Genomic DNA, 56,684 nt, shown 5'->3' on the forward strand with positions numbered 1-56,684 from the left:
AAACGGATTGTTTTTTTATTGGCATAATATTATTTAATGAATGGAAAACTGGAATGATTATTCTACTTCACTTGTATACTTTTCAGGTAATAATTCCATTACGTTACATTTTACAAGTTCACCATTATAAGAAAGTATAACGTTCGTATTTTTTCCGTAATCACTTATTAATTCTCGACACATACCACATGGAGCAACAACCCAACATTTTTCAATATCTTCATGAGGGTGTGGGTGAGCGACTGCTACAATAGTATCAAATTCATGATCACCTTCGGAAATAGATTTTCCGATTGCCATAGCTTCGCCACATACTGTTATTCTTCCAACATTCGCTTCAACATGCACTGCTGCATAAATATTACCTGTTTTAGTTCGTACAGCTGAACCGATATGATGACGACCATATTTATAGTTTTTTTCGATTACTTTTTCAGCAGCTGTAATTAAATCATAGTCTTCATTATCTAAAGGCATTACTTGTAACATAACTTCTCCTCCATATTAAACATGATTAGTGCTATCTTAACAGAAAATTTAAATATTTAAAATAAAAGATAGAAATCAGATGAATAATATTATTATGTAAACTGTTTATTGAACAGGAAAATATAATAATCAATAGAACATATAGAAGAGTATGCTTAAATATTTTGAAAGATGGGAGATTTTTTATGGGGATTTTACAATCAATAGTACACGCTGTCATTAGTGGTAATAAGGAAAAAGTGGTGGAGTTTATGAAGGAAAATCCAAATGCTGTTAACGAGTTTAGTGAAGATGGTTGGACTTTACTTCATTTAGCAGCTTATTTTGGAGAAAAAGAGCTAGCAAGTTTTCTTATAGAAAGTGGTGCAGATATACATATTAGAGCAAAAAACGAAAATAAAAATACACCTTTGCAAGCGGCAATAGCGAATAAGCAAAGCGAACTTGTTGCTTTCTTAATTGAAAAAGGTTCACATGTAAATGTTATACAAAGTGGTGGTTGGACAGGACTTCACGAAGCAGCATTATTAGGAAATGAAGAAATAGTTATGCTACTTCTTGAAAATGGAGCTAATAAAACGATTAAGAAAAATGATGGGAAAACAGCATATGATATTGCATTAGAAAAAGAACATGATCACCTTTTACATTATTTGCAACATGGAATAAACGTATGATAAATAAATGGAATGTAGGTATATTTTTATTTAATGACGTAGAAGTGTTAGATTTTGCAGGTCCATTTGAAGTTTTTTCTGTAACTGAAGTGCATGAGGAAAAACCATTTACTGTGTATACTGTTAGCCAAAATGGAGAAATGATTACAGCAAGAAATGGGTTAAAGGTAAAGCCGGATTATAGTGCTGAAGATTTACCACCAGTTGATATTTTAATTATTCCAGGTGGTAAAGGCGTACGAGAAAATGAAGTGAAAAATGATATTATAATAAATTGGGTACGTCAGCAAATGAAAGAAGTAAAGCTAATGACTTCAGTTTGTACGGGTGCGCTATTACTCGCGAAAGCAGGTTTACTAGAAGGCTTAAAAGCAACGACACATTGGGCTAGTATTCAAACTTTCAAAAAAGATTTTCCGAATGTAGAAGTAATGGAGAATGTGAAATTTGTAGATGAAGGACATATTATTACATCTGCTGGTATTTCAGCTGGTATTAATATGTCATTTCATATTGTGAAAAACTTGTTAGGTGTGGAGATTGCTGAGGAAACGGCCAAAAGCATGGAATATGATATTGATTTACAAAATTAAAAAGCCCAGGTTGGGCTTTTTATATTGAATGAATATAGCTAAGCTCCTCATCACTCAAAATAGGGCGAACAGACGCATTTGCATTTTCTTGTGCTTGTTTTTCTGTTTTTGCACCAGGGATTACAACACTTACTGCTGGATGAGTGAGTATATAGCGAAGTGCAAGTTGTCCTAAGGTCTGATTTTTATTTGAGAGCAATCGAAGTTTCTCTACCTTTTGTAAGTCTTCTTGAAACCAAGTTTCATTTGGCCAATCTTTGCGTAAATCACCATTTGGAAAAGTTGTTTTACTTGTGAATTTTCCAGTTAAAATACCCATTTTTAATGGCCCACGAATAACAGCTCCTAGATTTTTCTCTTGCAAAAATGGCAAAATATCATTTTCTGGTTTTCGATTCAATATATTGTAATCAAGTTGTACGATGTCAATTTTATTGTTTGTATTGAAATGATGAATGTACTGTAAATCATGGGTCGAAACACCGACAGCTCTTACTTTTCCATCACGTTTTAATATTTCAAATGCACGTAAAAATGCTTCTGTTTCTCTACGATTATGCCACCAAATATGACAAAAATAAAGATCAATGTAATCTGTTTGAAGACGTTGTAAACTTGTTTCAAATACGGCGATGATTTTTTCGGGAGTATTATATACAGGTTCTCCATTGGGATCGTAGTGATGTCCGATTAAACCACCTTTCGTTGATAGGATAATATCATTACGATGTCCTTTAATTGCGGTAGCCACTAACTTTTCACTATGTCCTAAACCATACACATCCGCAGTATCAATAAAATTCACACCACACTCAATTGCTTTTTTGATAGCTGTTATAGATTGTTTATCGTTAACAGGTCCCCATTCATCACCACCGATTGCCCATGCCCCAAAACCTATTTCAGAAACAGTTATTCCGGTTTTACCTAATGTACGGTAATGCATATTTTCCCTCCTTGTAAGCATGTTATAACATTGATATGTAGGAAAGGTATTCTGTGTGTAAAAACTCTTCTACAATAATAGAAAAAGATTAACAGAAACTACTATTTTATGGCAGCATACATAAAGAATTTCAGTGTAAATATGGAAATGTCGTCGAATGCTATCTTTAATTGGTTAATTTGTGAGATATTTTTGTGAAGGAGCTTATTTTATAAGAATAGAATTATAGTTAGTAAGAGATTATGCCGATGGTAGTGAAAATATATGTGTTAGGGGGATTTCATAATGAGGAAACTCAAGCGAATAAATGTTCCTAATATACAAGAACAACTATCACAGTCTAATGAGAATCGAGCAATTAATAAGAAAAAACTAAGGCGATTTATATTCATGTTTTTATTTATTGCGGCGGCTACTTTGTACGTTCAATTTATTTTAACGAAACAACAAGAAGTAATTGTAGAAAAAAAAGATACAATTACGAATCAAAAAAAACAATTGGTTTCTTTAAAGAAAGATCAGACTTCTTTAAAGACTAACATAGAAAATTTAACAGACGATGAGGAAGAAATTTTGAAGTTTGCGAGAAAAGAATATCAATTTTCTAAGTCCAATGAAACTATATTTGTGTTGCCGAAGTAGTGTAATAGAACAGTTAGCGATTGCTAGCTGTTTTTTCATGTATGAATGGCATGGTACAAGAAACAATCACATATTGTAAAAATGAAGAGTTTGAGCTGTTTTTATAATTATGGAATATATACCGAAATAAATGTTGTTAAAATTCTGTCAATTGTATTATAATACAAGTTAAGCGGATACATTTTTTAATCAACGTTGAGTTTATCACTCATACGACTATTAAGAAAACCGTTATCCCGTATTAGAAAGGAAGATAGCTGTGTACGCTTCAAATACAATTTATATCGTAGGGGATGCGAAAGCACCTCAAAATAATCCCATTACTGAAAAGTTCAAAAGTTATTTTGTAGCATTTGTACTTATTAAGGAGACCGGGGAAATTGTAGATGCAGATTGCTCAGCGACAATTGCATTAACATCACAATTCGTTAAATATTTGTTTCTACATAAAAACATTAATGACCCACTATTGGTAACAGAAATAAAAAATAGATACTTCGGTTCGTCTCAAAAGGCACTACTTGTAGCATTAAAAGATGCACAGAAAAAATATAATCAAATCGCTGCTTTGTCTACCCATTCATAGACAAAATCCAGCCGTAAGAATCTTCTTATGGCTGGATTTTTTATTTTTCATTAACCTTCTACATGAAAAGTAAGCAAAAGAGGAGACTTATTGCTCCAAAATAATCGAGAATTAATGTTCCATTTTGCCAGACAATGAAAGGATGAACAAAATGAAAATTACTGATGTAAAAGTAAATCGTAGACGTGTAAATCTGCATACACCGTTTAAAACGGCGCTTCGTACTGTAACCGAAATAGAAAGTATAGATGTATATATTCATACAGATGAAGGAATTGTTGGAAAGGGTGCTGCAGCCGCAACACCAGTTATTACGGGGGATTTCGCTAACGGGATTGAAGAAGCAATTTTAGGACCGATGCGTTCCTGTTTAATTGGTCAAGATATCATTCAATTTCAGCAGTTACTGCAGCACATTCAAATGAGTTGTATTGGAAATCCAAGTGCGAAAGCGGCGGTAGATATTGCTTTATATGATGTGTATTGTCAACACCAAAACGTTCCACTTTACGCATTATTAGGCGGGAAGAAAGAAATTCATACAGATATTACGGTGAGTGTAGATGAGCCTTTCGTTATGGCAAAAGAGGCAAAGCAACATGTAGAAAAAGGGTTTCAAACTTTGAAAATTAAAGTGGGGAAATCTGCTCATTTAGATTTAGAACGTATTGAAGCGATTCGAAATAGTGTACCAAAAAATACGACGTTACGATTAGATGCAAATCAAGGATGGAATCCAAAAGAAGCGGTTTCTATCATTAAAGAAATGGAGAATCGTAATTTAAATATCGAATTTATTGAACAACCTGTTCATGCGAAAGATTGGGATGGGTTAAAGTACGTCAAAGACCATGTGCAAACGCCTATTATGGCAGATGAAAGCATATTTTCAGCCAGCGATGCATTGAAAATCGTGCAAGGAAGATATGCAGACTTAATCAATATTAAATTAATGAAATGTGGTGGCATTCGTGAAGCGTGGCGTATTGCAGATATAGCAGAAGCAGCTGGTGTGAAATGTATGGTGGGGAGCATGATGGAATCTTCTCTTTCTGTTAGCGCTGTAGCCCATTTGGCGGCAGCTCATCCTAATATTCATTATTTTGATCTTGATGCGCCGCTTTGGTTAATGGAAGAGCCGGAAGGAATGACTTATTCTGGATCAAAGGTAAACCTTCAATCGACAGTGAATAGTAAATCTTAGGAGAAGAGACTAGTAAACTATCTTTTAAGGGGGATATGTATGAAAAAAGTAGGAACTGCATTTTTAACAACTTTATTTATATTTTCATCGTTTACATCAGCGAATGCTGAAGAGAAGAGAGATAGTAAAGCGTTTATCGATGTATCTGCCGCAACACTTTGGACTGCACCTGATTCATTACGACCAATTGATGTACCGAGCGCTACAAATCCAGTTGATTTGTGGAAGTGGACGAAATCGATGACGCTTGATGAGAAACTTTGGTTAACAAATGCAAATAAATTAGAAACGCAAGCGCTATTAGGTCAAGAAGTAACGGTTGTTGATAAAAAAGGGGACTGGGTGAAAGTGTTAGTCCATGGTCAACCAACACCGCGAAATGAGGAAGGTTACCCAGGATGGATGCCTGAAAAACAGTTAACATATAATCAAGAATTTGCAGATAAAACAAATGAACCTTTCGTATTAGTAACGAAACCGACAGCAATTTTATATATAAATCCTTCTGAAAAACATAAATCGCTTGAAGTGAGCTATAATACGCGACTGCCGCTACTAAGTGAAGATACAATTTCATATCGCGTGTTGTTACCAAATGGACAGAAAGCTTGGCTACGAAAAAATGATGGAACGGTTTACCGTTCTCAAAATGATATTCCAACTCCGACAGCCGATGATTTAATAAATACAGGGAAAATGTTTTTAGGATTACCGTATATATGGGCTGGTACAAGTGGCTTCGGATTTGATTGCTCTGGATTTACACATACAATTTATAAATCGCATGGTATTACCATTCCGCGAGATTCTGGACCGCAATCGAGAAATGGAGTTGCAGTTGATAAAGAACATTTACAAAAAGGAGATTTAATCTTCTTTGCACATGATCAAGGAAAAGGCAGTGTCCATCACGTTGCTATGTATATTGGAGACGGAAATATGATTCACTCACCAAGAGCTGAAAGGTCGGTAGAAATTATACCGTTAAATACACCAGGATATATAGAAGAATACGCTGGTGCCCGTCGTTACTTACCTTAAAAAATAGAGGGGGTTTTCAAATGAAAAAAGTTGTTCGTTACTCATTAGTTAGTACTCTATTAGTTTCTTCAATTTTAGTTGGCTGCGCAAAAGAAAAAACAACGACAAAGCCGAAAGATGAGAAGAAAGTATTACAGTTACTAGAAACGGGTGAAATTCCGTCGTTAAATTCAGGGAAAGTAACAGATGCAGTATCATTTAACGTTTTAAATAACGTAATGGAAGGATTATTCCGCTTATCGAAAAATGATGAAGTGATTGAGGCTGGAGCACAAAAATATGAAGTTAGTAAAGATGGAAAAACATATACATTCCACTTACGTGATGCGAAATGGTCTAACGGAGATCCAGTAACAGCGCAAGATTACGTATACGCTTGGAAGCAGCTTATTAATCCGAATACTGCTTCTCAATATGCGTACATTGCATACGATGTGAAAAATGCGGAGAAAATAAATAAGAAACAACTAGGGGTAGAGGAATTAGGAGTGAAAGCGACGGATGATAAAACATTCGTTGTAGAGTTAGAACATCCTGTACCGTATTTTACGAAACTACTTATTTTACCGTCCTTCTATCCAATTAACGAAAAATATGCGAAAGAGCAAGGTGATAAATACGGATTAGAAGCAAATAAAGCGTTATATAATGGGCCATTTACACTATCTGATTGGAAGCATGAAGCGAGCTTTACAATGAAGAAAAACGATAAGTATTGGGATAAAAAAGAAGTGAAGTTAGATGAAGTAAACTATCAAATTGTTAAAGAAATTTCAACTGCGGTAAATTTATATGAAACAGATAAAGTTGATAGAGCTGTCATTTCAACTGAATTCGTAGATAAATATAAAAATAATAAAGAGCTTAAACAATATACAGATCCGGTTATGTACTTCTTCCGATTCAATGAAAATGTACCGATTCTTAAAAATAAAAATGCAAGGCTTGCACTAAGTACAGTGTTTGATAAGAAAGGACTTGCGACTTCATTTTTAAATGATGGATCGGTTGCTGCAGACTATTACGTGCCAAAAGGATTTTTAAAAGGTCCAGATAAAAAAGATTTTAGAAGTACGGGAGGTGAGTTTAATAAAACTGATGTAAAACAGGCGAAAGAATATTGGGAAAAGGCGAAGCAAGAGACTGGTACAAATGAAGTAACGCTTGAGTTATTAAACTATGATTTAGAAAACTTTAAGAAAGTAGGAGAATACATTAAAGAACAGCTAGAGAAAAACTTACCAGGCTTAAAGGTAAATGTAAAATTACAACCACATACGCAAAAGTTAGCGCTAGAGAAGAAGAAAGAATATGAAATGTCATTATCACGTTGGCTGCCAGATTATCCAGATCCAATGACATACTTAGAAGTATTCCTTTCTGGAAGCAGTGTGAACAATACTGAATATGCGAATCCAGAATATGATGCGTTAATTAAGAAGATTAAAACAGAATTAGGTAATGATGAAAAAGCTCGTTGGAAAGCACTGCAAGATGCTGAAAAAATGTTGCTGGATGATGCGGTAATTGCTCCAGTATTCCAGCGCGGATTATCTTACTTACAAAAGCCATATGTGAAAGATTTATACGTACATCAATTTGGACCAGCAACAAGTTTAAAGTGGGCAGATGTACAAAAATAAAGGATGAGAAAACAGACTCCATGTGTGTGGTAGTCTGTTTTTCTTATGTAAAGTTATATAAATTGCTCGCGGTATAAATTACTAGTCTGTAAACAGAGATTGGAGGGGCATGATATTTAGGTTAAAAGAAAGTAATAGGTACTCATGAGGAAACCAATTATAGAAGATGTCGATCAATTTTATACATTTTAAAGAAAGAAGTTTTTGGCAAGTAGAAAAGTGGATGAAACTGATGGAATAGAAATTATGTATCTACTTGATCCGAAATATTGGGGGGAATGGATATGCAACAGAAGTAGCGAAAAATTCCATTCAATATGCAATAGAGCTTATGTGTGTAAAAAGAATAATTGGTAAGGTGATAATAGTAAATAGGGATGGATTTCAATACATAAATGTGATAGAAGCTAACGTAAAGAGAATAAGTTGATAATAAAATAGGTGTAGTGTAAAATTACACTAAATAAAACATAAGTTACTTCCGGAGGTGAAGGAATTGAATAAAGAGCTTACAATCGAACTCATATCAACAAAAATAAAGTTAATTCGTACGGAGAAAGGATACACACAGGATAAAATGGCTGAAGTTCTTGGTATTTCAAAAAAAACGCTCGTTCAAATTGAGAAGGGACGAACAAATGCAGGGTGGACCAATACCGTAGCAATTTGTGCATTGTTTAGGGATAGCGAGGTTTTACAGTCTAGTTTAGGAGATGATCCATTAGTAGTCATTGCAACTTTAGCACATAAAAACTTGAACAACACCAAACAGAAAACACTGGGAGGAAAAGTCTGGTGGAAACAGATTCAAGAAAAAGGGAACTTTCGTTTACAACAAAATCTAATTAGTCAGCATTATCGTATTTTAGATAAACAAGATTATCGTTGGTTTAACTCGTTTGATTTAGAAGAAGCACTCGGTCACCTTGAAAAATTAGTAGCAGATTCAGAAAATTAATAGACTACAATGACCCAAAATAAATAGGAGGAACTTACATATGCTCATCTTAAGTCTTCTTTGGATACTATACACACCTTAACTCGTATTATGCGGATTTGCGGGTGGGATTTATTTAATAATAGCAGGGGTCAAATATTATAAACTACTTGTGAGTATTATGGGATTACTCAGTGTTTCCTTTGTCGTACTGCCTTATATTTTTTGGGGGCTGGGCGTTGAGGGTAGTCAATATCTTGACATCCGAACCGAGCTATATTGGATTCTATTTTCTTTTACTGGGCTTTTATCAGGGTTTATAGGTTTACAGTCAAAAATTAAAGGCATACGCAATATGGGATTTATTATTTTTACTAGTGGGATAATCGGAGTCTTTTTCTATTATTTAATGTCTGTACCGGATTCTATGTATATCAGATAGTTTTTTCTAAATTCGACTTATCTACTACTATATGATACTGAATTTAAAAAGATAGTAATAAAAAGGAGATGCTATAGTGTTTCCTTCCAACCACTTGGACATTTGTCTAAGTGGTTTATTTTTTATAAAAAACTGTTCAGTGTAGATAAAGCAGCTAAATCTTTACATAAGCAAGCCCCGATGGTTGAAGGATTAACTAGATTTGGTGAATATGCAAAGTTAGAACAGAAAGCGAGGTTTTACATATAATCATGATGTTGATTATAGTAGACGTATTTTATCTTATTTTAAATTTAATATATCACCTGATGGACTATGGACATTTTATTTATTTTTTCATGTCTTAAAAATAAAATTATTACTAAAATTTCAGTGTGAAATGAATGTAGAATCTTGTATAATTAACGTGTTTCTATGGAAACATTTTCTTGCGCTATAAATAGGACTTAATAGAACAAGGAAAGAAATACATACATGTATATAATAGATAAATAGAATGGAACATGTATAGAGAAAAAGGAGAAAAAAATGACGTGTCAAAAACAAGGGTTACAATTTAATAGCGATAGAAAGAGGAACAAAAAATGAAAATGAAGCATGCTTTTGGTCCCATAATTTTAGCGTGTGTGCTTTTTTTCATTATCATATTCATCCCATCGAAAAGTTTAGTATCACTTATTAGTGATAAGAAGGTAGAAGATGCGGCAACTTCCTTACAAAAAGAAAAATTACAAAGTGTATTCTTGCAGCAGAAAATGTTAGAGAATTCGCAGTATTTACCGATGTACGGTTCATCTGAATTTTTACGAATGGATGCATATCATCCATCTAATTACTTCAAAGTAAATCCCGCAGGTTTTACGCCATATTTAATCGGGATTGGCGGTACACAAAGTTTAGCTCATATATTAAATATGACGTCTACAATGGATGAATTAGAAGGTAAAAAAGTAGTCTTTGTTCTATCACCACAATGGTTTACAAAGACTGGGGTATCACAGGGGGATTTTACGAACAATTTCTCTAAACAACAGGCATATCATTTTATTTTTAATGATAAAATAAATGTAGCAATGAAGAAGCAAATTGCGAAACGACTATTAGATTATAAAGTTGTTCAAGAAGATGATATATTAAAGAATTCATTAGAAGGTATTGTATATAATGATACGAAACATAATATAAAAGCGGGTTTAGTTAAACCACTTGCTTATATGCATCGAAATATTTTAGATCATAGAGATTTATTTAACTCTATATTTAAGATTGAACCGATGAAAGAAAAAACAAATGTGGGACTACGTTCAATTTCTTGGGTAGATGCACGTAAACATGCGGAAGAAGAAGGGAAAGCGGAATCTACTACAAACACATTTGGAATTGAAAATCCGTATTACTATAAGCATAATTTAAAGAAAAAATTAAAAGGTTTAAAAAACTTTAGAGCAAATGAATCGTATGAAGAATCACCAGAATATGATGATTTACAAATTGTTTTAAATATTTTTAAAGAGAAAAATGTCAAGCCGCTCTTTATTTCTGTACCTGTAAACGGACCATGGTATGATTATGCTGGCTTCCCTAAAGAACGCCGTGAAGTATATTATAAAAAAGTTCGGGAACAAGTTGAGAAAGCAGGGTATCCAGTAGTCGATTTCTCTGGCCATGAATATGATAAGTATTTCTTAAAAGATACAATTCATTTAGGGTGGAAAGGCTGGATTTACTTTGATGAAGCAGTGCAAAACTTTTATACTGAGAAATAAGTGTGGAGAAAAAGGAACGGCTATAAGCTGTTCCTTTTTTAATATAGAGGATTTTGATGTGGGCAATTCGGAAAGGCATGTATATTTTGAATTTGTCTAAAATCATAATGTTTCATTGCGAACTGCGCTTGATAAAGGTATTCATATACATACAATTGACCATCATGTGCTGAACATAATACACCAGAGGTTCCTTGCCCATTAATGAAGGAAATACCGATAGGGCGTCCGATTAAGTATTGTATTTTGTGTTGCCAATGCATAGGTAAATCACTCCTTTTGAAATAACATACGAAATGAATGGCCGAATGGTTGCTTATCCATGTAAATATTAGATTAAAGGATTTGAATGTAATTTCTAAAAGATAGTCAGTACTAAAATAAAAACCGCTATAATTCTGAATGAATGTATAGCGGTTTTTATTTGTGATTTTAAGCAAGATTTTTACGTTTTTTTGTCCATTTTTTAATGACAAAGTATAAAAGAATAAGTACGACGCCACCAATTGCGAATGATTTCACATATGGTCCAGCAATATCATTAATATTCTCCCAATTTTCACCTAGTTTTTCACCTAAGTAAATGAAAATGATAGACCAAGGGATGATTGCGAGTGCTGTTAACGTAGTGAAACGTAATAATGGCATCTTTGTAATACCAGCAGGAATAGAAATCGCATGACGGACTACTGGAATAAAGCGTGCTGTGAAAATGACGCCAGTACCGTAACGATTAAACCAATCTTCAGCTGCATCTATTTGTTTTCTATGAATGAAAATATATTTTCCGTAACGTTCTAAAATAGGGCGTCCACCGTATCGTCCAATCCAATAAATAAAGATTTGAGCAATAACACCGCCAATTGTACCGAATACAACTGCGCCTATAAATGAGATGCTTCCATTGAATACTAAGTATCCTGCATAAGCAAGGACGATTTCACTTGGGATAATTTCAATCATAAGTCCAAGCATAATGCCCCAATAACCTAATCCTTCAAAAAACGTTAATACTGAATGAATAAAACTACTTAACATTGTTGCACCTTCTAGTTTATGAATTTTTGAATATATTCCCTTTTATTTAACAATGTAAAAGGTTCACTATATGTAGATTATACCTTATTTATATAGGGGATTGCTATTTCAATTCTTTTATGTCTCTCATAAGTGTTATAGTAAAGGATATAAGCCGCGTTTTCATGAAGGGTTAATGAAAAGATTATTAAAAATTTCTCATAAAAAAATAGAAGCAACTTTGCTTCTATTTTTTACGGTTTCACATCTAAATTTTGTAAAAATAACGTCGCTGTTACGTAACGTTTTGCTAACATTTGTACATATGCGGTATGTACAGAAAGGGTCGCAATAATAATAGCGTTACGAATTGCTTCGCGTTGTTCGTTATTAATTTGATCGAACTTGCTTGCGATTTTATCAGCTTTTTCTTTTACGATGTTTTCAATTGTATGAACGGTATCTGTTGCATATAGTTGTAAGCAGTTCCCTTGGTTAAGTTCTTCAAATAGAGAAGAGTATGCTACATATAAATGAACAGGATTGATTAAATCATCACTTCGATCAGCTGGGTCATTAACGATTAGGCGTAATAGCTTACGAATGGATTCAAAATCAAGTGCTGTTTTTAAATCTTCGACAATGAATAGTAAGGCTGCTTGTTCAATTGAATATTTTTTCCCTTTTTGAGGAGAGCCAATCATTTCTTTTATATCTCGTTTCACCCAGTTTTGCATAGCAGTTACAGAGAAACTCGTGTTTTCGATCTGATTGCCAAGCGCGACTATTTCATTTAAAGAAAAACCGACGTCTGTATCGTCAATTTTAATCAATTTTTCGAAAATAGGTGAAAGTGCGGTAGTAATAAAAGCAGTTACGCTTTGTCCGCTTTCAATATCTTTTTTATGTGACTTTGCCCAAGCTTCTTGTAAAATACCGAGAGGCTTTTTCGTATTCCATCCTCTTAATGATAGAAGGAGGGTTGCCATTTCGTTTCGTGTGAGATGAAATGTTTCCATCTTTTCACCTCCAAAATAATAAAAAGTTCTTATGAACTTATAATATGTTTTGTTTCATTTAAAGTCAATTCAGTTTTGCTTAATTTTTCCTTTGTCACTAAACTGTTGGAAGTAAATAATACTTGCATATTTCGACAAAAGTTCATATAATAAGTTCATAAGAACCTTTAAATGTTCTTAAAAATAAATCTATCATTCTGAATTTACTAGAAAGATAGATTTCACATATATCTATATAAAAGGAGAATGGATATAATATGTTGAAAAAACTTGTAGCAGTAATGACAGCATTCATGGTGATCTTTGGGGCTAGTAGCTTTATGTTCGTAGATCATGCGGCAGCGAAAAGTTACAAATCTGGTAAAAAATCATTTACACCAAGTTCAGGTCAAAAATCAAAAGTTGATTTAAACAAAAAAGATTCAAATGTAAATTCTCAAAAAACGACTCCAGATTCAAAAACAAAAGCAACAAACACAGCACCAAAAAGTAATAAAGGAAGCTTTATGAAAGGTTTATTACTAGGTGGTCTTGGTGGTTTACTAATGGGTAGCTTATTTGCAAATATGGGAGCTCTTGGTTCTGTATTAGCGTTTATGGTAAATATGTTAGTAATGGCTGGTATCGTAATGTTAGCAATTCGTGCATTTAAATACTTCAAAGATCAACGTAAGAAAAAGGCAGATGAAGTAGCATGGAAACAATAAAAATTTCTGAACAAGAACTTATCAATGCGCTTTGCGTATATATCGCTGAAAAAAGACAAGTTGGTCCAGAAGAAGTTTTAGTTGAACTCATGTATGACGATGACTACGGATTCTCTGCTGAAGTAGAGGTAAATGGTCGCCAGCAAATTTTAATCCAAGCGAACTTAATCGAAGCACTACGCTTATTGCTTGACAGAGAATATAATGTCAATTCATTTGCGGCAAGATTACAACTTGAATTAGATGATGAAGAAGGCATTTACGCATTAGCGAAATTTAATAAATCAGATGAGTAGGAAAAAGAGCTGTTGAGAGTAATCTCAGCAGCTCTTTTTAGTATGTGCATATGCAAGGGAATAATCACGCCAAATTTCATTCATTTTGCGTCTACCGACATCAATCATCGGGTTAAATTGAATGGCAGCTTTTTGACGTACAGTATGTACATGTTGCATCGCCTGTTGCAACTGTTGTTCAACCGAGTGAGATTTTGTATTCGCTTGTTTTACGATTGAATATCCAGCAACAGTTCCTTGTGCCATTGCGATTTTCCCGCTTTCAATGCCAGTTATATTACCGGCAACAAATAAACCCGGAAGAGGGGTTTCCATTGTTTCGGAATGGAGAGGAACGTGCCCGCCTAATTCCGGAATGTAACGGAAGGGGCAGCCAGATACAGCGGCTAGTTCAGCAAGAGGGTATAAGCCGCCAGCAATACAAACGAAGTCTGCCTCATATATTTGTTCCGATCCAGTGATGATGTTTCCTTTCGTATCAATATTAGCAACGCGTACACCTTCAACTTGATCTGTTCCGATAATTTCAAGTGCTGCTTTTCGAAGGTGAAGAGGTGTACCGTTTATTTTCATTCCACTGTTTGGATAGAAGGTTAATCCAGCTTGTTTAGCCCAATTATATTTCATCAATTTACTACCTATACGTAATAAAGGTGACGGGGCAAGGTGTGCAGCATGTAATAGAGCATTTAAAACTTCTTCTGGGTCACCAGCCTTTTGACTTAATTCACTTTTTTCAGGAAGTACGATATGTTCAACTTTAATGCCCGCTAATTGTAATTCATTTAAGATAGCGAATGACAAAATATTAGCGCCAATAATTACTCCTTTTCTCCCAACTTGAACGCGATGTACATTTGTCATTACTTGTGCTGCCCCAATCGACATGACTCCAGGAAGTGTCCAACCAGGGAGGGGGATAGAGTACTCAGCAGCACCAGTAGCAAGTAAAACGAACGATGCTTCTAACGTACCGATATTCGTATGTACGAACCAAGAACTTTCATCTTTTTCTAAATTATAGACAGAAATACCGCATTGAATATCAACTGAAAGTGATTCTGCTTCTTCACGAAGTCGCTTCGATTCTTCTATTCCGTTCCACCATTCTCCAGAAGGCTCTTGATGCAATTGTCCTAACAATCTTCCGCCAGGTTTCATAAATTCATCAATAACAAGTACGTTTAGTCCAAAACGAGCACAAGAGATAGAGGCTGATAAACCCGCTGGTCCGGCTCCGATAATTATGACATCATTCATCGCTTTTTCACCATCTCTCTTACGATATTTGGATGCTGTTTTCCACTTTCCACAATCATATTATCTTCTACAACAGTTAAGCATGCTCGTACGTTCATTTGACTATTTACATTAACGCGGCATTCAGAACAATGTCCGATATTACAGTAAATACCTCGTGGCGTCCCGCTATCTTCATGCACTCTTAATGTTCTTATTCCGTTTGCAAGTAAAGCGGCCGCAATCGTTTCATGTTCATATGCTTCGTATTGTTGACCATTAAATTGGAAAGTGATGCGCTTATTACTATTTAAACTCCCTAAAATAGGGTGATTTGTAATTCTACTCATTTACTTTCACCTACCGATCCAAAAGTAACTGCGCGCACTGGTGGTTGATATTTTAATGGGATTTCATTAGTAGTTAAGTCGGGATTTGCACTTTCGATCATTCGATCTATCATCATTCTACATGTACGGCCACCGCAAAATCCCATGCCAGCACGTGTTCTTAGTTTTAATTCTCTTGCCGAGCATTTATATTCAGCGATTGTCGATTGAAGTTGACCGTATGTAACTTCTTCACATCGACAAACAATTAAGTGATCTTTATTCGTCATATGTATTCCTCCTCTAGTTCGGTTTGCACAAATTATATAATGCAATAACTATGCCAATATAGAGGAGGGATGGTTTATTGTAATCCAAGTTTTTTTAAACGGTTATATAAAGTAGCCCTCGTAACACCAAGTTGTTTCGCACATTCTAATTTATTCCCATTCAAAATGCGTAAAGCCCTCTCAATGACTTTTTTCTCATGTTCATCCATCTCTTCTTGCAAAGAGAGAATTGTATTATTGTTGCTGAGTAATAGGGAAGGAACCGAATGATTGTCTAACGTTTCAGTTGTATGAAATGGTAAATATTCTTGTTTTATAATACCGTCAGTCGCAAATACGACAAGTCTTTCAACAACGTTACGAAGCTCGCGAATATTACCTGGCCAATTGTAATGAAGCAGTTCATGCATAATGCTTGAAGGTAAGTCACGAATTGGTCTGTTATAGTTGATTGAAAAATCGTTTAAGAAAGAGTATGTTAATTCGATAATATCTTCGCGTCTTTCGCGTAGCGGTGGAATATGCAAGCTAACTACATTGAGGCGATAGTATAAATCTTCTCGGAAAGTACCTTTTCTCATTTCTTCTTGTAAATCACGATTTGTAGCAGCGATAATACGGAAATCAATATTAATTTCTTTTTCTCCACCAACTCGGTAATACTTTCGTTCTTGTAGTACACGTAAAAGCTTCACTTGCATATCGAGTGGCATTTCGCCTATTTCATCAAGGAATAATGTACCGCCTTGCGCGAGCTCTATTTTACCCTTTTTTCCTTTACTATTTGCACCAGAAAAAGCCCCGCGCTCATACCCGAATAATTCGCTTTCAAATAACGCTTCTGGAATGGCACCGCAGTTAATCGAAATAAAAGGTGCCTTCGCTGCCTCACTTGCCTCATGAATTGCTTTCGCAAATACTTCTTTTCCAACACCACTTTCGCCGAGTATTAAAACAGTTGATTTCACGGAACAAACCTTTCTAGCTAATTGTATTGTTCTTTGAATAACAGGGCTTTTTCCATTCATCGCAAGGAAAGGATCGGATTCATCTTTATATTTTGCGACCTCTTGTTCTAAACGGTGCATTTCATGTGACATATTAAATAGTTTTTCGTTTAAAGCAACTTGGTTTGTCACATCAGTTTCTGAGACGACCGCTCCGATAATTTCATCGTTACAGTAGACTGGGTTTGAATTGATTAATACGAACAAATCTGGACGAGGCTGATGGAACTGAGCGATTATACTTTTTCCGTCATGTAATGATTGCAAAATTTCCAAATCTTTATAGTCAAAAAAACGAGTGATAGGTTGTCCAATAATTTCATTATGGTTGACTGAAAAAATCTTTTCAGCGCCATCTGTCCAAGTACGAACATGTTCTTTATCATCGATAACTGTAACAGAAGAATCAGTAGTTTGTATTACGGCGTTATAAAAAGATTGTAGTTCATAGTAAGACTTAACAAGAAACGGAATGATTTGCTGAGCTGTTATACAGCATATAGGCTCTTTATTTTCGTTCATTATGATAACGATCATTTCATTAGTAAACGCCTCAATTAAGGCGGAGAATGAGCCATCTTCAAATATAACTGCGCAGTTATATTTTTCTGTAGTAGAAGAGCAGTAATAAAATTTTTCGCCAACGTGCTCAATAGATTGCATACTGTTTGTATGATCAATGGATAAAGTTTTTAGAAATTCTTTTATTGTGGGAAATGAGAATGCCATATTGTCCTCCTGTTATGTATAAAAATTTTGACAGTGATAAAAAAATAATACACCTATTTACGATAAATTTAAAATATTTTTACAAATAAAAATATTATTTATAAAAAGTGTATATATGTCGAGTTGGCACGTCAATTGCATAAAAGAAAGTGAGAGGTTTAGGGAAAAGGAGGAGTATTTTGTGAGGCACTGCGACGTTTTAATAATAGGCGGTGGAATTATAGGGTGTTCTATCGCTTACTACACATCAAAATACGGGAGAGACGTAACAATCATTGAAAAAGGAGAATTTGTCAGTGGGACGTCTTCACGGTGTGACGGAAATATTTTGGCTATTGATAAAGACCCAGGATTTGATAGTCAAATGTCGTTAGTTAGTCAAAAATTAGTAACTGATTTAAGTGAAGAGTTAGAGCACGCATTTGAATATAGGGCACCAGGAAGTATTCTCGTATGTGAGTCGGAAGAAGAAATGGAAGCAGCGCAGCAATGGGTGAATCGTCAAAAAGAAGCTGGATTACCGTTTCGAATGCTTGATAGGCAAGATATAAGAGCGGAATCGCCATTATTTGCAGATGATTTATTAGGTGGGTTAGAATGCGCAACGGATTCGACTGTAAATCCATATCTTCTTGCTTTTGCACTTCTTGCAGAATCGAAGAAATTTGGTACGAAAGCTTTTAATCATACGGAAGTAAAAGAAATGAAAAGAGATATAGACGGTTCCTTTATTATAGAAACGACAAACGGGACGTTTACTGCGAAACAAGTGGTGAACGCAGCGGGTGTGTGGGCTCCGAAAATCGGACAAATGTTGGATGTAAATATCCCGATTGAACCGAGAAAAGGGCATATTATTGTAGCTTCAAGGCAACAGCACGTTGGTTGTCGTAAAGTAATGGAATTTGGTTATTTAATTTCTAAATTTGGTGGAAAACGAAAAGTGGATGCTTTAACTGAGAAATATGGGGTAGCTCTTGTATTTGAGCCGACAGAAAGCCAAAATTTTTTAATTGGTAGTAGTAGAGAGTTTGTAGGGTTTCATACGAGAATTAATAACGAGGTTATAAAATGTATTGCGAACAGAGCAATTCGTTTTTATCCGAAAATGGCGGATATGATGGTGATTCGTTCATATGCTGGATTACGCCCATGGACAGAAGATCATTTGCCAATCATTTCACGCGTGGAACATATCCCAAACTACTTTATAGCAGCCGGGCATGAAGGGGATGGCATTAGCCTTGCAGCGGTTACTGGAAAAGTGATTGAAGAGTTATTAAATGAAAAAGAAACAATCATTCCAATTGAACCACTTCGTTTGAGTCGTTTTACAGAAAGGGTGTTAAACGGATGAGGTCACAAAGAGTCTTTACAACGATTGATACACATACAGGCGGGAATCCAACCAGGACATTGATAAGCGGACTTCCAAAGTTAATTGGAGAGACGATGGCAGAGAAGATGTTACATATGAAAAAGGAGTATGACTGGATTCGCAAATTGTTAATGAATGAACCGCGTGGTCATGATGTAATGTCAGGAGCACTATTAACAGATCCATGTCATCCCGAAGCAGATATTGGTGTTATTTACATAGAGACAGGTGGATATTTACCGATGTGTGGTCACGATACAATTGGTGTATGTACAGCTTTAATTGAATCAGGTTTAATTTCGGTAGTTGAACCGATTACTTCGTTAAAGTTAGACACGCCAGCCGGCTTAGTAGAAGTGGATATCTTTGTTCAAGATGGAAAAGCGAAAGAAGTCTCTTTCTGTAACATACCAGCTTTTTTACTGAAACATATTACTGTACAAGTCGAAGGAATTGGAACTGTTGAAGCAGATATTGCGTATGGAGGAAATTTCTATGCCATTATTGATGCGAAGTCAGTGGGTTTAGAGTTAGTACCGGAAAATGCATCTACAATCATTGATAAGGCAATTTATATTAGAAATATCATAAATGACAAATTTGAAATCATTCATCCAGAGCATTCGTTTATTAGAGGATTAACCCATGTTGAATTTTATACAGATCCTACTCATGAAAGTGCACATGTAAAAAATACAGTTGTCGTTCCGCCAGGAGGAATTGATCGTTCTCCATGTGGTACAGGAACATCAGCAAAGTTAGCTGTATTATACGCAAATCAAAAAATAGAGATTAATGAAGAGTTTGTTCACGAAAGTATCGTTGGCTCTCTATTTAAAGGATGCGTCATAAATACGACAAATGTTGAAAATATGGAAGCTGTCGTAACAAAAATCACAGGTTCAGCTTGGCTTATGGGGATGCATAGATTTTTTTACAATGAAAAGGACCCGCTGAAAGAAGGGTTTTTGCTAATTCCGCCGATGGAACATGAAACGGAGGATGTAAAATGAACATTCAAAAAATGTATACGACAGTAGACGTACATGTAAATGGTGAAGCATTTCGTGTAATGAAAGATGTACCATGCAAATACTACTCCAGTTTGGAACAATTAAACGAGCAATTTTCAGGTGAATTAGCAGAAGAAATGAAGCTTTTATTAAATGAACCACGTGGTTTTATCGGTTTAAATGGATGTATTGTCGCTCCTTCTATTTATACGGAAGTCGATGCAGCTGTGCTATTTTTTAATCATGAAGGATCCATTCCGCTTCATTATGGAGGCATTGTTGCAGTAATAACGATGTTACTAGAATGCGGATATTTAAAAAAGAGAGAGACGAATCAATACAAAATCGAAACGTTATCTGGCATATTTTCAGTCCATGCGTATGTAGAGAATGATGAAGTTGTATCTGTTTCGTTTGAAAGTAAGCTATGTTATATGATTGAGCAAAATTTACAAGTAGGTAATATAAGTTACTCTCTCATTCAGGCAGATAAAGTATATGCAGTTGTAGAAAAGGATACGTATTCGCCAGAAATCAGTATTGAAAACATCTCTAAACTAAAAAAATGGGGAGAAGCTACGCTACAAGCTATACAAAAACAGTCATTCATAAAAAAACTTATTTTAGTAGATTCTTCGCAAAAAGAAAAGAATCATATAAAGTCGATTACATTCCATGAAGATAACTTTATCGTACGATCGCCAGGTTTTGTTTCTACAATTGTGTCTTATGTTCATGCGCTATTTAAAAATGATTATATAGCGGATAAACCTTTTATAAATGAAAGTATATTTAATAGCTTTATAACAGTGGAGAAAGTACAGAAGGAAGAAACTGGTTACATTTTCCGTTTTGAAAGTAGAGGATTTATTACAGGGATGCAGACGTTTCTATTAGACTCTACAGATCCGTTTCCGACAGGATTTTTATTAAAATAAAATGGTAAAGGGAGAGATAAATATGAAAAAAATTAAAGGGGCATTTCCAGTATTGATCACACCGATGGATGAGTTTCAAGAAATTAATTGGAACGGTGTAAAACAAAACGTAAACTACTTTATTGAGCAAAAAGTAGCTGGGATTATTATTAATGGAAGTACAGGAGAGTTTGTTAGTTTATCAAAAGAAGAACGATTTAAAATGGTAGAAACAGTATTAAAAGAAGTTGATGGCCGTATTCCGGTTATTGTTGGGACTGCTGCGGAGACGACGAAAGAAACGATTGAATATACGAAACATGCAGAAGTGCATGGAGCGGATTGTGCGTTAATTATAAACTCGTATTATTGTAAACCGAAAGAAGAGGAAATCTATTTTCATTTTAAAGAAATCTCAAACGCAGTAAATATACCAATTATGTTATACAATAACCCATTTACATCTGGTGTTAATATGAGTACAGACCTCATGTTACGTATCGGAAAAGAATGTGAAAATGTTACACATATTAAAGAATCTAGCGGAGATATTCGAAAAGCAAGAGATTTAGTAAGACAAGGCGAAGGTGCTTTTCAAGTATTCTGTGGATCTGAAGATTTAGTTATGGAATCTTATTTAGTTGGTGCGACGGGATGGGTTTCAGTAGCAGGGAATATCGTACCGGGACTTGTGACGAAAATGTATGAGCATTTCCAAAATGGTGAATTAGAAAAAGCTTGGGAAATAAACGATACCATTTTACCACTTTGTGAGTTTCTTGAAGGATCAGGAAAATATGTACAAATCGTTAAACGTTCAATGGAATTACACGGGCAAGCAGGGGGACCTTCTCGTTATCCAAGACTCGGATTAACTGAAGAAGAGGATCAAAAGCTTCAAATGATTATTTCAAAAATTGCAGCTCATGCAGCTGTTTAAATAAGGAGGAGAGCATATATGTTAACGAAAAACATTGAACTAAAACCAAAAGTGAAAGCGTTTTTAAATGAAGAAATTAAAATGTTTATTAATGGTGAATTTGTTCCTTCAATTAGCGGGAAGACATTTGAGACATACAATCCAGCGACAGAAGATGTTCTAGCTGTCGTATGCGAAGCGCAAGAAGAGGATATTGATGTTGCAGTAAAAGCAGCAAGATCTGCATTTGAATCAGGACCTTGGGCAGAAATGACTACCGCTGAAAGAGCACATCTTATTTATAAATTAGCAGACTTAATAGAAAAGCATGGAGAAGAATTAGCACAGTTAGAAGCTTTAGATAATGGGAAGCCATATCAAGTAGCACTGGATGATGATATAGCAGCGACTGTAGAAAATTATCGCTATTATGCGGGATGGGCTACAAAAATTATCGGGCAAACAATTCCGATTTCAAAAGATTACTTAAATTACACACGCCATGAACCTGTTGGCGTTGTAGGTCAAATTATTCCTTGGAATTTTCCGCTCGTTATGTCTTCTTGGAAAATGGGAGCTGCACTAGCAACAGGTTGTACGATCGTATTAAAACCAGCAGAACAAACGCCTTTATCGTTATTATATACAGCGAAGCTCTTTAAAGAGGCTGGTTTTCCAAACGGTGTTGTAAACTTTGTTCCGGGGTTTGGTCCTGAAGCAGGAGCTGCAATCGTAAACCATCACGATATTGATAAAGTAGCTTTTACAGGTTCAACGGTTACTGGAAAATATATTATGCGTCAATCTGCAGAAACAATTAAACATGTAACGTTAGAACTTGGTGGTAAATCACCAAATATCATTTTAGAAGACGCTGATTTAGAAGAAGCGATTAACGGCGCATTCCAAGGCATTATGTATAATCACGGCCAAAATTGTAGTGCTGGATCTCGCGTGTTTGTTCATCGAAAACATTACGAAACAGTCGTAACTGAACTTGTGAAAATGGCGAATAACGTGAAACTTGGAGCAGGTATGGAGAAGGAAACGGAAATGGGCCCACTCGTATCTAAAAAACAACAAGAGCGTGTGCTACATTATATTGAACAAGGAAAAGCTGAAGGCGCTACTATTGCTGCTGGTGGTGAACGTGCATTTGAAAAAGGTTATTTTGTACAGCCAACGGTATTCACAAATGTTACTGATGATATGACAATTGTGAAAGAAGAAATTTTTGGACCAGTTGTCGTTGTACTTCCATTTGATTCAACAGAAGAGGTAATCGAAAGAGCAAATCGCTCTTCATACGGACTCGCTGCAGGCGTATGGACACAAAATATTAAAACAGGACATCAAGTTGCCAATAAATTAAAGGCAGGAACAGTATGGATTAATGATTATAACTTAGAAAATGCAGCTGCACCATTTGGAGGGTTTAAACAATCTGGAATCGGTCGTGAGTTAGGTTCATATGCGCTTGATAATTACACAGAAGTGAAAAGTGTTTGGGTAAATATAAAGTAATTGAGAATCTAACTGTTAATAAATAGAGGGATGAAATAATAAGAGATACGGACAACTGGAAGATTTAATAATAGTTGTCCGTTTTCTTATATATAAAATAGTTTTTAAAAGAATGATAAGGGGGATTTGGATGGAGCAATTAGTAGAGTGGTTAGTAGGGCAAGTATGGAGTATTGGATTAGTTGTTTTCGCATTAGGAGCAGGTGTGTATTTTACAATTGCAACTCGTTTTCTACAAATTCGTTATTTTAAAGAAATGATTAAACTATTATTTGAAGGGAAGAGCTCGGAGACGGGAATTTCATCCTTTCAAGCATTTTGTTTAGCGTTATCTGGTAGGGTTGGAATAGGTAATATTGCAGGGGTTGCGACAGCTATCGCTTTTGGCGGACCTGGAGCTGTATTTTGGATGTGGGTAATGGCACTATTAGGAGCAGCGAGTGCATTTGTTGAATCAACATTATCTCAAGTATATAAAAGTAAAGTCGGAAATGAATACCGCGGTGGTACACCATATTTCATTGAAAAAGGCCTGAAAATGAAATGGTTTGCAGTCATTGTAGCGGTCGTTGTAACACTTTCATATGGTGTTTTACTACCAGGCATTCAATCTAGTAGTATCGCAGTGGGTTTTGAAAACTCTAATGGCATTAGCAAATATATAACTGGTATACTGTTAGTCGTATTATTAGCAGCGATCATTTTTGGCGGCGTAAAGAGAATTGCTGGCGTTTCGCAAATGCTTGTTCCATTTATGGCAATTGGCTATGTAATTGTTACATGTATCGTATTAATTGCAAATGTAACAGAAATTCCAAGTATGTTCGCTTTAATTTTCTCTAGTGCTTTTGGTGTAAATGAAATGTTTGGCGGAATCGTCGGTGCAGCAATCGCATGGGGAGTAAAACGCGCTGTATTTTCAAATGTTGCTGGCGTTGGAGAAGCGACGTATAGCTCCGCTGCCGCTGAAGTATCCCATCCTGCAAAACAAGGGTTAGTTCAAGCGTTTTCTGTATATATCGATACAATTGTTGTATGTACAGCGACAGCTCTTATGATTTTAATAACAGGTATGTATAATGTTATACCGGAAGGAAAAAGCGCTATTGTAAAAAATATAGGGAATGTTGATGCAGGCCCAATTTATACACAACAAGCAGTTGAAACTGTTATGACAGGATTTGGTCCATTATTCATATCAATCGCAATCTTCTTCTTCGCATTTACAACATTACTCGCATACTACTATATCGCTGAAACGACACTTACTTATTTAGATCGTGAGCTTAAACATAGCTGGTTAAAACCAGTTTTAAAAATTGGATTTTTAATTATGGTTTACATCGGTAGCGTAGAATCAGCGTCACTTTTATGGAATCTTGGAGATTTAGGAATTGGTAGTATGGCATGGTTAAATTTAATCGCGATTTTACTATTAAGTAAAATTGCATTAAAAGTGTTAAAAGATTATGAAGCACAGAAAAAAGAAGGAAAAGATCCCGTATTTGATCCTAAAAATGTAGGGATTGAAGGTTTAACATTTTGGGAAGAGAGAAGTAAAGAGGTTCAAAGAAAAAACTCTAAAGAACAAGCGGTAGTGGATGATAGTCTGAAACTGTAGTTTAAATAAACTGAATATTCATTCTATTGAGCGAGGTATATTGCCTTCTTTTCATCACATACTACAATAGGTACAGATAATTTGAATGGGGGTAATAATAAGATGGAACACGAACAACATCATAGTTCAGTAAATGACGTTCTACATCATTATAAAGAAGGAATCGGTAGTTTTACAAACCAAATTCCTGAAATTGCTGAAACATATAATGCATTCACGCAAGCTTGTTTTCAAGAGGGTTCATTAACAAAAAGAGAAAAACAACTTATTGCATTAGGAATTAGTCTAGCAACGCAAGATGAATATTGTACCATTTATCATACAAAAGGTTGTCTTGATCACGGGTGTTCAGATAAAGAGATTCTGGAAGCATGTGGGGTATCAGCGGCATTTGCTGGTGGAGCTGCCATGAGTCAAGCGGTAACTTTAGTACAAGAGTGTTTAAGTGAACTGAAAAATCAAAAGCATTGAATAGAAAAAAACGTTTTAAACTTTATGTTTAAAACGTTTTTTTACGTGAGATTAAATTTGAGTATAAAAATTATCTGGTATGTGATGTAATAAAGTAAGAATTTTAAATTTAGTGGGAATGAGAAATCACAACTATTTATTTAGTTTTAAGATTTTCTAAAAAGTTTCAATTGTTTCATATAATCAATAGCTTTTGTTTTGTTCTTTTGTTTACATACATATTTGAATTCATTCTTATCTCGCTAATAACTATTCATTATTTCTTCTGTAAGTATTCCATCGGAAATAGCTTTTTTAATTGCACAATGTGTTTCATTTGTATGAGAGTAGTTAGAGAATTTACATTTCTTGGATATCGCCTCTATATCTTCATATCCAAGATCAAAGTCGTCCTTATGATTTATTAAGTCAAATCCTATTTTGCTAATGATTAATCCCTCCATCATTCATGCATTCTAAAAGTATGTTCTATCTAAATATATATTTCCTTTTAGTATTCTGTTATTCCTTCTTTAAAACTTGGTACAATGAAACAAAAGGGGGATTAATAATGCAAAATTTAGTAATTGAAGAGATTAAGCAAATAAAAGGTGATGTGGAAGAGTTTTCTAACCTTTTGAAAACGGTTGTAGATAATGGAGCGTCAATTGGTTTTTTACCTCCACTGGAACAAAAAGAATCAATAAAGTATTGGCAAACTGTTTTAGCGCCAGAAGTGAAATTATATGTCGCTAAAATAAACAATGAATTGGCAGGGAGTATTCAATTACATTTAGTTACAAAGCCTAACGGAATTCATAGAGCCGAGATTTGTAAGTTAATGACTCACCCGAGCTTTAGACGTAATGGTATTGGGCGTTTACTTATGCAAAAAGCAGAAGAACGAGCGAAGCAAGAAAATAGATCTCTTTTAGTACTAGATACGAGAGAAGGAGATTCTTCCAACAGATTGTATAAATCATTAGACTATCAAGAAGTTGGAAAAATACCAGAATACGCAATATCTCCAAATGGTAATTTAGATGCCACAGTTATTTATTATAAATTTTTATAAGTGATGTTTAAAAAGCTATCATGCTTAAAATAATAAACTTCGATTTTTAACACCTGCTATATTTCTCTAGCGGTGTTATTTGAATTTGTTTAGTGTACGAATTGAATTTGAGAAAGTTTTTAGAGGGTTCTTTTAGTAATGTTCCTCGGCTTATAATGGATGTAGAGAAGATGACTAGGCAACTATAGTTATTTTCGCTTTATTATGGGAAAGGGGATGACGAGATGAAAACGAAAGATTTACAGAAGGTGAAGAAAGTTATATTAAGTGGTGGCATATTACTTACGGGATTGTTAACTTTCGGTTTTTCAGAAAAGGCTTCAGCTCATGGATATGTTGAATCACCAGCGAGCCGTTCTTATTTATGTAAGCAAGGGGTAAATGTAAATTGCGGTCCGATTCAATATGAGCCGCAAAGTGTAGAAGGAATAGGTGGATTCCCGCAATTAGGACCTTCTGATGGACAAATCGCAGGAGCTGGTCATTTCCCTGCTTTAGATGTCCAGACTGTAGATAGGTGGAAGAAAGTTACGTTAAATGGCGGGACGAATACATTCAAGTGGAAACTAACGGCTCCTCATAGTACGAAAGAGTGGAAATATTATATTACGAAGAAAGATTGGAATCCAAACAAGCCTTTAACGAGGTCTGATTTAGATTTAGTGCCTTTCTATGTGAAAAATGATGGAGGAGCTAGACCTGGAACTTCCGTAACACATGAAGCAAATGTGCCTACTGATAGAAATGGATATCACCTTATTTTAGCTGTGTGGGAAATTGCAGACACTGGAAATGCGTTTTATCAAGTTATAGATGTAAACCTTGTAAATAACGGTTTACCATCAAATAACGTGCTAAATCATGTAGTGCAAGTTCCTACATTATTTTAAATAAAGTATACATTTCGATCATCTAATTCATTTTAGATGATCTTTTTTATGAAAAACAATGAAAAATATAGAAGAAAGTGCAATTATTTATAAAAAAATATGCTTTAAATATTGTCATATTTGCTTCTTTAAGATATCCTTTTCATGAAGAGGTGGAAAACATGGAAAAAGTACTAGTTTTCGGGCATAAAAACCCAGATACAGATGCAATTTGTTCTGCAATTGCTTATGCAGAATTGAAAAAAGAATTAGGAATGAATGCTGAGCCTGTACGTTTAGGCGAAATCAGCGGTGAAACTCAATTTGCGTTAGACTATTTTAAAGTAGAAGGACCGCGTTTTGTTGAGACAGTAGCAAGCGAAGTGGACAACGTTATTTTAGTTGACCATAACGAGCGTCAACAAAGTGCTAACGATATCGAATCAGTTCGTGTGTTAGAAGTTATTGACCATCACCGTATTGCTAACTTTGAAACAAGCGATCCTATTTACTACCGTTGTGAGCCAGTTGGTTGTACAGCTACAATCTTAAACAAAATGTACAAAGAAAACGGCGTTACAATTCGTAAAGAAGTTGCAGGTTTAATGTTATCTGCAATCATTTCAGATTCTTTACTATTCAAATCTCCAACTTGCACAGAGCAAGACGTAGTAGCAGCTCGTGAATTAGCGGAAATCGCTGGTGTAGATGCTGATAGCTACGGCTTAGAAATGTTAAAAGCTGGTGCTGACTTAAGCGGAAAAACAATGGAGCAATTAATCTCTCTTGACGCTAAAGAATTCCAAATGGGTAATGCGAAAGTTGAAATCGCACAAGTAAACGCTGTTGATACAAACGACGTTCTTGTACACCAAGCGGAACTTGAAAAAGTTATCTCGGCAGTAGTAGAAGAAAAAGGTTTAGACCTATTCTTATTCGTTGTAACTGATATCTTAACTAACGATTCTGTCGGTCTTGCGATCGGTAAAGCAGCAAACGTTGTTGAGAAAGCATACAACGTAACATTAGAAAACAACACAGCTACTTTAAAAAGTGTTGTATCTCGTAAAAAACAAATCGTACCAGTATTAACAGAAGCATTCCAAGCTTAATTCTATTGCGTACAGATAAACAGCAAGGACAAGTAGTCAGATTGGCTACTTGTCTTTTTCTATCTCCGAAAAACAGAAAATTTAAATTTTAAAATAGGAGGATTGTGTATGTTTAATGATTTGGAAAGTAAATTACAGTCACTTTTAGAGCGAAATATTACTTCTGTTTTAGAATTAGAAAGTTGGCTTTTCGATGAACTGTGTGTAAATGCTGAAATAGAAGAGGAGATAACAAGTAGTTTAATCGCCACGTATAGAGATACAAATGACAGAAATAAACGTAATTTACATATGTATAATCAAAATACAATTCAACCACTATTAAAAAGATACATTGCAAAATTTGACCAGAAATTTAGAGAGTGTCAGTTTTCCGATTTATTAGATGAGCAAAAATATGGATTTATGAAAAAGGTAAGATTGGCAAAAAGTAAAACGTTTAATGAAAAAAACATTGCTCTTTCTATTAAAGAGCAAGAGCTTATTACGAAATATAGAGAAATAATGTCTAACATACCAATTAATTGGGAAGGCGAGCAAAAGACGTATGCATACGTAAAAGCAAAGCTAGATAACCCTAATAGAGCTATTCGTAAAAAAGCTTGGTACGCTTTATTTGCAGCAAGAAGTGCGGTGAAAATGGAAATAGATTGTATTATGAATGAGCTCGTACAATTACGGAATGAGATAGCTTTAAATGCAGGATTACATAATTATAGTGAATATGCTTTTGAACAAAAAAACAGAGATTACAGTATTGAAGAGTGCTATAAGCTCCATGAATCTATAGAAAAGTATGTTGTACCAATTTGGAAACAGTTAGGGAATATTTCTAAAAAGAATCTCGATGTAAAAACGTATCGTCCTTGGGATATTACTCCATGTAATTTACCAAAAAAACTATTTCAAAATGCCATTGATTTATTGGGTGGGGTGGAAGAAATATTTCGGAAGACAGATTTATATTTTTATGAGGAATTTATCCATATACGAAAAGCGGGATTAATTGATGTAGAAGAACGTGAAAATAAAGCATCAGGAGCTGCTTGTTTTACCTTGCCTCATAGTAAAGAGGTTTTTGTGTATTCTAATTTTAGTCCATCATTTTATGCAATTAATGCACTCATACATGAAGTGGGACATGCATTTCATTTTTATAACCAATTTAACAATAAAAGTAGTATGCAGGAAAGATATCTTCGTGAAGAGGTGGCTGAGCTTTATTCCCTTGGTCTTGAGTTACTAGTAATGGATAAGCTGAATATCTTTTATAAGCAAGAGGATGAATATAAAGAAGTGCAGCGAGTACAATTATATCGCGCTTTGTCTTTGTTAATGTCGTCAGTTGCAGGAGATGTATTCCAGCACTGGCTCTATTCGAATCCAAACCATACACCAAAAGAACGTGATAAGAAATATGCTGAAATATGCAAAAGGTATCAATATTCATCAGTCGATATTACGGGATTAGAGAATGAAATCGGTGCAAGCTGGTTAGAGTCATTTCACTATGTTCAGTTTCCTTTTTATCAAATTGAATACGCAATTGCACAAATAGGAGCAATGCAATTGTTTCAAATTTATCGAGAGGACCCAGAAAAAGCGATTGCTTTCTTTAAAGAGGGAGCGAGTGCAAATTGGAACCTACCTATACAAGAAATATATGAAAAAACCGGTGTCTCGTTTGACTTTTCAGAAGAAAGGATAGAAAGTACTGCAATGATTATTTTGGATTTGCTTAGCGAATTAAAATAAGGATAGCGTTCGCTATCCTTATAACTGTTTATTCGTAGATTTTTTCTTGTTTATATAAAGTGTAATAATAGCAGCAATGAGGAAAATAGGTATAGCATACGCTTGCCCAACAAACAACTTCCAGCCAACATGATTATAGCCTTCAGACGCTGGAGCAATCATAGCGATTATGCAAACAATAATATAGAGTACTAGTGCAGGGGTTATATTTTTCATTTGTTCACCTCCTTTTCAGAAAATCATCACATATACATTTACATAATACATTATAGTTTGAGATAACATATATGTTTTTCTAATATTTATGTAAATAAAAGGGTTGTTTTTAAGTGGAATAGAATAGGTGTATGTAGAATGATATAGGGGTGTTACATATAATGAACAATATATTAAATCGAATAAAGAAAGATGTAAGTATAGAATTATTGAATACGCTATGGTCTGGTTTTAATGGGGCTGCATTTGCATTATATAATGATGAAAATGTGTATGTATTTCATCATCCATTATTTTTGAAAGATGATAATGAATATACTATTTTAAAATGGGATGAACAATTTAAAGGTGATACATGTATTTTATTCAAAGATTATCCAACTGCAATCGTAAATATGAATAGGTATAAAGACTATGAAAGTTTACTTACGATTGTGGTGCATGAACTTTTTCATTGCTATCAATATTTGAATAAAGAAAGTAGATTTCCAAATGAGTCTTTAGGATTTCAATATCCTATAATAGAAGAAAACATAGAATTACGAAATAAAGAACGAATTTGTTTATATGATGCTGTTCATTGTAAATCACAAGCTGAGAAAAATAATTATATTAAACAATTTATTGAACTAAGAGAGCAAAGAGCTAGATTTATGAGAGAAGAGTTTATAACATATGAGTATATGGTTGAAAGTATAGAGGGGCCTGCTTGGTATGTTGAAATGAATGCTTACAATGCAGTATGTAAAAATGATGAAAGCGACACATTACGAAAATATAGCGGACTTATTTTAGATGCATATGATGCTAATTATAACATTAGAAAGAGCTGCTATAGCTCAGGAATGCTTTTATGTTTATTATTAGATGAAATCCTCCCTGAATGGAAAACGAGCTTCTTTAATAGTGACAAATCGTTATATGCTTTTTTAAAACAAAATATATATTTTGTTTTAAGTTTAAATAATGAAATTACAGTTAGTGAAAAAACGAAGCAAATCCTTCATTTTGTTCAAAACGAAAGAGATAAGGATTTCAACCATTTTTATGAGGAGAAAGGGTATCATTTGTATATTATAGGCAATATAAAATTAAATTCGTTTAATCCAATGAATGTAATTTTAAATGGAAATAAAGCATTACATAAAACTTTTTTAAGTGTAAGTATACATAATAAAACATATATGATAAATCAACCTGTTTTAGCATCTTTTGAAGAAGATTTTAAAAATATGACACAAGTTCATATCATAATGAACGAAAAACCGATAGAAACAAAGAGTGGTTGGAACGTAGTGGGGATTGGAGATATAGAAGCTGAGTATGAAGAAGTAGAGAATTCTCTATTTTTATATTTAAAAAGTTAGAAATGAGGTAAGAAAAAACGATGAAAAGGTTATGCATAATTCCATGCGGAAAGAAGAAAATTTGGGATAAGTATCCTGATTACGGACCGATGGAGGCAAAAGATGTATATATTAGCCCATTCGGAAAAGCATGTCAGGCATATGCAACTATGTTTTTCGAGGATTGGGTTATATTATCGGCGAAGCATGGATTTTTAAGGCCAAATGATATTGTACTAGAAAACTATGATCTTGCGTTTGATTCAAAGAGTGATGAGATTATTAGTATGGAACAATTAAAACAACAGATGATTGAAAAGGACTTGCTTCCGTTTGATGAAATCGTTTTACTTGCAGGAAAGAAGCACAAGAAAGTAGTGACACAATTATATCCAGAAGAAATCATTACGTATCCGTTAGCTGGGTGTAAAGGGATTGGGTATATGTTGCAGAGGTTAAAAGGGGCTGTAGGGGAAGGGAGGGAGCTATAGCCGAATTTTTGTTTGAGCCTTTCAGTTTTTATATATTGTGTGAGAGAAAAAAGCCCAAATATTGGGCTTTTTTCTTTGTAGTAGTCCCTTTAAATAGATATGGAAGGACTATCAGAAAAGTATAATATTTAAACTGTATTTATAAAAACTAGAATATAGACTAGCAAACAAGCATTTTTATACTTTTAAACATAGAATATGATGAATTCTAATTAGGAGGATGCATATTCATGGGGAATCATTGTAATTGTAGGCGTTCATTTTGGGACGATTTAATGTTTGGAAGGTGTAGATGTAGGAATTGTCACGAATGTCATTGCAAAGAGAAACAGAAGTGCGATTGTGAAGAGTGTTGCTGCAAGGAGAAACCGAAATGTGATTGTGAAAAATGTCATTGTAAAGAGAAACCGAAATGTCATTGTAAACATGAAGGGTATTAATAATAAAAAGAGTACGTTAAGTACTCTTTAATTTTATAAGGTTATATTCCATCTTCAACAGATTTTTTTACAATTTTCCATTTATCCTGTTTTTTAATCTTTATAGCTACATTAGTTCCAGTAGACTCCTTATAAAAAATATACCCATTGTTTGCGTTCACATATGTCAATGGTTCACCTATGCAATCTCGTGAACAAGATGTATTGATAATCTCAATTAAGGATAGTTCGCTCGGATCTGTCCTACTTGCATCTATAATCGTATCAAGGTCTGTTTTACGATAACCTTGTAAGTTTACTTGGAAATTTTGTTCGATTTCTCCTGTAATGCTAGTATTCATTACTTCAACTGAATTTTTCTTTTCTTGAAGAAATCCATTTTCATAAAGTAATTTTGTATATCCAACCCATGCGATTAAAACTAGCATGATAAACATACTACATATTTTAAGTGTTCGAAGGCGTTTACTAACTATTGTTTCTGAGTATTTCATTCCGTTTAATCCTCCAATGTTTTTAATTTAAAGTATGCTTGGATACATATATTTAGAAGAGGGTGATAGGTAACTAGTTCTGGATTCCAAAAAAGAAAGCATCTGAAGTTAGATGCTTTCTTTTTTAGTGTTTTTCACTATCTGTTCGTTACTTGTTTCATAAGTGGCCTAATTTCTTTAACCGGTGGTTTTTTATCGTAGGCATCAACGTAAGAAAAGTAATAATTTAAGTTTCTAAGAAGTCCTTTTCCTATTTTAGCGCTTAAGAATGGAAATACTTGTCCAGTATAATCGTCGAGAGATTTACAGTAGTATTTTTCATCTAAATATATACTGTATTTACATGTTAGTTCTACTAGTGCATTCCCTTCATCATCAATTACTTCCTTAGAATCAATAATGTCTATTAATGCGAATTTTTCATTTAGATAAACTTTCTTCTTTTTCTCGTGTTTATTTGTAAGGATAAATACGAGACCAATGGCGTTAATCAAACTATTTCCTCCTATAAGAAACGGATATTAATAAAATATATCGATATAAGCTAAATGTAAAGAGCGGGGGCGAAATATCATTGATAGAAAGCTCAATAAGCCGATTTGTTTTTTCGAATCGGCTTATTGTTATTGGAATACTTGCGGGAATTGCTTTACGATTGCGTTTGTTATCATGTCGGACATTTCCAAAGCTTCTTTTTCAATTTTATCGTACAGTTTTACGCCTGCTTCATAATCTTTATTTAGGAATGCCAGTGCTTCTGCCTTAGTTAGTGCTAAATGTTCATAAAACATTTTTCTAAATTCTTCTTTATCTATATATGGGTTGATGCTAGTAAGAAACGCCACAATTTCATCACCGTTAGCGTACCATTTTTTCTCTATAGCGGTAGCTGCATTTTGATCACCAGCTTTTGCGGCTTTAACAAGATCCGCTGCAATTACTAAGTGTTCTTTAATTAGTGCACTATATTTGTTTACAGCATCCTCACCATAGAATGGTTCGAGTGATAGTCCCATATGTGTTGCATTTTGAAGAAGCCGTCCAACTGTAACGTTTATGTCTGGTAAATTGAAAACAATACTTATAATAGCTAATCTCGTCCAAGCGACGTGTTGTTCCCATAAAGAACGCATATAACCTTTTAGAAAGTTCTCGTTTTTACTAATTCGGAAATTACGTACAGATACATCAAAGTTTACATAAGGATTATGATAGGGGGAGTAATACGACTGCCAATATGAATACATAAATAGTAACACTCCTTTGAACATGTATAACTCAAAGTATGATAAAGGTTTATTTTTAGTTACGTGTCCTAGATTAATTTTAGAAATTGATATGGAGAAATTTAATGAATGTTGTTGTGGTATATATAAATAAATTGAATGTAAAGTAAAAGAGGCTCTGCAAGGGAAGTTGCAGAGCCTCAAAAGGGTATTGCCGAGATGTCGGACTCGACTACGTAATACTATCATAAAATTCTATTTAAAAAACCTGGTAAATGTGTCCAAATGAAATTGAGTCTTTAATAAAGTCAAAGGAACCTGCTTCCCGCGGCAGGTCCCTTTAACTAGATAATGTCGATGAGCAAAAACTCATCTGGAGTACCTTTATAGTAACAAGTGAATTTCGTTTTGTGTATTGAGAAAAAAGAATTAGATATTTAAATGTTAAGCATTTATATTTTACCTTTTGTAATTATCACCATTTGTAGTGAGTGGATTATGGTTATAAAATGGTGATAAGATTTATAATTACATCTAAAAGTGTTATGAAATATGTAAAAATTAAAAAAGACCCACTTATAAAAGCAGGTCAACTTAAGGGGTTTATCCAACAGAATATTTCATATAATACCAACTGTATTGCAGTAAGTCTATACGGTTTATATTGAGAAAATTATTATGAATGATCTATTTCGCACGTGTATTAACGTTTAAAAAGTTGAGAAAGAAAATGAAAAAGCTTTCTATAAGAAAATAATGGTTGGTACTTATAGTATGATTCATATTTCCACGCTTCATTATTTGAGAATTGGAGTTGGTTCGATACCGTTTTCTGTTTGATGGAACTAATATTACGGTGCTTCATATAGTAACCTCCTGAATTCATATGTATAAGATTAGTAGTATTCAAGGAGAATTAATAAAATGTGTATTTATTTTGAAATACGTTATAATTGCTAATCATTCTCAAAAACGTAAAGAAGCATAAAATAATGAAAAAGCAGGCTGTTAGTCATGTATTCATCACTTTCATGATGCATAAGAGATGATATAATAGGAGTAGATGAAAGATAAAGAAAAGCAGGTGACTCTTTTTTGTTTACAAAAGCACAAGAACTTTTAGCGTCTTATTTCGGTTATTCGTCATTCCGAAGAGGACAAGATGAAACAATTAAAAATGTATTAGATGGGAAAGATACTGTCTGTATTATGCCTACAGGTGGTGGTAAGTCAATTTGTTATCAAATTCCCGCATTAGTATTTGAAGGAACAACGTTAGTTATATCGCCTTTAATATCACTTATGAAAGACCAAGTAGATACATTAGTACAAAACGGTATTTCAGCTACCTATATTAATAGTTCTATTTCGATTGCAGAAGCGAATCAACGAATTCAATTAGCGAAACAAGGCCATTATAAGTTACTTTATGTAGCGCCTGAGCGACTTGATTCAATGGAGTTTGTTGACCAACTTATTGATATGAAAATCCCGATGATTGCCATTGATGAGGCGCACTGTATTTCGCAGTGGGGACATGATTTCCGTCCAAGTTATTTACATATACATCGCATATTAGATTATCTTCCAGAAAAGCCGCTCGTATTAGCATTAACTGCTACGGCAACACCACAAGTTCGTGATGATATTTGCAACACGCTTGGAATTAATCAAGAAAACACGATTATGACAACGTTTGAGCGTGAGAACTTATCATTTTCTGTTATTAAAGGACAAGATCGTAATGCATATTTAGCGGATTATATTCGTCAAAATCAAAAGGAATCTGGAATTATATATGCAGCTACTAGAAAAGTAGTTGATCAGTTGTATGAGGATTTAATGAAAGCGGGAGTTTCTGTATCAAAATATCATGCCGGTATGAGTGATGGCGATCGAAATGAGCAGCAAGAACTCTTTTTACGTGATGAAGTGAGTGTAATGGTAGCGACATCTGCATTCGGGATGGGGATTGATAAATCGAATATTCGTTACGTTATCCATTATCAGCTGCCAAAAAATATGGAAAGTTATTACCAAGAAGCAGGACGTGCTGGCCGTGACGGATTAGATAGTGCATGTATATTGCTATATTCTTCTCAAGATGTGCAAGTACAGCGCTTTTTAATTGATCAATCGACCGGAGAATCTCGTTTTTCAAATGAACTTGAAAAACTGCAAAATATGACTGACTACTGTCATACAGAACAATGTTTACAATCATTTATTTTGCAATACTTCGGAGAAAAACCGAAAGAAGATTGTGGCCGCTGTGGTAATTGTACAGACGACCGCGAAAGTATCGATGTGACGAGAGAATCACAAATGGTTCTATCTTGTATGATTAGGACGAATCAACGATTTGGTAAACAAATGATTGCACAAGTACTAACTGGATCTAAAAATAAGAAAGTCATTGAATTTAATTTTCATACTTTGCCAACTTACGGGCTTTTATCAAATCGTAGTGTAAAAGAAGTGAGTGAATTTATTGAGTTTTTAATTTCAGACGAGCTAATCGCAGTTGAACATGGTACTTACCCGACACTAAAAGTAACGGGAAAAGGGAAAGAAGTGTTACTAGGTAAAGAGAATGTTTTACGTAAAGAACGAGTAGAGACAAGACAAATCGTTCAAGACCATCCTTTATTTGAAGTGCTTCGTGAAGTACGTAAAGAAATTGCGCAAGGAGAAGGTGTACCGCCATTCGTTATTTTCTCTGACCAAACGTTGAAAGATATGTGCGCAAAAATGCCGCAAAGTGACTCTGAACTTTTAACTGTGAAAGGGATTGGTGAACATAAACTTGTGAAGTATGGTTCGCACTTCTTACAAGCAGTTCAGCACTTTATTGATGAAAACCCAAACTATGCTGAAACTATTAAAACAGAAGTGGTGTCAGAGCGGAAGAAGTCAGGGAAAGCTTCAGCAAATTCTCATTTGGAAACGTATGAAATGTATAAACAAGGCATTGATCTAGATGAAATTGCGAAAGAACGTGGATTATCAAGACAAACGATTGAAAATCATTTAATTCGTTGTTTTGAAGATGGAATGGAAGTAGACTGGAACAGTTTTGTTCCTGCAGAATATGAACAACTGATTGAAACTGCTGTGAAAAATGCTGATGGTGGTTTGAAATCTATAAAGGAACAACTTCCGAATGAAGTGAGTTACTTTATGATTCGTGCTTATTTACAAATTAGAAAGTAGTGACATGTAAAGGGGATAGGGATTAATGCATTACGTTTTTGTGTATGGCACGTTAAGAAAAGAGCAAACGAATGCTCATTATATGCAAGGTGCAATATGCATTGCAGACAAAGCATGGACGTATGGGAAATTATTTGATACAAACGAAGGGTATCCAGCCATGACTTATTCGAGTGAAGAAAAGGTCTATGGTGAAGTTTATGAAGTAAATGATGAGATATTGCATAAGTTAGATGAACTAGAAGAATATACAGGTAATGCGGAGACTGATTTATATGATCGAATCACGCAAACAATATATGATGCTGATAGGGAAATAGAGGCATATGTGTATATCGCTCAAGATAAAAAGATGATATTGAAAGTGATTGATTCTGGAGATTGGGTGGAGTATCAAAAAGAAAAATAAGAGTAGCTAAAGAGTAGATAGTGGAATAATCCATTATCTACTTTTTTATATTTACACTTTTAAATTTCTTATTTTTTTGATAAATTGTAAATATAGGGAAATGAAAAGGGGGATTTTTCATGGGTGTCAGAAATTTAGTTTCTCCACTGTAGTAGAAAAATAACGTACAGGAGGAGAATAATAATGAACGAATTAAATGTAAAAGAATTTTATAAAAAACAATTTGAATTACTAAGCCATGATATAAATAATGAAAATTGGTTACAGGAAGTTGCTGAAGAAATTCAAGAGCAAGTGGGATATCCATTTCAGACGATGTTAGAACTAGGTGCTGGAAATGGCGGGTTTGCAAGAGCGATGTCTAATTTGGATGTAAAAATGACTACGGTTGAGCTTGTACCAGAGTTAGTTATATTTGCTAAAGAACATTCTACTAGTGATATAGATATTCATTGCGCTGATTTTTATAAAATTAACTTTGAAGAAAAGTTTGATGTTGTTAGTTATTTAGACGGATTTGGTGTAGGAACTGATGAAGAACAATTGGTTTTACTAAAACGAATCCATAATTGGTTGAAAGATGATGGGTGTGCACTTATTGATATTTATCAACCATTATATTGGGAAAAAGCAAATGGACAAGAAATGCCGATTTATTCTGCAATGCGAAAATATGAATATGATAGTGAAAATAGTAGGATGCTGGATCACTGGTGGGAAACAGATTCTTCAAATGATATCGTGACACAATCTTTACGTTGCTATACGATAGATGAGATTAGTAATTTATGTGCAGAGGCTCATTTCAGTATAGTTGGAATTTTCCCAGGAGGAGCGTATGACTTTGAACAGGGAAAATATAAAGAGCAAGCGTCTTTAAATGAATGTTTATCATATCGAATAAAAGTAAAAAAGAGTAGGGATTAACTCCTTACTCTTTTTTTGCTTTTATATTGTGAATAATTGATTGTCTTTCGTGTTTAATTTCCGTTCCTTTTTTATTCTTATGGTTCTTAGTACAATCCCAATTCCAAGAAATACAATAGTAGCAACGACTCCGCTAATAGGGTTTAACCAAAAATCACTGCCGTTGGTAAGTGTAATAATCCCTGTTATTGTAACTAAAACAGTAGGAATGGCGTCTTCAATTGCATGCATGATAACGCATGGCCATACTGACTTTGTAAGTCTATATATTTCAACATACATAATAGACCAAGAAACCATAAGTATGCAGCCGGATAAAAGCATATGTAACCTTGAAATAGATTCGAAATATTCATTTGGTAAAAAAACTAAATAATAAGCGGCATGCCAAAGAGCCCAAACTAAACCAGAAATAATATAAATAAACCAATCGTTTAACTTTAGTTCAATGAGCTTTGGAGTTAAATAACCGCGCCAAGAAAACTCTTCAAAAATGTTTTTAATAAAGTTACCTATAATAGACATGAATATAAGTGAAAATAAAGAGGACATCTCAAAACTAGATATGTTAGCTACTCCAAACGTAAGTGCTATGCTTATCGTTATTACTGTAACGAAAGGATAAATTAGTAGTGCAATAAAATACCATTTAAAGTTTCCCTTCAAATTTAACTTGATACCAAAACCATTCCAATCTCGACCAATAATTCTAAGTAAAATACTTACGAGAAAGGGTAATATGAGCCATAATCCCATACCTAAAGAGTTTCCTTCAGGCTGATCCGTTAGAAGAGAATCTAGAAATACCCCAATCCAGCCACTTGCCAATACAATGAACAGAAAAATAAGTCAATGTAATTTAAGGGGTTTTCTTTTTGTAGCAGCCATTTTGAATAGACTCCTTTACTTTTATTTTTGTTTTTGTGATCTTGGTTATTTTATAAATGAAATAATAGATATCTAGAAAAGAAGCTGGAGAGTATGTAAAGGGAACTTAGTTAGATAGTATAAAGTCCTTTTAATCAATAGAAAATAGCAGCTTTTGTATAAATCACTTTATTATATGTGTAGTTGTATGATTTAGATGTTATATATTCTTATCATGTAAAAATATCATTTGAATTTCAATATTAGAAAGGTGAAAAGTAAGTTTTTTCAGAAAAAACAAATTAAACCCTTGACTTTATAATTGGATTTTTAATACAATTATATTTCGACTGAAAAATTAGAACGGACAGGAGGGAATCATCAAATGAACAACATTTTTGAAGAAGAGTTACAAAAAATGAAAGATACATTACGTACGATGGATGATCAATTAGAACAGCTTGAAAAAATTCCAGTTTATTATGGCGATGATTTTAAAGAGCAAATTCTTGAAAGTATGAGGGAGTCTAATAGACAAAATTTACGTATTGGTGTACAAGAACCGTACTTTGGAAGATTAGATTTTCAAGAGGATGGCAAGGAAGAAGTTATGCCGATCTACATCGGTAAGGTAGGTGTTTCAGATAAAGATACGATGAAACCAATTGTAATTGATTGGCGGGCACCTGTCGCAAGTATGTTTTATTCATTTACTGGTGGAGAGGAATTAGCGTTTTATCAATCACCAGATGGATTAGTAGAAGGTGATGTTTATTTAAAGCGAAACATCTCTATTCGAAAAAGAGAATTAGAACGTGTTATTGATACATATGTAAAAGGAAATGAAGATGTCTCGCATGCCGATGATTTTCTTCTATATCGATTAGGTGAGAATAAAGATAATAAACTAAAGGATATTGTTTCGACGATACAATCGGAGCAAAATGATATTATTCGTGCGGAAAGAAACTTGCCATTACTTATTCAAGGGGTTGCAGGAAGCGGTAAAACAACGATCGCTTTACATCGCCTTGCTTTTTTAATTTATGAATATCGTGAACAATTAGAAGCTGAACGAATGATTGTTTTCGCTCCGAATAGTCTGTTTTTAGACTATATTTCGAGTGTACTTCCTGAATTGGGTGTAGGGAATATTAGTCAAACAACATTTCCGGACTGGGCATTATGTACGTTAGATGATTCGGTGAAACTGAAGCAGACAGAAGAAAAGTTGAAAGAAGCATTTTCTATTAATCGTGATGAAAGAAAGGTTATGCTTGGTAAATTGAAAGGTACGCTAGAATTTAAGTCCTTTATTGAAGAGCAAATGGTTCAATTTGAAAAAGAACTAGTACCAACAAGTAATTTTGAGGCATGGGATAAAGCTGTTATTCCAGTTGAAGATATAAAAAAATGGATGCAAGTTGAGTATAAACATTATCCATTAAAGAAAAGAAGAGAACGTTTAGTTGGCCGTATGAAACGCTGGATTGAAATTGAACTGAAAAAGTATGGAGAAACAAACGAGAAGAAATTATTAAAAAAAGAAGCGACAAAGAGATTGAACAGTTATATGAAGTTTTGGCCGAAAATGAGCTCACTTTCAATATATAGTTCAATATTGAAAAGTAAAGAAATACTCAAGGTATTACCTGAAGAACTTGTGAAAGAAACTGAAAAAAGTTGTCGTAAAAAAGAAGTGTATGTAGAAGATTTACCAGCTTTAATATACATACATCACCGCATAACAGGTATTGAAATTGGACAGAAATTCCATCACGTCGTTATTGATGAAGCGCAAGATTTTTCACCATTCCAAGTTTATGTATTAAAAGAAATTACATTAGGTAATTCTTTCACTATATTAGGTGATTTATCTCAAGCAATTTATGATTACCAAGGGATTGAAGATTGGAGTGCTTTTAAGGAAGTATTCCAAGAAACAGGCTATTATGAACTGACGAGAAGCTATCGTTCTACAAAAGAAATTATTGAATTTGCGAACGAAATAATTAAAAATGCCGAGATTCCAGTAGGGCTTGCAATGCCAGTTTTCCGTAGTGGTGAAGAAGTGAAAATAATTCATACAGAAGATCAATTCGCTGAAATTATGAAGACTTTACAGCATCTACAAAATGAAGATGTGAAAACAATTGCGGTGATCGGAAGAACAGATGATGAATGCCGTGAAATGTATGAGAAATTAACGAGCGCAGGACTGACTGTAAATGTTATTGAAGCAGATCAAAGCAAATATGAAGGTGGTATTTCGGTAGTACCTGTCTATTTAGCGAAAGGTTTAGAATTTGACGCTGTAATTCTAATCGATGTTGATGAGGAACATTACAAAAACACAAAACACGATGCAAAGTTACTATATGTCGGATGTACGAGATCACTTCATGATTTATGGATTTTCCATAGCAGGGAAGTATCTCCGTTAATTAAGAAATAAAAATTCAAGAGGCTTTTCTAGTTATGAATAGAAAAGCTTCTTATTTTATAAAAATATAGGGGACAAGATAATGATTACAAAAGTAATAACAAAAGTAATAACAAAAAGAAATTGGGAAATCGCAAAAACAACTGGAGAAATTAATGAAAAATCACTAATAGAAGAGGGATTTATACACTGTTCATCTTTAGAACAAGCTTTAAACGTTGCTCAAAAACATTTCGTTCATGAAGAAGATGTTTTATTACTTACAATTAATCCAGCTCTTGTAAAAGCAGAAACAAAATATGAACCTGCTTCTAACGGTCAAGAATATCCGCACGTATATGGAGTAATTAATGTTGATGCGATTGTAGATGTTGTTACATTACCTAAAGAAAACGGAGAGTTTATCTTACTATAGGTACAAAGATAAGAATGTTATAAACTTATAATTTAGCTAGAAAAGCACAAATCATATAGTTTGTGCTTTTTATTATCCATTTTTTAGTAAATGATTATTGTTTTTGTCACAATAATACTGTACGATACATAGTATAAAACATATACTGTATGACATATAGTAATGAAAATGAGGTGAATACATGGATGCTTTATTAAATTCATTAATTACTGAGCTAAGAAGAGGCACATTAACATTAGCAGTTTTAAGCCAATTAAGAATGCCGCAGTATGGATATTCACTTGTCCAATTATTGGAGCAATCAGGGATTACAATCGATCAAAGTACTTTATATCCACTACTTCGCCGGTTAGAAAAGCAAGAGCTAGTGACGAGTAGTTGGGATAAAACAGAGAGTAGACCGCGCAAGTACTATGTTTTAAGTGAATACGGATTAGAGATATTCCTGCAGTTGAAAAAGGAATGGATAAAGGATTCGAAAGAACTTTATAACTTATTAAAGGAGGAGGACAAGAATGAATTTGATTGATATTTATGTCGAGGAAGTAGCGAAGAGATTACCTGAAAAAAATCGTGAAGATATTATTCTTGAGCTACGGTCAACAATTGAGGATATGTTGTCGGATGATTATAATGAAGATGATGAAAAAAGAGTTCTTGAAAAATTGGGGAGTCCGGTTTCATTAGCTAATGGATATTTGGATAGACCGATGCATTTAATTGGACCACGTTATTTTGATGTATATATGACATTATTAAAAATGATCATTCCAATTGCAGTTGTTATCACACTCATTGCAATGGTTGCAGAAAATTTTTTAAGTTATACTGGTGATCAAGCAGTATTAAATGTTATTTTACAAGTAATAGGTAAAGGCATTGGAGAAATTTTTGAAGTAGCCCTCCATGTATTTTTCTGGTTAACACTTGTATTTGCTATTTTAGAAAGAACGGATAAAAACAAAGATACCGAGCCGTTGACGACAAGTTTAAAAAAGTGGACGCCAGATGATTTGAAAAACATTTCGCATATTCCGAAGAAAAAAGCAATCTCCAAGTTTGAAGTTTTTGGAGGGTTAATGTGGACGGCAATATGGGCTACACTTTATTTTTATGCGAATCATCTCGTTGGCGTATACAGTGGTACGGGAAGTGGATTGAAGTTTGTCGCGCCAACGTTTAATCAAGATGTGTTACTTCAGTATTGGCCAATCGTTGTGATGATAATTGTTTTTGAAATAGCTATATCTCTTTATAAGTTAGTACAGGGACAATGGACGAAAAGATTGGCAATCGGGAATACTATTCTCCAAATAGCTGGAACGATAGTATTCATTATAATTGTAGTAAATCCGCACATATTTACCGATGGATTTATTACGTTTGTGGCAAATGTATTCACTATTTCTCCGGAAGAACTTAAAAAGTGGCTAATTGGTGGAGGGATTCTCATTTACGTTTTATCTGCTGCATTAAACATTTATGATGGCTTTCGAAAAGCTAGTGTTCGTGTAACAAATAGGTAGTTGAAAAGAGAACGTATATGAAAGGAAGAAAACGATGATAGGGGAAGCAACGGAAAAAGATGTAACATACATTTTAGATATTTATAATGATGCCATACTAAATACAACCGCTGTATATGCATATAAACCTGTAACCCTTGAAAATAGAATAGATTGGTATGAACAGAAAAAGGCTGAGGGTTATCCGATTTTAGTATATGAACTAGATAATAAAGTAGTAGGTTTTGCGACACTCGGTCCGTTTAGAGCTTGGCCTGCCTACAAATATTCAATTGAGCATTCTGTGTATGTTGATAAGGAATATAGAAAATGTGGGATTGGAACTTCTTTGATGAGAGCATTAATCACAATTGCAAAAGAAAGAGAATATATGACTTTAATTGCTGGAATTGATGCGGAAAATGAGAAAAGTATTTCTTTACATGAAAACTATGGATTTGTTCATGCTGGTACAATCAAAAAGGCTGGTTATAAGTTTAATAAATGGCTAGATTTAGCTTTTTATCAATTGGAGCTTAGCGGTCCTAAAACGCCTACGGAAGAATAGATAATTGCATTTTGCCTAGTATTTATTTTAGAAAGGTAGCATGGAGTAATTTCATGCTATCTTTTTTTATTGTAATAGCCGATTTAATCTGCTAAAAAGGGTTTTTACATTCTATATTGAATTATTGAAGGTGATAAAACGATATGAAATGAGGAATGAAAATGGAAACTGTCATTCGAAAAATGAAAGAGATACAATCTGATCATGTTGGGATAACTATTTATTCTACAAAAAGCAATCGTATAGTTGCTTCATATAATAGTGAATTAAATATTCCGTTAGCATCGGCAGCAAAAGTAGTAATCGGATTTGTAGTAGCGCAAATGGTGAAGGAAAATAAATGTCATTGGAATGATATACTTCAGCATGTTAAATTTAATCCGAAAGAAGATAGTGCGCAGTTATATCCACATTTACAAGGGAGAAGGACTTTAACACTTAGTAAAGCAGTAGAAGTAATGATAGCATGTCATGATAGTTACGTTGCGCAGTCAGTTGTAATGTACTGTGGTGGATGGGATGTTGTGAAAATGTATGCCCAAACGTACTTTTCAAAAATTCATATACAAGAGGACGCTAGAGATGAGAAAAATGTTGGAGAATTAAATGAAGTTCTTTCACTGTTAGTACATATTTTTCAGGGGTATAAATCAGAAGCAGAATTATGGGAACCAATTATTAGCGGTATGGTAAGGCAGCAAGGTGAATATGAAGGAATACATTCATATCACTTAGCTCATATGACAGGTGGACTATCTTCAGCTACAATAAATATTGGTATAATAGGAATATTTAACGAATTCCCGTTTCTTTATGTTATTGGGGGAAAAGATTTACCTAATCGACGTGAAAATAAAGAGGTAGATGAAGTTTTTGCAGTAGCCTTGAAGTACATATATAAAGAATATAGTGAAAGTATGCTAGGAGTAATTGATTGAAAAGAAACTTAAAGACATCAACAATCATTATATTAATAGTAACAATTATCGCATTGGAAGTTGGAATCGCGATTTACGATCACACTTTATTGTTAGATACAATTTACTTTGCAGCGATCTTCATTTGTATTGTATTACTTTTGGGTACACGTATTTCTAAAGAGAAAGAATGTATATCGAAACAAGGGCGAAGAAAAACAGCTCTTCTATTTTGGCCATCTATTTTACTGTCTATCGCTTCTTTTGCAGTTATAAGTTATATAAGTATAGGCTATGTTTCTGTGCCAGGGATAATTGGTTTTTCATGCTTTGTTACATATGGTGGATTCGTATTTATTAGTATTTTAAAGAGGAAAAGTAAAAATGAAAGGTAACTTACTAAGTTGAAAGGAAGGAATATATGAAACACATAGAGAACGGTACTCGCGCTGAAGGAGAATACATAAAAAATAAAGTCATTCAATATAACATGTCTATTTTAACTGATGAAGTGAAACAGCCGATGGAACAAGTAAGTTTCGTAGTGAAAGATGAGGATGGAAAAATCTTTGGCGGGGTAACAGGAACGATGTATTTTTATCATCTTCATATAGATTTTTTATGGGTTGACGAATCGGTTCGTCATGATGGTTATGGCAGTCAACTATTACATAAAATTGAAGACATCGCAAAGGAAAAAGCTTGTAGATTAATATTACTAGATTCATTTAGTTTTCAAGCACCAGAATTTTATAAAAAGCACGGCTACCGAGAATATGGTGTTGTTGAAGATCATCCGAAGGGACATAGTCAACACTTTTTAGAGAAGAGATTATAGTAATAGTATTCTGCCAGAAAAATAGATTTTAAAAGTATCACTAACAAGGTGATGCTTTTTATTTTGTTTATAGCTACTACTCAACCAGATACAATTATGGGAACAAATAGTAAGGTTTGTATAACAAAGATTTTCTTTTTTATCGGAAATAAGTTACTGTCTTTGTAGAAGGTAGTAACTTATTTACTATGTGCACTAACAAACAGTATTGAATTTTTTGAAGGGGAAGAGCAATAAGACGAGCTCTGAATATAATAATGCTATAGGAGGTGTAAAGTAATAGGTTATATTGTAGATATTTCAAAATGGAACGGTAACATTAACTGGGATGTAGCAGCTCCACAACTAGATTTCGTAATCGCTAGGGTACAGGATGGTTCGAATTATGTAGATCCTTTATATAAAAGTTATGTTCAAGCAATGAAAACAAGAAATATTCCGTTCGGTAACTATGCATTCTGCCGCTTTATTTCAATTGCTGATGCGAAGAAGGAGGCACAAGATTTTTGGAATCGTGGTGATAAGAGTGCTACAGTTTGGGCTGCTGATGTAGAAGTGAAAACAATGGATGATATGAGAGCTGGTACACAAGCTTTTATCGATGAGTTACGCCGACTAGGTGCTAAGAAAGTTGGCTTATATGTTGGGCATCATGTATATGAGCCTTTCGGTATGGCGAACGTAAAAAGTGATTTTGTATGGATTCCTAGGTATGGTGGTAATAAACCAGTATATCCTTGTGATATTTGGCAATACACTGAGACAGGTAATGTACCAGGTATCGGTAAATGTGATTTAAACCAATTGATAGGAAATAAGCCACTTTCTTGGTTTACTGAATCAGTACCAAAACAAGAAAACGTACAAGCACAAGTTTCTAAACAAAATATCATCCAATCTGGAGCCTTTTCACCTTATGAAACTCCAAATGTTATGGGAGCGTTAACTTCTTTAAAAATGACTGCTACCTTCATTTTACAATCGGATGGTTTAACATATTTTGTTACTGAACCTACTAGTGATACGCAATTAAACGCAATGAAAAGTTGGCTTGATCGAAAAGGTTGGTGGTATGAAGTTAAATAATAAAAAAATAGCTAGCTACTATTTGTGCAAAAAAAGAGCCGTCCAGGTTTTGGAGGGCTCTTTTTTACTATTCAAATAGTTTATTCATTAAATCTTGTATTTCACGTCTTCTTTTATCTGTTTCGTCCTTATCAATTGTATAAGTATCATCCTGTATTATAAGAACATCACCCTCTTTTGCAGTGGAAGGGAGTTTGGATTTAGGTACATCAATTGTTACGTTATTCACTTCAATAACTGCTAGTTCGCCTTCAAAACGGTCAATAATACCTCTTTTCATAATTATCTCTCCGTTCTTACAGAAATGCTAGAACCATCACTATTAATAGTTACAGTTCCATTTAAATCAGTTCTATATACCTTAACAGCCATTGCATTTAACTTAGCTAAAGTTTCCTGTGTAGGATGGCCATATCGGTTACCTGCACCTGCACTGATCACAGCGATACTTGGTTTCACTGCATCTAAAAATGGTTGAGAAGAAGATGTCTTACTTCCATGGTGACCAGGTTTTAATACATCAGCCTTTAGGTTAGAGCCATGTGTTGCAATCATATCTTTTTCACTTTTAGATTCAGCATCACCAGTAAATAAGAAAGATTTGCTGCCATGTGTTACTTTTAATACAGCACTCCACTCATTTAGATCGTTACCGTATTCTTTAACAGGAGCTAAAAATTGAGAGTTTAAACCATTGATTGGTAAAGTTACTCCAGATTTCGCTTCTTTAATAGTTAACCCTTTGTTAGCTACTGCAGTTAAAAAGTCTTTAAACGTTTGTGTCGTATGACTTACTTTAGGCGCGTAAACGTTTTTTACATTCATAGAATATAAGACTTCATCTAATCCGCCTACATGATCAGCATCAGGATGAGTGGCGATCATATAATCAATAGTTTGGAATCCTAATCCTTTTAAATAATTTGCTACTACTTTACCTTTTCCGTTGTTACCACCGTCAATAAGAATCGTTTCTCCACTTGGGGATTTAATAAAAGTAGCATCACCTTGTCCTACATCAATATAATGCACCTCTAAGTTATCTTTAGGCTTAGGAAGAGCTGGACGGAAATTTGGTTCTAATACACGAGCCAAAAATGCAGCGAATTGCTCACGAGTTACTTTTACGTCTGGACCAAATGTACCATCAGGGAATCCAGCGGTAATATTATTTTGAGCTAAAATTTTGACATAATTGTAACCCCAGTGATTAGATGGAACATCAGGGAAATTTACGTCGGCACCTGTCGGTTTCAAATCAAAAGTTTTAACAAGAACTACTGCCATTTCTGCACGAGATAATGAGCGGTTAGGGAAGTAGTTTGTTTCGCGTTGTACAATGTTGTTATGTGCTAACTTATGTACAGAATCATAGTAATAGATACCTTTGGCTACATCAGAAAAAATATGATTATAGCTAGATGGTTTTTCTAATTTTAATGATAAATCTAGCATTAAGGCCATTTGTCCACGAGTTACATCATCACTCGGTTTAAAAGTTCCTTCTGGCGTACCTTTAATGATACCTTTATCCGATAAATAGTTAATTTCTTTAATTGCCCAATGATTAGCTTGGACATCAGGGAAAGATTTGGCACTTGTAAGATTTGGAATGAACAATGTTAAAATCATGACAAATGCTGTTAGTAATAAACTAAACTTTTTCAAAAAATCGCCTCACTTAATGTATTTTTTACCTTATTAACTTTACCATTTCTTACAAGTAATTCAAGGTTTAATAGATAAATATCTTATTAGTAATTGTGTATATTCACGAATTCATCAATTTTAAATAAGGTAATTTAATAGAGGGGATATGAAAGATAGTGAAGAACTGTTTATATTGCAATTGTAAAATTTGTATTATAAATTAATCTTATGAAGGTTTGGTAATAGGTTGGATTCCAAAACTAAATAGTGATGGAAGGGAAGTAAGGAAAAATAAATACGTGGAGAAGCTGCACTGTGTATATCGAATTGAGTAATTCGCTTAAATGTCATAATAGTAACTTAATGAAAGGTGCTAACAAGTGTGTAAACGACCTTGTTAATATCAAATTTAAATATTGATAAAATTAGTTATAATAATTTACATTCTATTTAATGGGAGAAAGAAAATGTACACGTATAAATTACAAATTGATCAACCAATCTGCGCAGAAAAATTAAAGAAGCTTTACGATTCTGTCGGTTGGTGGCCAGAAAGAAAAGAAATCGATATTGAAAAAATGTTAAAGAACAGTATAGCAATTGGGGTATGGAAAGAAAATGAGTTAATTGGTTTTGCTAGAGTTGTTTCAGATGGTGTTTTTCGGGCGTACATAGAAGATGTTGTTGTACATGGTAGTGTAAGAAATAAAGGTATTGGAGAGAAGATGCTTACAATGTTACTTGAAGAGATATCTCATATCGATATTGTGAGCCTATTTTGTGGAGAGAAACTTATAAAGTTTTATGGTCAACAGCAGTTTCAAGCGACAAAACAAATTGTAATGCATCGGATTCAAATAGCGAAAGAATAAGAGGTGGCAATTAGTATGATTGCAACAAGGGCGTATTGTTTATCGAAAAGAAAAGCGACAGAAGATTCTCCTGATGGTTGGAGTGCAACATGTATGAGGCTTAATAATAAAATATTTGCGATATTGAACCATGAAGAAGGCGAAAAAGCGGCAATAACATTAAAATGTGATCCAGAACTTGCAATAAGAATAAGAGACGATTATCCAGATACAATCATTCCAGGATATCATATGAATAAAAAACATTGGAATACAGTGTATATACATAAAGATGTAGAGCAGGAGCAAATTAATAAGATGATTGATTGGTCGTATGATTTAGTTCTACAGTCATTTTCAAAGAAAAAGCAGCAAGAGTTATTAGATTAATATGTATAAGAGGTGGATGTATTGAAAGACACGATCAAAGGTACATATGATAAATTAGCGAGTACATATAAAGAAAATCTAGATTTGGCAAATCCATATAACAGCTATTATGAAAGACCAGCGATGATGGAGATGATTCCAAAGAAATTAGAAGGGAAGAGTATACTAGATGCCGGATGTGCAGCTGGATGGTATACTTCTCAATTTGTAGAAAGAGGAGCAAATGTTACTGCAATTGATGTAAGTTCTGAAATGGTAAAAGCTGCAAAAGAAAGTATGGGTGATAAAGCAACGTTTCTTTGTCATGACTTGCAAGAAGTATTACCGTTTGAAGATCATACTTTTGATGTAATTGTAAGTTCGTTAACTCTTCATTACTTAGAAAATTGGAATCAAGTATTTCAGGAGTTTCGTCGAGTATTGAAGCCAGGTGGCGAATTTATATACTCCATTCATCATCCTTTTATGGACTTTACAAATTTCACCTGTGAAAATTATTTCGAAAAACAATTATTAGTAGATACTTGGGTTAAACCAAACATTACAATTGAAGTTGAATTTTTTAGAAGGTCACTTCAAGACATTATTAATGGAACTACAAATTATTTTGTGCTAGAAAAAATGGTGGAACCGAGGCCAGTTGAAAAGATGAAAGAAGTAAATGAAAAATCTTATCATTATTTAAATACAAATCCCCATTTTCTTATTATTAAAGCAATTAATAAATAGCTAGTAAAATGATTATATTTTACTAGCTATTTGTAGTTTTAAATTACATATTAGGAGAACTTGATATGAATACGGAACGAAATCGATTATTATATGCACTTTTTACTATTGTTGTAATCATTTTAGGTCTTAGCTCAAGAAAGTTAGCTTTTGCGCTGCCCGCTCTATTAAATGATTATTTAGGTGATGCTTTATGGGCGTTGATGATATTTACTGGATTCGGATTTTTATTTCCTAAAATAGAAACAAAGAAATTGGTTTTTATTAGTTTAATGTTTTGCTACGGGATTGAAGTGAGCCAATTATACCATGCTGAATGGATAGATAGTGTTCGTGCAACGACTTTAGGCGGACTCGTATTAGGTTATGGATTTTTGTGGAGTGATTTAGTTGCTTATACAATTGGTGTTGGGGTAGGAATATTTTTTGAGTTTATGTTACGGAAGAAATAGGATAATCTGAAAAGGGGTATGTATTTATGAAAAAAATAATATTAATAGGTTCTGGTGGTTCAGGGAAATCTACATTAGCAAAAGAGTTAGGGAATAAACTAAATATTAAAGTACATCATCTTGATGCGTTATTTTGGAAACCAAATTGGGAGGGTGTACCGAAAGAGGAGCAAAGAGTTGTTCAAAATGAATTAGTTAAAGGAGAAAAGTGGATTATTGATGGGAATTATGGCGGGACGATGGACATAAGAATGAACGCAGCTGATACAATTATCTTTCTTGATATTCATAGAACGATATGTGTTTGTCGTGCTTTTAAAAGAGTTGTACAATATCGGAATAAAACAAGACCGGATATGGGCGCGGGATGTGAAGAAAGATTTGATTTGCAATTTTTTAAATGGATATGGGAATATCCTAATGTTAAACGACCTACAATTATAAAAGAGTTAGAGCAATTGCCAGAAGAGAAAAAGGTTATTGTTTTAAAATCTTCAAGTGAGGTTCGGAAGTTTTTACAGCGCATATAATAGCATGTGACACAACAATTCTTTGTGGATATTAAAGATTAGTTTAATAAAACTATTTTTTTTTATAATGATGTATTTAAACATTCCTGAAAATTGTATTTTGTAATAGGAACCTATGTAAAAAGAATGCTTGGAGGAATAGAGAATGAATAACGATTTAATTCAAAGGATCGATTCATTAATGATCAATATTCCAGAAGGAGAAGTAGTATTAAGAGATGATCGCATAAAAAAAGAATGGCAAGTTCAAATAAAACCATTTCTTCTTGCAAAGTATGTTGTAACGATGGAATTATATGATGCTATTACAAATAGTACATGTAATGATTATAAAAATAGCAATAAGCCAGTTGTAAATATTTCATGGCATGATGCAATTACTTTTTGTAATTCACTCTCTAAAACAGCAGGGCTTACAGAGTTTTATTCTATACAAGATGAGGGGAAAAAGGTTAGTTGTAACTTACATTCAAATGGCTATCGATTACCATCTGATGCAGAGTGGCAATACGCATGTAAAGCTGGTACGCCAGGATATACATATGGAGAACTTCAGAAAATAGCATGGTATAATGAAAATTCAAATGGACAAATTCAAGACGTTGGTAAAAAAGAGCCGAATGCATGGGGACTTTATGATATGTTAGGGAACGTTTGGGAATGGTGCTATGATTTGTATGATGAAAAGGTGTATGGATCATACCGGATTTTTCGAGGTGGCAGTTGGGCTGAAGAAGCTAGAGGTTGTGGTGCGACTTGTCGCCGACGTAGCCATCCTACATTTCATATAGATGACCTTGGTTTTAGGCTTGCAAGGTCAATTTAATAAAAGAATAGTATATAACAAAGATTTTAGAGAGTATCGATATTCTTAACACGCTAGAATAGATTTGACTTAAGGAGTGTTTAAAGTGGCACGTGTTTTATTCATTAATACTGGATCAGAAGGGCATATAAATCCAACATTGCAAGTTGTAGAAGAATTAGTTTCGCGCGGGGAAGAGGTAGTTTATTTTTCAATAGAAGCTTTCAGGGAGCGTATTGAGAAGACAGGTGCTACTGTACGAACGATTGATGACCAAAAATTTATAGAAGCGTTTCTTTCCGGTGGTAGAAATTATTTGCAGGAAAGAATAAACGGCCTTCTACATACAGCAGATGTTATTATACCCAGTGTTCTTGAACAAATTGAAGGGGAACATTTTGATTATATGATTCATGATTCGATGTTTGGCTGTGGCCGTATAATTGCTCAAATTCTAAATCTTCCTGCCATAAACTCCTGTACATCTTTTGCGCAGGATGAAAAATCATTTAAACGAATGTTAGAACACCTTTCTAAAAATATCCCGCTGGAAATTCAGGATAGAATACATAAAGATTTTCAAAACTTAACAAAAGGAATTGCAGAAAAATATAGTGTTGAAATAAACTCACCGTATGAAGTTTTTTGTAACCCAGCATCACTCACTATTGTGTATACGATTAAAGAATTTCAACCTTTTGTTGATATGTTTGATGAAACATATAAATTTGTAGGCCCATCTATTTCTTCACAAGTAAAAAATGAAGACTTTGATTTTACTTCAATTGAAGAAAAAAGCCCAATTTATATTTCTCTAGGCACTGTTTTTAATGAAGCGCTTGATTTTTATAAACTCTGTATGAAGACGTTTGAAAATAGTGAGCATACTATTGTGATGTCTATTGGTAATAAAACGAAAATAAGTAATTTAGGTACTATTCCTAAAAACTTCATTGTGAAAAACTATGTACCACAAACTAAACTACTTGCATATACAAAGTTGTTTATTACACATGGCGGAATGAACAGTACACATGAAGGATTAAATAACGGGATTCCACTCATTGTAATTCCGCAAAGTGCAGATCAGCCAGTAATCGCAAAGCAAGTAGAGAATCTAGGAGCTGGGATTAAGTTATCTATGAAAGAATTAACTGTGGAACAACTACGTGAAAGTGTAGAACTTGTATTAAATAATCCATCATATAAAGAAGCTGCATTACATTTGAAGAAGTCATTTCGAAAATCTGGTGGGCATAAACAAGCTGTCGATGAGATTTTTACATTTATAGGTCAGTAATAAATAGAAGGTTATACATGAGAAAAGTGTCTATATGAAATGGTATAGACACTTTTCTGTTATATAAAGCGGAGAATCAATTACATTGAAAGATTAAATATCCTGTTTTATAAATTCTGACCATAGTATTACGTGTTAGTAATGCTTTCACATTTTCTGCACAACTTCTGCACATGTTTTGTTGATTTCTATGTCATGATATATTCATTAAGTGAAATATTTCACATGAATAGAAATATATTTTCACTGCGGTGTATGCATAACTAACACATACATCGATACAAGATTGTCTCTCGTTATTCTTTTACATCAAAGCCCACATTACACTACAAAGTATAACAAGAAGGGGACAGGAACATGAATAATCGATTTTTAAAACAACTACAAAACATGAAAATGAACAAAAAAAGTCTAGGAGCTGTTGCATTAACAGCTGGAATTATTGGTACGACACTTATTCCTCAAAACGCATACGCGCACGGTTTTGTTGAAAAGCCTGGCAGCCGATCTGCTTTATGTAGTCCAACTTATGGTGCACTAAATGTAAATTGCGGAAGTGTTATGTATGAACCGCAAAGCTTAGAAGCACCAAAAGGATTCCCGCAAGGTGGCCCAGTTGATGGGCAAATCGCTTCTGCAGGTGGTAAATTTGGTGGTATTTTAGATCAACAAGCAGACAATCGTTGGTTTAAAAATACAATCACAGGTGGGGAAAATACATTTACTTGGAAGTATACAGCGCCTCATTTAACGAGTAAATGGCATTACTATATTACAAAAAAAGGATGGAATCCAAATAAAGCGCTCACAAGAGCAGATTTTGAACCAATTGGAACTGTACAACATGATGGTTCTGCAGCCTCAAATAATTTAACTCACAAAATCAATGTACCTACTGATCGAAGTGGATATCATGTGATTTTAGCAGTATGGGATGTAGCTGATACTGCAAATGCATTTTATAATGTAATTGATGTTAATCTCATCAATGACGTAAAACCAGATACAGAAGCTCCAAGTATTCCAAATGGAATTCAGGAACAAAAAGTAACAGCGCATAGTATAGAACTAGCATGGAACGCTTCTACGGATAATATAGGGGTAAAAGGATATCAAATCTTCCGTAACGGAGAGATGATCGACACTGTACCGGGCACTCATTTTATTGATAAAAAATTACAACCAAGTACGGAATATTCTTATACTGTAAAAGCGATTGACACAGCTGGAAATGTCTCGAAAGAAAGTGCAGCATATACAGTGAAAACGACAGTTGAGGCTCCTGATACAGAAGCACCAACACAACCAAAAGGATTACATAGTATGGGAACAACAACGTCAAGTGTGGATCTAATGTGGAGTCCTTCTGACGATAATATTGGTGTAGACCATTACGATATTTATAGAGAAACAGAAGGATCGATGAAAAAGATTGCAACATCCAATACGACTTCTTATATGGATAAAAATTTACTCCCTAATACTATTTATAAATATGTAGTGAAAGCTGTTGATGGAGCTGGAAATGAATCTGTACAGAGTGATATATTCACAATTACTACAAAAGCTGAAAGCGCTTCATATGAAGAGTGGGATGCAAGGAAAGTATATGAAAAGGGAGATAGAGTTCTACACGAGGGAAAAGTATATGAAGCAGTCCAGAGTTATAAAGGAAATGGGGATCCAAACTGGATTTATGCCTTATCATTATGGAAAACAATATAAGCTTTACCGAGGTATGAACTAAGAGATAATGGGCTTTGATGCAAAAGGACATCTTGAGAATTCATTTTTCTATTAATAAAAAAGTGTAGTATATGAATACATAAAGTAGTTTCATATACTACACTTTTTATTATGATAATATTTTCGTCATAAGTATATGCGGAATTCCATCTTCCATAAATACATCAGAAGAAGTTTGATAATCTAGTTTTTTATAAAACCCTTCAGCTTGTGTTTGGCCGTGTAGTTTTACTTTTGTAGCTTCTTTGTCACGAGCAATTTCTTCCAACGCTTGAATTATTACTTTTCCTAATCCGTATTTACGATAGTCTTTTAAAATACAAATGCGTTCTAATTTACCAATACCATCAACAAATCGTATACGACCTGTACCTACAGGAAGCTTATTATAATAAACTAAAATATGTTTACATTTCTCTCCGATTTCATCAAACATATCGAATTCATCTTCAAGTGGGACATTTTGTTCTTTTACAAATACTTCTTTTCGAATGTGAAAGGCAGTTTCTAAATCTGTAAGTTCTGTTATGAGTTTGGAGTGCAAATTGTTCAGCCCTTTCTAGTGTAATATGCTGTTGTTTTCATAGTATATCATAAT

The 56,684-nt window shown here is 34.0% G+C and carries 64 protein-coding genes and 2 pseudogenes; 47 read left to right on the top strand and 19 right to left on the bottom strand.

The features are described 5' to 3' along the window. Positions 1–57: 57 nt before the first annotated feature. Positions 58–489, bottom strand: coding sequence for a cytidine deaminase (locus tag DN390_RS17535; protein ID WP_097952454.1), 432 nt, complete (start codon positions 487–489; stop codon positions 58–60). A gap of 185 nt (positions 490–674) precedes the next feature. On the opposite strand from DN390_RS17535, the gene DN390_RS17540 reads away from it, so the two are divergent. Further along, positions 675–1,166 (top strand): ankyrin repeat domain-containing protein, encoded by a 492-nt coding sequence (locus DN390_RS17540; protein ID WP_098198783.1) that lies wholly within the window; start codon positions 675–677, stop codon positions 1,164–1,166. Further along, positions 1,163–1,759, top strand: coding sequence for a DJ-1/PfpI family protein (locus DN390_RS17545; protein ID WP_097952450.1), 597 nt, complete (start codon positions 1,163–1,165; stop codon positions 1,757–1,759). Before DN390_RS17540 ends, DN390_RS17545 begins: the two co-directional genes overlap by 4 nt. Before the next feature lie 19 nt (positions 1,760–1,778). Here the strand turns inward: DN390_RS17545 and DN390_RS17550 are convergent, their stop codons facing one another. Further along, entirely contained in the window at positions 1,779–2,705 is a 927-nt protein-coding gene (locus DN390_RS17550; protein WP_147807950.1) for an aldo/keto reductase, read from the bottom strand. 285 nt (positions 2,706–2,990) lie between these two features. Here DN390_RS17550 and DN390_RS17555 point away from each other — a divergent pair, with 285 nt between their 5' ends. The 9 genes and pseudogenes from DN390_RS17555 to dltD all read left to right on the top strand — a co-directional run bounded on the left by DN390_RS17555 (position 2,991) and on the right by dltD (position 10,966). Next, the gene (locus DN390_RS17555) at positions 2,991–3,347 is read left to right on the top strand and encodes an FtsB family cell division protein (RefSeq protein WP_060631200.1); all 357 of its coding nucleotides are present in this window, start codon (positions 2,991–2,993) and stop codon (positions 3,345–3,347) included. 259 nt (positions 3,348–3,606) lie between these two features. After that, the gene (locus DN390_RS17560) at positions 3,607–3,933 is read left to right on the top strand and encodes a DUF3870 domain-containing protein (protein ID WP_060631199.1); all 327 of its coding nucleotides are present in this window, start codon (positions 3,607–3,609) and stop codon (positions 3,931–3,933) included. A gap of 142 nt (positions 3,934–4,075) precedes the next feature. Further along, a complete protein-coding gene (locus DN390_RS17565; RefSeq protein ID WP_147807951.1) occupies positions 4,076–5,137 on the top strand; it encodes a dipeptide epimerase in 1,062 nt (353 codons plus the stop codon). Between the two features lie 39 nt (positions 5,138–5,176). Continuing rightward, the gene (locus tag DN390_RS17570; protein ID WP_087963912.1) at positions 5,177–6,178 is read left to right on the top strand and encodes a C40 family peptidase; all 1,002 of its coding nucleotides are present in this window, start codon (positions 5,177–5,179) and stop codon (positions 6,176–6,178) included. 20 nt (positions 6,179–6,198) lie between these two features. Next, complete coding sequence (locus DN390_RS17575; RefSeq protein WP_147807952.1) at positions 6,199–7,821, top strand: peptide ABC transporter substrate-binding protein; 1,623 nt, start codon at positions 6,199–6,201, stop codon at positions 7,819–7,821. 213 nt (positions 7,822–8,034) lie between these two features. After that, a pseudogene (locus tag DN390_RS31670) lies at positions 8,035–8,183 on the top strand (GNAT family N-acetyltransferase); the annotation flags it as partial. Between the two features lie 134 nt (positions 8,184–8,317). After that, entirely contained in the window at positions 8,318–8,779 is a 462-nt protein-coding gene (locus tag DN390_RS17585; protein ID WP_147807953.1) for a helix-turn-helix transcriptional regulator, read from the top strand. 109 nt (positions 8,780–8,888) lie between these two features. Next, positions 8,889–9,200 carry an ammonia permease gene (locus DN390_RS17590; protein WP_255444042.1) on the top strand — a complete coding sequence of 104 codons (312 nt, stop codon included), beginning with the start codon at positions 8,889–8,891 and terminating at the stop codon, positions 9,198–9,200. 584 nt (positions 9,201–9,784) lie between these two features. Next, the gene (dltD, locus tag DN390_RS17595) at positions 9,785–10,966 is read left to right on the top strand and encodes a D-alanyl-lipoteichoic acid biosynthesis protein DltD (protein WP_147807954.1); all 1,182 of its coding nucleotides are present in this window, start codon (positions 9,785–9,787) and stop codon (positions 10,964–10,966) included. A gap of 38 nt (positions 10,967–11,004) precedes the next feature. Here dltD and DN390_RS17600 read toward each other — a convergent pair whose 3' ends face one another. The 3 genes from DN390_RS17600 to DN390_RS17610 form a co-directional block, all read right to left on the bottom strand. Beyond that, positions 11,005–11,229 (bottom strand): hypothetical protein, encoded by a 225-nt coding sequence (locus DN390_RS17600; protein WP_147807955.1) that lies wholly within the window; start codon positions 11,227–11,229, stop codon positions 11,005–11,007. Positions 11,230–11,398: 169 nt separating this feature from the next. Continuing rightward, positions 11,399–12,004: an undecaprenyl phosphate transporter UptA gene (gene uptA, locus DN390_RS17605; protein WP_147807956.1), complete on the bottom strand. Its 606-nt coding sequence runs from the start codon at positions 12,002–12,004 to the stop codon at positions 11,399–11,401. Positions 12,005–12,237: 233 nt separating this feature from the next. Beyond that, positions 12,238–13,002, bottom strand: a complete 765-nt coding sequence (locus DN390_RS17610) for a DUF1836 domain-containing protein (RefSeq protein WP_147807957.1) — start codon at positions 13,000–13,002, stop codon at positions 12,238–12,240. A 257-nt stretch (positions 13,003–13,259) separates the two neighbouring features. On the opposite strand from DN390_RS17610, the gene DN390_RS17615 reads away from it, so the two are divergent. Then, positions 13,260–13,709 (top strand): hypothetical protein, encoded by a 450-nt coding sequence (locus DN390_RS17615; protein ID WP_060631188.1) that lies wholly within the window; start codon positions 13,260–13,262, stop codon positions 13,707–13,709. Further along, positions 13,697–14,005 (top strand): YxcD family protein, encoded by a 309-nt coding sequence (locus DN390_RS17620; protein WP_063221480.1) that lies wholly within the window; start codon positions 13,697–13,699, stop codon positions 14,003–14,005. Before DN390_RS17615 ends, DN390_RS17620 begins: the two co-directional genes overlap by 13 nt. Before the next feature lie 24 nt (positions 14,006–14,029). Here the strand turns inward: DN390_RS17620 and DN390_RS17625 are convergent, their stop codons facing one another. From DN390_RS17625 to DN390_RS17640, 4 genes are all read right to left on the bottom strand, one after another. After that, positions 14,030–15,265: an NAD(P)/FAD-dependent oxidoreductase gene (locus tag DN390_RS17625; RefSeq protein WP_147807958.1), complete on the bottom strand. Its 1,236-nt coding sequence runs from the start codon at positions 15,263–15,265 to the stop codon at positions 14,030–14,032. Continuing rightward, on the bottom strand, positions 15,262–15,594 hold the full coding sequence (locus DN390_RS17630; RefSeq protein ID WP_097952428.1) for a (2Fe-2S)-binding protein: 333 nt from the start codon (positions 15,592–15,594) through the stop codon (positions 15,262–15,264). The genes DN390_RS17625 and DN390_RS17630 overlap by 4 nt, the downstream gene beginning before the upstream one ends. Beyond that, on the bottom strand, positions 15,591–15,863 hold the full coding sequence (locus DN390_RS17635; protein ID WP_097952426.1) for a (2Fe-2S)-binding protein: 273 nt from the start codon (positions 15,861–15,863) through the stop codon (positions 15,591–15,593). Before DN390_RS17635 ends, DN390_RS17630 begins: the two co-directional genes overlap by 4 nt. A gap of 74 nt (positions 15,864–15,937) precedes the next feature. Then, on the bottom strand, positions 15,938–17,599 hold the full coding sequence (locus tag DN390_RS17640) for a sigma-54 interaction domain-containing protein (protein ID WP_147807959.1): 1,662 nt from the start codon (positions 17,597–17,599) through the stop codon (positions 15,938–15,940). Between the two features lie 181 nt (positions 17,600–17,780). On the opposite strand from DN390_RS17640, the gene DN390_RS17645 reads away from it, so the two are divergent. The 7 genes from DN390_RS17645 to DN390_RS17675 all read left to right on the top strand — a co-directional run bounded on the left by DN390_RS17645 (position 17,781) and on the right by DN390_RS17675 (position 25,442). Continuing rightward, positions 17,781–18,956, top strand: coding sequence for an NAD(P)/FAD-dependent oxidoreductase (locus DN390_RS17645; RefSeq protein ID WP_147807960.1), 1,176 nt, complete (start codon positions 17,781–17,783; stop codon positions 18,954–18,956). Continuing rightward, positions 18,953–19,990 (top strand): proline racemase family protein, encoded by a 1,038-nt coding sequence (locus DN390_RS17650; protein ID WP_060631182.1) that lies wholly within the window; start codon positions 18,953–18,955, stop codon positions 19,988–19,990. The genes DN390_RS17645 and DN390_RS17650 overlap by 4 nt, the downstream gene beginning before the upstream one ends. Beyond that, positions 19,987–20,928 carry a proline racemase family protein gene (locus DN390_RS17655; RefSeq protein ID WP_147807961.1) on the top strand — a complete coding sequence of 314 codons (942 nt, stop codon included), beginning with the start codon at positions 19,987–19,989 and terminating at the stop codon, positions 20,926–20,928. The genes DN390_RS17650 and DN390_RS17655 overlap by 4 nt, the downstream gene beginning before the upstream one ends. Positions 20,929–20,950: 22 nt before the next feature. Beyond that, a complete protein-coding gene (gene dapA, locus DN390_RS17660) occupies positions 20,951–21,847 on the top strand; it encodes a 4-hydroxy-tetrahydrodipicolinate synthase (protein ID WP_060631180.1) in 897 nt (298 codons plus the stop codon). An 18-nt stretch (positions 21,848–21,865) separates the two neighbouring features. Beyond that, positions 21,866–23,350, top strand: coding sequence for an aldehyde dehydrogenase family protein (locus DN390_RS17665; RefSeq protein WP_147807962.1), 1,485 nt, complete (start codon positions 21,866–21,868; stop codon positions 23,348–23,350). Positions 23,351–23,480: 130 nt separating this feature from the next. Continuing rightward, positions 23,481–24,971, top strand: coding sequence for an alanine/glycine:cation symporter family protein (locus DN390_RS17670; RefSeq protein WP_147807963.1), 1,491 nt, complete (start codon positions 23,481–23,483; stop codon positions 24,969–24,971). A gap of 102 nt (positions 24,972–25,073) precedes the next feature. After that, a complete protein-coding gene (locus tag DN390_RS17675; protein ID WP_147807964.1) occupies positions 25,074–25,442 on the top strand; it encodes a carboxymuconolactone decarboxylase family protein in 369 nt (122 codons plus the stop codon). A 146-nt stretch (positions 25,443–25,588) separates the two neighbouring features. Here DN390_RS17675 and DN390_RS17680 read toward each other — a convergent pair. Further along, positions 25,589–25,885 (bottom strand): annotated as a pseudogene (locus tag DN390_RS17680) (hypothetical protein). A 107-nt stretch (positions 25,886–25,992) separates the two neighbouring features. Here DN390_RS17680 and DN390_RS17685 point away from each other — a divergent pair. The 4 genes from DN390_RS17685 (at position 25,993) to DN390_RS17705 (ending at position 30,232) form a co-directional block, all read left to right on the top strand. Continuing rightward, entirely contained in the window at positions 25,993–26,496 is a 504-nt protein-coding gene (locus DN390_RS17685; protein ID WP_147807965.1) for a GNAT family N-acetyltransferase, read from the top strand. A 224-nt stretch (positions 26,497–26,720) separates the two neighbouring features. Further along, the gene (locus tag DN390_RS17690; protein ID WP_147807966.1) at positions 26,721–27,386 is read left to right on the top strand and encodes a lytic polysaccharide monooxygenase; all 666 of its coding nucleotides are present in this window, start codon (positions 26,721–26,723) and stop codon (positions 27,384–27,386) included. 161 nt (positions 27,387–27,547) lie between these two features. Next, positions 27,548–28,477: a manganese-dependent inorganic pyrophosphatase gene (gene ppaC, locus DN390_RS17695; protein ID WP_147807967.1), complete on the top strand. Its 930-nt coding sequence runs from the start codon at positions 27,548–27,550 to the stop codon at positions 28,475–28,477. A gap of 108 nt (positions 28,478–28,585) precedes the next feature. Continuing rightward, positions 28,586–30,232, top strand: coding sequence for a M3 family oligoendopeptidase (locus DN390_RS17705; RefSeq protein WP_147807968.1), 1,647 nt, complete (start codon positions 28,586–28,588; stop codon positions 30,230–30,232). Positions 30,233–30,250: 18 nt separating this feature from the next. On the opposite strand, the gene DN390_RS17710 is transcribed toward DN390_RS17705, so the two are convergent. Then, the gene (locus DN390_RS17710) at positions 30,251–30,448 is read right to left on the bottom strand and encodes a DUF4017 family protein (protein ID WP_147807969.1); all 198 of its coding nucleotides are present in this window, start codon (positions 30,446–30,448) and stop codon (positions 30,251–30,253) included. Positions 30,449–30,609: 161 nt separating this feature from the next. On the opposite strand from DN390_RS17710, the gene DN390_RS17715 reads away from it, so the two are divergent. The 3 genes from DN390_RS17715 (at position 30,610) to DN390_RS17725 (ending at position 32,756) form a co-directional block, all read left to right on the top strand. Continuing rightward, positions 30,610–31,815, top strand: coding sequence for a peptide ABC transporter permease (locus DN390_RS17715; RefSeq protein ID WP_147807970.1), 1,206 nt, complete (start codon positions 30,610–30,612; stop codon positions 31,813–31,815). A gap of 20 nt (positions 31,816–31,835) precedes the next feature. Next, positions 31,836–32,285 carry a DUF6884 domain-containing protein gene (locus DN390_RS17720; RefSeq protein ID WP_147807971.1) on the top strand — a complete coding sequence of 150 codons (450 nt, stop codon included), beginning with the start codon at positions 31,836–31,838 and terminating at the stop codon, positions 32,283–32,285. A 279-nt stretch (positions 32,286–32,564) separates the two neighbouring features. Then, positions 32,565–32,756 (top strand): hypothetical protein, encoded by a 192-nt coding sequence (locus DN390_RS17725; protein WP_147807972.1) that lies wholly within the window; start codon positions 32,565–32,567, stop codon positions 32,754–32,756. 10 nt (positions 32,757–32,766) lie between these two features. On the opposite strand, the gene DN390_RS17730 is transcribed toward DN390_RS17725, so the two are convergent. The 4 genes from DN390_RS17730 to DN390_RS30985 all read right to left on the bottom strand — a co-directional run bounded on the left by DN390_RS17730 (position 32,767) and on the right by DN390_RS30985 (position 35,310). Then, positions 32,767–33,219: a hypothetical protein gene (locus tag DN390_RS17730; protein WP_147807973.1), complete on the bottom strand. Its 453-nt coding sequence runs from the start codon at positions 33,217–33,219 to the stop codon at positions 32,767–32,769. A gap of 137 nt (positions 33,220–33,356) precedes the next feature. After that, the gene (locus DN390_RS17735) at positions 33,357–33,713 is read right to left on the bottom strand and encodes a cytoplasmic protein (RefSeq protein ID WP_147807974.1); all 357 of its coding nucleotides are present in this window, start codon (positions 33,711–33,713) and stop codon (positions 33,357–33,359) included. Positions 33,714–33,842: 129 nt separating this feature from the next. Further along, the gene (locus DN390_RS17740; RefSeq protein ID WP_147807975.1) at positions 33,843–34,466 is read right to left on the bottom strand and encodes an acetylglutamate kinase; all 624 of its coding nucleotides are present in this window, start codon (positions 34,464–34,466) and stop codon (positions 33,843–33,845) included. Between the two features lie 682 nt (positions 34,467–35,148). Continuing rightward, entirely contained in the window at positions 35,149–35,310 is a 162-nt protein-coding gene (locus DN390_RS30985; protein WP_042514988.1) for a hypothetical protein, read from the bottom strand. Positions 35,311–35,540: 230 nt separating this feature from the next. On the opposite strand from DN390_RS30985, the gene recQ reads away from it, so the two are divergent. From recQ to DN390_RS17755, 3 genes are all read left to right on the top strand, one after another. Beyond that, positions 35,541–37,658 (top strand): DNA helicase RecQ, encoded by a 2,118-nt coding sequence (recQ, locus tag DN390_RS17745; protein WP_147807976.1) that lies wholly within the window; start codon positions 35,541–35,543, stop codon positions 37,656–37,658. A gap of 25 nt (positions 37,659–37,683) precedes the next feature. Then, positions 37,684–38,067 carry a gamma-glutamylcyclotransferase family protein gene (locus DN390_RS17750; protein ID WP_147807977.1) on the top strand — a complete coding sequence of 128 codons (384 nt, stop codon included), beginning with the start codon at positions 37,684–37,686 and terminating at the stop codon, positions 38,065–38,067. Between the two features lie 183 nt (positions 38,068–38,250). Then, entirely contained in the window at positions 38,251–38,994 is a 744-nt protein-coding gene (locus tag DN390_RS17755) for a class I SAM-dependent methyltransferase (RefSeq protein WP_147807978.1), read from the top strand. A 21-nt stretch (positions 38,995–39,015) separates the two neighbouring features. Here the strand turns inward: DN390_RS17755 and DN390_RS17760 are convergent, their stop codons facing one another. Then, positions 39,016–39,840 carry a CPBP family glutamic-type intramembrane protease gene (locus tag DN390_RS17760; RefSeq protein ID WP_255444044.1) on the bottom strand — a complete coding sequence of 275 codons (825 nt, stop codon included), beginning with the start codon at positions 39,838–39,840 and terminating at the stop codon, positions 39,016–39,018. A 406-nt stretch (positions 39,841–40,246) separates the two neighbouring features. Between DN390_RS17760 and DN390_RS17765 the strand changes: the two genes are divergently transcribed. The 9 genes from DN390_RS17765 (at position 40,247) to DN390_RS17805 (ending at position 47,633) form a co-directional block, all read left to right on the top strand. Further along, the gene (locus tag DN390_RS17765; RefSeq protein ID WP_147807979.1) at positions 40,247–42,316 is read left to right on the top strand and encodes a HelD family protein; all 2,070 of its coding nucleotides are present in this window, start codon (positions 40,247–40,249) and stop codon (positions 42,314–42,316) included. A 70-nt stretch (positions 42,317–42,386) separates the two neighbouring features. Beyond that, complete coding sequence (locus DN390_RS17770; protein ID WP_147807980.1) at positions 42,387–42,719, top strand: DUF952 domain-containing protein; 333 nt, start codon at positions 42,387–42,389, stop codon at positions 42,717–42,719. A 181-nt stretch (positions 42,720–42,900) separates the two neighbouring features. Continuing rightward, a complete protein-coding gene (locus tag DN390_RS17775; RefSeq protein WP_060631159.1) occupies positions 42,901–43,248 on the top strand; it encodes a PadR family transcriptional regulator in 348 nt (115 codons plus the stop codon). Then, complete coding sequence (locus DN390_RS17780; protein ID WP_147807981.1) at positions 43,235–44,245, top strand: HAAS signaling domain-containing protein; 1,011 nt, start codon at positions 43,235–43,237, stop codon at positions 44,243–44,245. Before DN390_RS17775 ends, DN390_RS17780 begins: the two co-directional genes overlap by 14 nt. 34 nt (positions 44,246–44,279) lie before the next feature. Then, positions 44,280–44,792, top strand: coding sequence for a GNAT family N-acetyltransferase (locus tag DN390_RS17785; protein ID WP_147807982.1), 513 nt, complete (start codon positions 44,280–44,282; stop codon positions 44,790–44,792). A 161-nt stretch (positions 44,793–44,953) separates the two neighbouring features. Beyond that, on the top strand, positions 44,954–45,730 hold the full coding sequence (locus DN390_RS17790; protein ID WP_060631156.1) for a serine hydrolase: 777 nt from the start codon (positions 44,954–44,956) through the stop codon (positions 45,728–45,730). Further along, positions 45,727–46,104: a hypothetical protein gene (locus tag DN390_RS17795; protein ID WP_147807983.1), complete on the top strand. Its 378-nt coding sequence runs from the start codon at positions 45,727–45,729 to the stop codon at positions 46,102–46,104. The genes DN390_RS17790 and DN390_RS17795 overlap by 4 nt, the downstream gene beginning before the upstream one ends. 26 nt (positions 46,105–46,130) lie before the next feature. Beyond that, positions 46,131–46,547 carry a GNAT family N-acetyltransferase gene (locus DN390_RS17800; RefSeq protein WP_147807984.1) on the top strand — a complete coding sequence of 139 codons (417 nt, stop codon included), beginning with the start codon at positions 46,131–46,133 and terminating at the stop codon, positions 46,545–46,547. Between the two features lie 279 nt (positions 46,548–46,826). Then, complete coding sequence (locus tag DN390_RS17805) at positions 46,827–47,633, top strand: GH25 family lysozyme (RefSeq protein WP_147807985.1); 807 nt, start codon at positions 46,827–46,829, stop codon at positions 47,631–47,633. A gap of 67 nt (positions 47,634–47,700) precedes the next feature. Here the strand turns inward: DN390_RS17805 and DN390_RS17810 are convergent, their stop codons facing one another. Together DN390_RS17810 and DN390_RS17815 are read right to left on the bottom strand one after the other, a co-directional pair. Continuing rightward, on the bottom strand, positions 47,701–47,913 hold the full coding sequence (locus DN390_RS17810; protein WP_060631152.1) for a DUF3006 domain-containing protein: 213 nt from the start codon (positions 47,911–47,913) through the stop codon (positions 47,701–47,703). Positions 47,914–47,915: 2 nt separating this feature from the next. Beyond that, entirely contained in the window at positions 47,916–49,301 is a 1,386-nt protein-coding gene (locus DN390_RS17815; RefSeq protein ID WP_147807986.1) for an S-layer homology domain-containing protein, read from the bottom strand. A 449-nt stretch (positions 49,302–49,750) separates the two neighbouring features. Here DN390_RS17815 and DN390_RS17820 point away from each other — a divergent pair, with 449 nt between their 5' ends. The 8 genes from DN390_RS17820 (at position 49,751) to DN390_RS17855 (ending at position 56,065) form a co-directional block, all read left to right on the top strand. Next, positions 49,751–50,155 carry a GNAT family N-acetyltransferase gene (locus DN390_RS17820; RefSeq protein WP_147807987.1) on the top strand — a complete coding sequence of 135 codons (405 nt, stop codon included), beginning with the start codon at positions 49,751–49,753 and terminating at the stop codon, positions 50,153–50,155. 15 nt (positions 50,156–50,170) lie between these two features. Further along, complete coding sequence (locus tag DN390_RS17825) at positions 50,171–50,524, top strand: MmcQ/YjbR family DNA-binding protein (protein WP_147807988.1); 354 nt, start codon at positions 50,171–50,173, stop codon at positions 50,522–50,524. Between the two features lie 21 nt (positions 50,525–50,545). Then, positions 50,546–51,253: a class I SAM-dependent methyltransferase gene (locus DN390_RS17830; RefSeq protein ID WP_147807989.1), complete on the top strand. Its 708-nt coding sequence runs from the start codon at positions 50,546–50,548 to the stop codon at positions 51,251–51,253. A gap of 65 nt (positions 51,254–51,318) precedes the next feature. Next, the gene (locus tag DN390_RS17835; protein WP_147807990.1) at positions 51,319–51,705 is read left to right on the top strand and encodes a ribosomal maturation YjgA family protein; all 387 of its coding nucleotides are present in this window, start codon (positions 51,319–51,321) and stop codon (positions 51,703–51,705) included. A 26-nt stretch (positions 51,706–51,731) separates the two neighbouring features. Further along, positions 51,732–52,235 (top strand): DNA topology modulation protein, encoded by a 504-nt coding sequence (locus DN390_RS17840; protein ID WP_147807991.1) that lies wholly within the window; start codon positions 51,732–51,734, stop codon positions 52,233–52,235. Between the two features lie 145 nt (positions 52,236–52,380). Beyond that, positions 52,381–53,061 (top strand): formylglycine-generating enzyme family protein, encoded by a 681-nt coding sequence (locus DN390_RS17845; protein WP_147807992.1) that lies wholly within the window; start codon positions 52,381–52,383, stop codon positions 53,059–53,061. Between the two features lie 85 nt (positions 53,062–53,146). Continuing rightward, the gene (locus DN390_RS17850; protein WP_147807993.1) at positions 53,147–54,340 is read left to right on the top strand and encodes a macrolide family glycosyltransferase; all 1,194 of its coding nucleotides are present in this window, start codon (positions 53,147–53,149) and stop codon (positions 54,338–54,340) included. A 357-nt stretch (positions 54,341–54,697) separates the two neighbouring features. Continuing rightward, entirely contained in the window at positions 54,698–56,065 is a 1,368-nt protein-coding gene (locus tag DN390_RS17855) for a lytic polysaccharide monooxygenase (RefSeq protein ID WP_147807994.1), read from the top strand. Between the two features lie 130 nt (positions 56,066–56,195). Here the strand turns inward: DN390_RS17855 and DN390_RS17860 are convergent, their stop codons facing one another. Next, entirely contained in the window at positions 56,196–56,630 is a 435-nt protein-coding gene (locus tag DN390_RS17860; RefSeq protein WP_147807995.1) for a GNAT family N-acetyltransferase, read from the bottom strand. Positions 56,631–56,684 lie beyond the last annotated feature (54 nt).

The organism is Bacillus sp. SH7-1 (genome assembly GCF_008042405.1).
GTDB classification, from domain to species: Bacteria; Bacillota; Bacilli; order Bacillales; family Bacillaceae_G; genus Bacillus_A; species Bacillus_A thuringiensis_N.

What these genes read in the sequence shown, in the direction of transcription:
- DN390_RS17535 (WP_097952454.1), bottom strand. Translation starts at nt 489, where the DNA reads ATGTTACAAGTAATGCCTTTAGATAATGAAGACTATGATTTAATTACA.
- DN390_RS17540 (WP_098198783.1), top strand. Translation starts at nt 675, where the DNA reads ATGGGGATTTTACAATCAATAGTACACGCTGTCATTAGTGGTAATAAG.
- DN390_RS17545 (WP_097952450.1), top strand. Translation starts at nt 1,163, where the DNA reads ATGATAAATAAATGGAATGTAGGTATATTTTTATTTAATGACGTAGAA.
- DN390_RS17550 (WP_147807950.1), bottom strand. Translation starts at nt 2,705, where the DNA reads ATGCATTACCGTACATTAGGTAAAACCGGAATAACTGTTTCTGAAATA.
- DN390_RS17555 (WP_060631200.1), top strand. Translation starts at nt 2,991, where the DNA reads ATGAGGAAACTCAAGCGAATAAATGTTCCTAATATACAAGAACAACTA.
- DN390_RS17565 (WP_147807951.1), top strand. Translation starts at nt 4,076, where the DNA reads ATGAACAAAATGAAAATTACTGATGTAAAAGTAAATCGTAGACGTGTA.
- DN390_RS17570 (WP_087963912.1), top strand. Translation starts at nt 5,177, where the DNA reads ATGAAAAAAGTAGGAACTGCATTTTTAACAACTTTATTTATATTTTCA.
- DN390_RS17575 (WP_147807952.1), top strand. Translation starts at nt 6,199, where the DNA reads ATGAAAAAAGTTGTTCGTTACTCATTAGTTAGTACTCTATTAGTTTCT.
- dltD (WP_147807954.1), top strand. Translation starts at nt 9,785, where the DNA reads ATGAAAATGAAGCATGCTTTTGGTCCCATAATTTTAGCGTGTGTGCTT.
- DN390_RS17600 (WP_147807955.1), bottom strand. Translation starts at nt 11,229, where the DNA reads ATGCATTGGCAACACAAAATACAATACTTAATCGGACGCCCTATCGGT.
- uptA (WP_147807956.1), bottom strand. Translation starts at nt 12,004, where the DNA reads ATGTTAAGTAGTTTTATTCATTCAGTATTAACGTTTTTTGAAGGATTA.
- DN390_RS17610 (WP_147807957.1), bottom strand. Translation starts at nt 13,002, where the DNA reads ATGGAAACATTTCATCTCACACGAAACGAAATGGCAACCCTCCTTCTA.
- DN390_RS17615 (WP_060631188.1), top strand. Translation starts at nt 13,260, where the DNA reads ATGTTGAAAAAACTTGTAGCAGTAATGACAGCATTCATGGTGATCTTT.
- DN390_RS17620 (WP_063221480.1), top strand. Translation starts at nt 13,697, where the DNA reads ATGGAAACAATAAAAATTTCTGAACAAGAACTTATCAATGCGCTTTGC.
- DN390_RS17625 (WP_147807958.1), bottom strand. Translation starts at nt 15,265, where the DNA reads ATGAATGATGTCATAATTATCGGAGCCGGACCAGCGGGTTTATCAGCC.
- DN390_RS17630 (WP_097952428.1), bottom strand. Translation starts at nt 15,594, where the DNA reads ATGAGTAGAATTACAAATCACCCTATTTTAGGGAGTTTAAATAGTAAT.
- DN390_RS17635 (WP_097952426.1), bottom strand. Translation starts at nt 15,863, where the DNA reads ATGACGAATAAAGATCACTTAATTGTTTGTCGATGTGAAGAAGTTACA.
- DN390_RS17640 (WP_147807959.1), bottom strand. Translation starts at nt 17,599, where the DNA reads ATGGCATTCTCATTTCCCACAATAAAAGAATTTCTAAAAACTTTATCC.
- DN390_RS17650 (WP_060631182.1), top strand. Translation starts at nt 18,953, where the DNA reads ATGAGGTCACAAAGAGTCTTTACAACGATTGATACACATACAGGCGGG.
- DN390_RS17655 (WP_147807961.1), top strand. Translation starts at nt 19,987, where the DNA reads ATGAACATTCAAAAAATGTATACGACAGTAGACGTACATGTAAATGGT.
- dapA (WP_060631180.1), top strand. Translation starts at nt 20,951, where the DNA reads ATGAAAAAAATTAAAGGGGCATTTCCAGTATTGATCACACCGATGGAT.
- DN390_RS17665 (WP_147807962.1), top strand. Translation starts at nt 21,866, where the DNA reads ATGTTAACGAAAAACATTGAACTAAAACCAAAAGTGAAAGCGTTTTTA.
- DN390_RS17670 (WP_147807963.1), top strand. Translation starts at nt 23,481, where the DNA reads ATGGAGCAATTAGTAGAGTGGTTAGTAGGGCAAGTATGGAGTATTGGA.
- DN390_RS17675 (WP_147807964.1), top strand. Translation starts at nt 25,074, where the DNA reads ATGGAACACGAACAACATCATAGTTCAGTAAATGACGTTCTACATCAT.
- DN390_RS17685 (WP_147807965.1), top strand. Translation starts at nt 25,993, where the DNA reads ATGCAAAATTTAGTAATTGAAGAGATTAAGCAAATAAAAGGTGATGTG.
- DN390_RS17690 (WP_147807966.1), top strand. Translation starts at nt 26,721, where the DNA reads ATGAAAACGAAAGATTTACAGAAGGTGAAGAAAGTTATATTAAGTGGT.
- ppaC (WP_147807967.1), top strand. Translation starts at nt 27,548, where the DNA reads ATGGAAAAAGTACTAGTTTTCGGGCATAAAAACCCAGATACAGATGCA.
- DN390_RS17705 (WP_147807968.1), top strand. Translation starts at nt 28,586, where the DNA reads ATGTTTAATGATTTGGAAAGTAAATTACAGTCACTTTTAGAGCGAAAT.
- DN390_RS17710 (WP_147807969.1), bottom strand. Translation starts at nt 30,448, where the DNA reads ATGAAAAATATAACCCCTGCACTAGTACTCTATATTATTGTTTGCATA.
- DN390_RS17715 (WP_147807970.1), top strand. Translation starts at nt 30,610, where the DNA reads ATGAACAATATATTAAATCGAATAAAGAAAGATGTAAGTATAGAATTA.
- DN390_RS17720 (WP_147807971.1), top strand. Translation starts at nt 31,836, where the DNA reads ATGAAAAGGTTATGCATAATTCCATGCGGAAAGAAGAAAATTTGGGAT.
- DN390_RS17730 (WP_147807973.1), bottom strand. Translation starts at nt 33,219, where the DNA reads ATGAAATACTCAGAAACAATAGTTAGTAAACGCCTTCGAACACTTAAA.
- DN390_RS17740 (WP_147807975.1), bottom strand. Translation starts at nt 34,466, where the DNA reads ATGTATTCATATTGGCAGTCGTATTACTCCCCCTATCATAATCCTTAT.
- DN390_RS30985 (WP_042514988.1), bottom strand. Translation starts at nt 35,310, where the DNA reads ATGAAGCACCGTAATATTAGTTCCATCAAACAGAAAACGGTATCGAAC.
- DN390_RS17750 (WP_147807977.1), top strand. Translation starts at nt 37,684, where the DNA reads ATGCATTACGTTTTTGTGTATGGCACGTTAAGAAAAGAGCAAACGAAT.
- DN390_RS17755 (WP_147807978.1), top strand. Translation starts at nt 38,251, where the DNA reads ATGAACGAATTAAATGTAAAAGAATTTTATAAAAAACAATTTGAATTA.
- DN390_RS17765 (WP_147807979.1), top strand. Translation starts at nt 40,247, where the DNA reads ATGAACAACATTTTTGAAGAAGAGTTACAAAAAATGAAAGATACATTA.
- DN390_RS17770 (WP_147807980.1), top strand. Translation starts at nt 42,387, where the DNA reads ATGATTACAAAAGTAATAACAAAAGTAATAACAAAAAGAAATTGGGAA.
- DN390_RS17775 (WP_060631159.1), top strand. Translation starts at nt 42,901, where the DNA reads ATGGATGCTTTATTAAATTCATTAATTACTGAGCTAAGAAGAGGCACA.
- DN390_RS17780 (WP_147807981.1), top strand. Translation starts at nt 43,235, where the DNA reads ATGAATTTGATTGATATTTATGTCGAGGAAGTAGCGAAGAGATTACCT.
- DN390_RS17785 (WP_147807982.1), top strand. Translation starts at nt 44,280, where the DNA reads ATGATAGGGGAAGCAACGGAAAAAGATGTAACATACATTTTAGATATT.
- DN390_RS17790 (WP_060631156.1), top strand. Translation starts at nt 44,954, where the DNA reads ATGGAAACTGTCATTCGAAAAATGAAAGAGATACAATCTGATCATGTT.
- DN390_RS17800 (WP_147807984.1), top strand. Translation starts at nt 46,131, where the DNA reads ATGAAACACATAGAGAACGGTACTCGCGCTGAAGGAGAATACATAAAA.
- DN390_RS17810 (WP_060631152.1), bottom strand. Translation starts at nt 47,913, where the DNA reads ATGAAAAGAGGTATTATTGACCGTTTTGAAGGCGAACTAGCAGTTATT.
- DN390_RS17820 (WP_147807987.1), top strand. Translation starts at nt 49,751, where the DNA reads ATGTACACGTATAAATTACAAATTGATCAACCAATCTGCGCAGAAAAA.
- DN390_RS17825 (WP_147807988.1), top strand. Translation starts at nt 50,171, where the DNA reads ATGATTGCAACAAGGGCGTATTGTTTATCGAAAAGAAAAGCGACAGAA.
- DN390_RS17835 (WP_147807990.1), top strand. Translation starts at nt 51,319, where the DNA reads ATGAATACGGAACGAAATCGATTATTATATGCACTTTTTACTATTGTT.
- DN390_RS17840 (WP_147807991.1), top strand. Translation starts at nt 51,732, where the DNA reads ATGAAAAAAATAATATTAATAGGTTCTGGTGGTTCAGGGAAATCTACA.
- DN390_RS17845 (WP_147807992.1), top strand. Translation starts at nt 52,381, where the DNA reads ATGAATAACGATTTAATTCAAAGGATCGATTCATTAATGATCAATATT.
- DN390_RS17855 (WP_147807994.1), top strand. Translation starts at nt 54,698, where the DNA reads ATGAATAATCGATTTTTAAAACAACTACAAAACATGAAAATGAACAAA.